Raw genomic sequence first — 55095 nt, 5'->3', positions numbered from 1 at the left:
ACCACGAGCGCACGACTTTCCCGCACCTGGCCCGGTCGAAGCGGCTGGCCGGCTTCCCGATTCCGCAGGGCGCTTACTGGAGGGCCATCGACACGGCCAAGGACCTCACCGAGGCGGCGAAGGAACTGCGCGACATCCAGGCCTGACCCGGCGAAGGGACTGCGGGACACCCGGGCCCGCCCCCTGGTGCCGGGCGCTCCGTCAGGGAGTCGTCCCGGCCCGCGCCCCCGGGTGGGCGGTGTCCCGCAGGATCCGCAGGGCCCCGAGCAGCCCTTCCAACTGCTCTGCGGGCAGCGGGTCGATCAGCCACTTCTGCAGCAGTTCGAGGTGACCGGGCAGGACCTCCTCCATCCGGCGGTACCCGTCGTCGGTGAGCGCCGCGTAGAGCGCCCGCCGGTCGGCGGGGCAGGCTTCCCGCCGCACCAGGCCGTCCTTCTCCAGGCGGTCCACGACCCGGGTCATCCCGGAGGTGGAGAGGGACACTTGGGCGGCGAGGTCGCTCATCCGCAGCCGCAGGTCCGTCGACCGGGACAACCGGATCAGCACCTGGAAGTCGACCAGCCCCAGTCCGTGTCCGTTGATGTGCGGGGTGAGGTGCGCGATCACCCCGGTGTAGGTTTCCGCGAGGAGCCCTATCGCGGTGATCCGGGGGTCGTCGAACACGTCCTTGGGCCCTGCGGCGGCTGTCATGGCGGTCAGCATAGTCAGTACTTTGATCTGCGGATTATTGCGCGGCACAAGTGAACGGCCGGCCTGCCCGCCGTCATCCGGTCCGGCGCAACACCACCGCCATGACCAGGTAGGGGACAGCGGCCAGCGCGAACAGCGCCCCCGGTGCCAGCCACGCCGAACCGAGCGCGTAGCCGGCGAAGACGAGCATCGCGCCCACCTCCGAGCCCAGCCCGGCCAGCGACGTCACTGTCGCCCGGGAGCGGTCCGGGATCCGTTCCTGCAGCCGTGCGTCGGCGGCGGCGACCGACCACCGGAACGCCCCGAACGCCACCGCGACCAGCGCCATGCCCGCCGGGCGTCCGCTCAGCGCGCCCGTAGCCAGGCACAGGGCGGCGACCGCGGACACCTGCGCCAGCCGGTGTGTGCCCCGCCCGGCGAGCCAGCCGCCCGCCAGTTCCCCGACGCTCACCACCAGCACGAGCAGCGGCACGGCCACCGGGTCGGCCACCATCGACCGGGCGAGCAGCGGGATGTACTCGTCCGTCGCGCTCACCCCGCTGACTGCGGAAACCAGCAGGAGCGCGCGCAGGACCGGGGGAGCGCCGCGCGCCTCGGCCAGCCCCGCGCGCAGGACGTCGAGGAATCGGGTGTCCTCGTCCGCGGGAGCCCGGGACTCCGGGAGTGACCGCCCGGCCAGCGCCGCGACGACGGTCGCGGCCACACTCGCGAGACCGAGCCCGCGCCACCCACAGACCGAGAGGACCGGTGCCGCCAGCGCGGTCGCGACGAGGATCCCGGCGGCGCTGAACGCCTCCGACCGGCCGATGGTCCTCGCGTACGAGCCAGTCGCGCCGGTGCGTTCGAGTTCCTCGTACACCAGTGCCTGCAGCGCGCCCGACCGCAGCGCGGTCCCCGCTCCCCACAGGACGAAGCCGACGGCGAACGACGGGTAGGACGGCAGGAAGGTCCACAGCGCGAACCCCGCCCCGGCGAGCAGCGGGGCGACTGCGAGGAGCCGCCTGCGGGAGAACATGTCCGCCCACAGGCCGGACGGGACCTCCAGCGCGAAGGCGGTCGCCGACCAGATGACGAACAGTGAGGAGATCTCCGCGGGCGACAGTCCGGTGTCGGTGAACAGCAGCGTGTACACCGGGTAGAGCAGGACGAAGTCCTCGAAGAACGCGTAGGCGTACAGCCGCCGCGTGAGCCGGGATCCGGGTACAGGTCAATGTCGCCAGGTCATGGAAAGGACCGTACGTCACCGAAGCCCGGCGCGTGTGATGAATCACGTGATTCATCCCTGGGTTCACCGCTCTGCTGGGCTGAAATCTGACGAAACGACAATGTGAGCTCCCGAAAGGACCCGGATGGCCGTCCGGCTCGGCTTGATGGCCCCCTTCGTCGACGCGGGCCGTGCCGAAGACGGCTTCGAGAACACCGCTCTGGTCGTACACCGACAGCATCGCCCTGGAACCCCGCCGCGTGCACCGGGCTCAGCACTCCGTGGGCCGGCGGCGCGATGATCCCCTCGTCCGCACCGTCCCCGTACGACGTCAATGTGTCGGACAGCATGTGCCAGCTGCGCGGGGTGGAGAACGGCTCCCCGGTCTTCGGTGGCGGACTCCACAACTGGTCCGGACGCTGGGTGGGGTACTCCACGATCCACGGGTGGATTCCCGCGCGCACCGCCCAGGTCAGCCAGTCCGCCGCCGACGTCCGCAGGTGCACGTGGACGAGGCGGTTGACCAGCGCCGACAACACCGGCCGGACCCCGCCACGCACCGCCGGCCGCCGATCAGCGGCCTCGATGCCAGCGCCAGGTCACCGTGAACGCGGGAACTCCTCCACTTGTTCGTGGATGATGGAAACTCCAGCGCGGTGAACGCCGGTACCTACCCCGGGAGCACCTTGTGCGCGACGCCGCGCACATGTTCGGCCTGGTGATGCACACCCGGCAGGTCGACCTCGCCGACCTCGCCCAGGCGCTGCGCCGGCTCGAACCGGTGTGCGCGGCCCTGTGCGCGGCCCGGACCGACCGGGCGTCGGCCGTCGTCCCGCAGTTGCGGTCGATCCAGTCCGGCATGGCGGAAGCGCTCGCCGACGACCCGGCGTTCATCCGGATGAACCGGGACTTCCATGAAGCCCTGGTCCAGTTGTGCGGCAACGAGACCATGAAGGTCATGCTCGGCGCGCTCGCGGTGCTGTCGACCGCCCGCGCTCTCCTAAAGCTCCTTCGCGAAGCAGACGCTCCCCGGCTCGTTCCGGTAGTGGCCGAAGCCCGGGATCTGCGTGTACCCGCAGGAGAGGTAGAGAGCGATCGCCTCGGGCTGCTGATCGCCGGTCTCCAGGATCAGGCGCTTGCGCCCGGCTTCGGCGGCGGCCTGTTCGAGGTACGCGAGGACCTTCCGGGCCAGGCCCAGGCCACGCGACTCAACTCGAACGTACATACGTTTCAATTCGGCGTCACCGTCACGCACGGCATCGTCCCCCGGCACCGCCTCCCGCGTCCGCCAGCCGCCCGTGGCCACCGGCTCACCGTCGAGGTAGGCCACGACGAACAGCCCTGTGGGTGGGGTGAAGTCCGCCGGGTCGGTCGGCGAGACATCCGGGTCGCCGTACCTGACGACGTACTCCTGTTGCACCTCCGCGACAAGAGCGCGCACGTCAGGGTGGTCGTAACCGAGTATTCGCAGGTCCATGCGCCAAACGGTAGCCGGTGCTTCGGCATCGCCGGAGATCAGGACCGCGATCGTACGTACGGTCCCGTACGGAACGGTTCGGTGAAACCCTTGATCTCACCGGCGGGCAACGATGGACTGGTCCCGGCCCGGTACGGGCCACCCGCTCGGGAGGAACAGCATGCGCGCACCCCGCCACACCCTCGTCCAGTTCAGCGACGTCCACATCGTCGCGGAGGGCGAACTGCTCCAAGGCACGCTGGACACCCTCGACCAGATGCGCCAGGCGCTCGACCACCTGGAAGCCGCCGACCTGGGCCCCGTCGCGCTGATGTTCACCGGGGATCTCGCCGACACCGGGGACATCCACGCCTACAAGAGACTGCGGGACCTCGTGGAACCCGCCGCGGCCCGCATCGGCGCGCCCGTCGTCTACGGCATCGGCAACCACGACGACCGCGCGGCCTTCCGCGAAGGCCTGCTCGGCACGGAACCCTCCGACGCGGTGATCGACAGCGTCACCCGGGTCGGCGACCTGCGGGTGGTCATGATGGACAGCACGGTCCCTGGCAGCCACAGCGGCGAACTGGCCACCGGCCAGCTGGAGTGGCTGCGCGCCGAACTCGCGACCCCCGCGCCCGGCGGCACCGTGCTCGGCTTCCACCACCCGCCGATCCCCACTCCGCTGGCCTTCCTCGAGAAGCTCTCGCTCGTCGCCCCCGAGCGCCTCGGCAAGGTCATCGCCGGGACCGACGTGCGCATCATCCTCAGCGGCCACAACCACCACGCCACCTGCGGCGCACTGGCCGGAGTGCCCGTCTGGGCGGCCCCCGCCGTCGCCTACCGCGCGGACGTGCTCCCACCGGCCGGGTACTACCAGGGCGTCACCGGCATCGGGTACACACGCGTGGACGTCTACGAGGACAGCGCGACGGCGACCTTCGTGCCGGTCGAGGCCAACGAGCAGGTCTACCGCTTCAAGCGGGAGAAGGTCGACGCCTACCTGACCAAGCACGAGGCGGGCTGAGACCGCTTTACCCGACCCTGTTCCGCCCGGGTCAGTTCCGCCCGGGTCAACTCCACGCTGCGGCGGGCCACGACGACCCGCCGCAGCGGGAGCATCAGATCTGCGGCCGGTACGACCCGAACGTCCAGAAGTTGCCCTCCGGGTCACGCGCGGTGTAGCTCGTCCCGCCGTACTCCTCGGTCTTCAGCTGCCGGACGATCTCCGCTCCGGCCGCCACCGCCTTGTCGTGGTGCGCCCCGGCCCCGCCGCAGCGCCCCCAGCAGGTCCCCGTTGAGCCGCCCGATCGCGCCCAGCGGCACTCCCTTGGGGCACACACTGTGGCACTCGCCGGTGTTGGTGCAGCCGCCGAACCCGGCGTCGTCGTGCGCGGCCACCATCGACAGGACCCGGGAGTCCTGCTCGACCCGGCCCTGCGGGGACAGGCCCAGGTGCACGGTCTTCGCAGCGGTGAACAGCATCGCCGAACCGTTCGGGCACACGGCCACACACGCCCCGCAGCCGATGCACGCCGCCGCCTCGAACGCCTCGTCGGCGTCGGCCTTCGGCACCGGGACCGCGTGCGCTTCCGGCGCGGAGCCGGTCGGCGCGGTGATGTAACCGCCGGCCGCCACGATCCGGTCCAGCGCGGACCGGTCCACGATCAGGTCCCTGACCACCGGGAACGCCGCCGCGCGCCACGGCTCCACGTCGACCGTCTGGCCGTCCCTGAAGTGCCGCAGGTGCAACTGGCAGGCGGTCGTGGCCTTCTGCGGCCCGTGCGGTGTGCCGTCGATGACCAGACTGCACGCGCCGCAGATGCCCTCCCGGCAGTCGTGGTCGAACGCGACGGGCTCCTCACCCCGGACGGTCAGTTCCTCGTTGAGCACGTCGAGCAGTTCGAGGAACGACATGTCGGGCGAGGCGTCAGGGATCTTGTACGGCGTCATCTCCCCCTTCGAGGAGGGGCCGGACTGACGCCAGATCCGCAGGGTCAGGTTCATGCGTAGTTCCTCTTGCTCAACTCGATGTTCTCGAACAGCAGTTCCTCGCGGTGCAGCACCGGACCGTCAGCCCCGGACTCCCACGCCGCCACGTACGCGAACGCGTCGTCGTCCCGCTGCGCCTCCCCGTCGTCCCCGTGGCTCTCGGCGCGGAAGTGGCCGCCGCAGGACTCGGTGCGGTGCAAAGCGTCCAGGCACATCAGTTCGGCCAGTTCGAGGAAGTCGGCGACCCGGCCCGCCTTTTCAAGGGACTGGTTCAGGCCCTCACCCTCACCGGGCACCCGCACCCGTTGCCAGAACTCCGCACGCAGCAGAGGGATTCGTTCAAGTGCCTTGCGCAACCCGGCCTCGTCGCGCTCCATGCCGCAGTACTCCCACATCAGCAGGCCCAGCTCGCGGTGGAAGGAGTCGACGGAGCGGTCGCCGTTGACGCAGAGGAGCCGCGAGACGCGCTCCCGTACGCCGTCTTCGGTCGTCGCGACGTCGGCATCGGGAACAGCCGCGAACGGGCCGTCGGCCAGGTAGTGCGTCAACGTCGTCGGCAGGACGAAGTAGCCGTCCGCGAGGCCCTGCATCAGCGCGCTCGCACCGAGCCGGTTCGCGCCGTGGTCGGAGAAGTTCGCCTCGCCGATCACGAACAGGCCCGGAACGGTCGACTGGAGGTCGTAGTCGACCCAGAGCCCGCCCATCGTGTAGTGGACGGCCGGGTAGATCCGCATGGGTGCGCTGTACGGGTCCTCGCCGGTGATCCGCTCGTACATCTCGAACAGGTTCCCGTACTTCGCCCCGACGGCTTCCCGTCCCAGCCGCTCCATCGCGTCCGCGAAGTCGAGGTAGACCCCGAGGCCGCCGGGACCGACGCCGAACCCGTCGTCGCACACCCGTTTGGCGGCGCGCGACGCGATGTCGCGCGGCACAAGGTTCCCGAATGTGGGATACATCCGTTCGAGGAAGTAGTCCCGTTCGGTGTCAGGGATCAGGTCAGGGGTGCGCGGGTCCCCCGCGAGACGCGGAACCCACACCCGCCCGTCATTGCGCAGCGACTCGCTCATCAGCGTCAGCTTCGACTGGTGTTCCCCGCTGACCGGGATGCAGGTCGGATGAATCTGCGTGAAGCACGGATTGGCGAAGTACGCGCCGCGCTTGTGCGCCCGCCACACCGCCGAGGCGTTGCAGCCCATCGCGTTCGTCGACAGGAAGTACGCGTTGCCGTACCCGCCGGTGGCCAGCACCACGGCCTCCGCGAGATGGGTGGTCACCTCGCCGGTCACCAGGTCGCGGACGACCACACCGCGGGCCCGACCGTCGGACACCACCAGGTCCAGCATCTCCGTACGGGTGTGGACGGTGACGTTGCCGGCCGCGACCTGCCGCGACATCGCCTGGTACGCGCCGAGCAACAGCTGCTGCCCCGTCTGCCCCCGGGCGTAGAAGGTCCGGGACACCTGCGCGCCGCCGAACGAACGGGTGTCCAGCAGCCCGCCGTAGTCCCGGGCGAACGGCACACCCTGCGCCACACACTGGTCGATGATCTGCGTGCTCACCTCGGCCAGCCGGTAGACGTTCGACTCACGGGCCCGGAAGTCGCCGCCCTTGACCGTGTCCTTGAACAGCCGGGCGACACTGTCGCCGTCACCCCGGTAGTTCTTCGCCGCGTTGATCCCGCCCTGCGCGGCGATGCTGTGCGCCCGGCGCGGGGAGTCCTGGTAGCAGAACGCCTGTACGGGATGCCCCAGTTCGGCCAGCGTCGCGGCGGCGGAGGCCCCGGCGAGCCCCGTGCCGACGACGATCACCGGCAGCCTGCGCCGGTTGGCGGGGTTGATGAGACGCGCGGTCAGCCTGCGCTGCTCCCAGCGCCCAGCCAGCGGCACGTCGGGTGCGGCCCGGTCGGCGACCGGGCCGCCGATGGTGAATTCCATTGCACTCACTCCACTCAATCCACGATGCCGAAGAGGACGGCGTACGGCACGGACAGGAACCCGACCGTCATGACCAGGGCGTACGCGGTGGCGATGTAGCCCACCACCGGCTCGCCACCGGGGCGGTGCCGGCCGAGCGTGCGGGTGGCGCTCCACACCCCGTGCCGCAGGTGGAGGCCGAGGGCGATGACCGCGAGCGTGTAGACGGCGGTGATGTACCAGTGGCTGAAGTCGGCCGTGACGTTCGTGTACGGTTTCCCGTCCGCGCCCACCGGGTTCGCCACCCCGAGCGTCAGGTCGAGGATGTGGTAGACGATGAACAGCGCGATGATCACGCCGCCCCAGCGCATCGTCCGGGCCGCGTACGAGCCCTGGACCCTGGGCCGGTGCTCGTATTTCACCGGCTTGGCGCGGCCCGCCCGCCTGGCCAGCCGTACGGCCATCGTGATGTGCAGGACCACGCACACCGTCAGCCCGGCCCGGAGGATCCACAGTGTCCCCGTGTGGGGGACGACCGGCTCGCCGATGGTGCGCAGCCAGTGCGCGTAGTGGTCGAATGCGGTCTCCCCGAGGAAGACCTTGAGGTTGCCCACCATGTGGGCGGTCAGGTACAGCAGGAGCCCGAGACCGGTGACCGCCATGACTGCTTTCTGCACGACGGTGGACCGGTACAGCCCCTGGCTGGAAGTCAGGATTGCCACGTGACCGACCGTAGGTTCGGGGCCGTCATGCTGTCCAAGATGCAAAAACGCTCAGGTTGATAGCTGTAAGCTATCGACTGTGCGAATTCATCAACTTGTCTACTTTGTGGCTGTTGCCGAAAGCCGCCACTTCACCCGGGCCGCCGAGGCCGCCCACGTCGCACAGCCGTCGCTGAGCAAGCAGATCAAGGTCCTCGAACACGAACTCGGCGCGGAGCTGTTCACCCGCGTCCGCGGCAACATCACCCTGACCCCGGCGGGGGAGCGGCTGCTCCCGGTCGCCCGCCGCATCCTCGCCGACGTCGACACGGCGAAGCTCGAAGTCGCCGAGCTGGTGGGGCTGCGCGCCGGACGGGTCCGGATCGGGGCCACGCCCTCACTGTCGGCCAGCCTCCTGGCCGAGGTGCTGTACGGCTTCCACGCCACCTATCCGGGCATCAAGTTGATCGTCGACGAGAACGGGTCCCGCGACCTCGTCCGGCGGCTCCTGCGCGGCGACCTCGACCTGGCGCTGATCGTCCTGCCGCCGCAGGGCACCGACGAAGCACTGACGTGCGAACCTCTGCTGACCGAGGACCTCGTCCTGGCGACCGACAAGCCGTCAACCGATGATCCGGTACGGATTTCAGACCTGCGCGGGCGACGGCTCGTCATGTTCCGGGAGGGCTACGACCTGCGCGAGACCACGATCCGCGCGTGCCGCGACGCCGGGTTCGAGCCGGAGTTCTCCGTCGAGGGCGGCGAGATGGACGCGGTGCTGCGGTTCGTCGAGACGGGCCTGGGCCCGGCGGTCGTGCCCAGCATGGTCCTGGCCGGGCGCCCCGGGCTGCACGGCACGGCGCTGGTGCCGCGCATGTCCCGCACGATCGCGCTCGCCCACCGCACCGACACGGCCCCCACGCACGCAGCCCGCGCGTTCGCCGAGGCGCTGCGCGGGCTGCTGGGGGATGCTGATGTTCTGCCGCCGGGGGTGGCGCGGGTCATTCCGGCCGGGGGTTAGTGGTCGCCGTGTCCGCCGCCCTGTTTGGCACCCTTCAACATGTACCAAGCTGCGACCGCGGCGGCGAGCAGCACCACCGCACCGGCACCCGAGGCGATCCGCAGACCGTCGAGGAACGACTGGTGCGCCATGTGCAGCACATTCGCCGCGACGTCCGGCTGGAGCCCGGCCACCGAGTCCTGCGCCGCTCCCAGGGACTCCCGGGCGGCGTGCGGTGTGCCCTCGGCCAGGTTCGACCGGTACACACCGGTCACCACCGAGCCGAGCAGGGCGATACCCAGCGCGGCGCCGAGCTCGTACGCGGTCTCGGACACGGCCGAGGCCGCACCGGCGTGTTCCTTCGGCGCGTTGCCCATGATCAGGTCGGCCGTGACGGTGAACGAGAAGCCCGCGCCGACGCCGACGAGCATGACCGACGTGCCGATCAGCAGGTACGGCGAGTCGATCTTCAACAGCGTCAGCAGCGCGAGCGCGACACCGATCGCGGCCAGACCGCCGGCCACCACGACCCGTGGCGACAGACGCCGCGCGGCGACACCCGCGAGCAGGCCGGACACGACAGCGCCGACGGCCGCGGGCAGTTCGGCCAGACCGGCCTCCAGGGGACTGCGGCCCTGCACGAGCTGCAGGAACTGCGACAGGAAGAACACCAGCCCGGACAGGCCCAGGATGGTCAGCAGGTCCGCGAGCACGGCCCCGGAAAAGGCGCTGTTCTTGAACAGCCGCATGTCGAGCAGCGGCGCCGGCAGGGTGAACTGCCGTCGCACGAACCAGTACAGCGCACCGGCACCGAGCAGACCGACGATGACCGCGTCCGGGCGCGCGCCGTGCGTGGCCGCCTCCTTGACGCCGTACACCAGGCCGACCATGCCGACCAGCGACAGTGCGGCGCTCAGCAGGTCCCACGGGCCGGGGTCGGGGTTCTTCGACTCGGGCAGCAGCTTGATGCCGACGAACACCAGGACGACCATCACCGGCAGGTTGATCAGGAAGACCGAACCCCACCAGAAGTGCTCAAGCAGGAAACCGCCGACGACCGGACCGACCGCCGCGCCACCCGTGGACATCGCGCCCCACACGCCGATGGCGAACGCGCGCTCCTTCGGGTCCGGGAAGATGTTCCGGATCAGCGCCAGGGTCGACGGCATCAGCGAAGCGCCGGCGACACCCATCAGCGCGCGGGCGACGATCAGCGTCTCGGCGTTGGGCGCGTACGCGGCGAGCAAGGACATCAGCCCGAACGCCACCGTGCCGAACAGCAGGAGTTTCTTACGGCCGATCCGGTCGCCCAGCGAACCGGCGGTGACCAGCAGGCCGGCGATGACGAACGAGTAGACGTCGCCGATCCACAGCAGTTGCGGACCTGACGGCTTCAGGTCCTGGCTCAGGAACGGCATGGCCAGGGCGAGCACGGTGGCGTCGATGGCGACCAGGAGCAGCGCGAGGGACAGCACACACAGGGCCAGCCAGCGGCCCTTCGCGCCCTTGTCCGCGGCTTCGGTTGTCGCGTTCTTATGGTCGGGGGTGTGTGCGGTAGGGGCGCTCATGAGGGGTCCCGGGTCAGAAATGTCGTACGGACGTTGGTCGCATTGGTGAGAAGCAAGAAGTTAATCAGTCAAGACTAGTCAAAATCTGTCTCGGAAGATCGGCGAAATTCCGACATGAGGCACAGTTCAGCCTCAGTGACTAGTCCTTGACTGGTCCTTCAGGAGGACGGGTGCCGCTGCGCTCCGCCGAGCAGGAGCTCGGCGACCGAGTGCGCGGACTCCCGGCGGGCCAGGCGGCCCTCCTGGGTTGCCCACCCGGCGGCGGCGATCAGGGCGAGCAGCGCTTCGGAGATCCACTGGCCGGAGAGGTCGACGCGCATCGTGCCCTCCTCCTGGCCGCGGCGGACGGTGGCGGCGATGCTGCGGTCCGCCTCGTCCCAGGCGTTGTCGATCTCCAGCGGCTCCCACAGGGAACTCTCCCCGTACAGGAAGCCGATGAAGTCGGCCTTGGGGATGAGCAGGTCGACCAGACGGCGCAGGCCGTCCGGCGCCGGACCGTCGTCGAGCCGGGCGTCGGCGACCGCTTCGGACACCAGCGCCATCGCCTGGGCCGCCATCGCCCGCACGAGGATGTCGCGGCCGGGGTAGAGCCGGTGCAGGGTCGCCCGGCTGATACCGGCGGCCTTGGCGATCTCGTCCATGGACGAGGTGGGCCGCCGTATGAGGAGGGCTGCCGCCTCTTGCAGGACATGGTCGCGATCGGTTGCCATGGGACGACTGTAACTCAGGTGAGACAGTATTGTCTCAAGTGATGCCGGATGGTCTCGGTAATGCCTCTTTGTCGACAGTGACTTGCGGACCGCCGTGACCTGACTGTCGATTTGTGGTCAGCGTCCCGTCCGGAAGTGCTTGACCTTCTCCAGGAAAAAGGCTTCCTTCGGTAGACCGGTCACCGCAGGTCTGCCCAGGGGATTCCATGACTGCTCCGTCCATCTCGCCACTGTTCGACCTCACCGGCCGCGTCGCCGTCATCACCGGCGGCAGCCGGGGCATCGGGCTGGCCGTCGCCCGCGGCTTCGCCGCCCACGGCGCGAAGGTCGTCATCGCATCGCGCAAGGCCGAGGCCTGCGAGGCGGCGGCCAAACTGATCACCGACGAGGGCGGCGAAGCCCTGGCCGTCCCCACCCACATGGGTGACCTTGAAGCGCTTCAACGACTCGTCGACACCACGGTCAGCCACTTCGGCGGCATCGACATCCTGGTCAACAACGCCGCGAACCCCCTCGCGCAGTCGCTCGGCGACTACACCGTCGAGGCGTACACCAAGTCCCTCGACGTCAACCTGCGCGGTCCCGTCTTCCTCACCCAGTACGCCCTGCCGCACCTCAAGCGCAGCGAGCACGCCTCGGTCATCAACGTCATCAGCGCCGCGGTGTTCAGCCAGGCGGGTTTCAACGCGCTCTACGCGATGGGCAAGGCCGCGCTGCTCCAGTTCACCCGCGGCTCGGCGAAGATCCTCGCCCCCGACGGCATCCGGGTGAACGCACTCGCCCCCGGCGCCGTCGACACCCTGATGGTCCGCAACAACACCCCCGACCAGATCGAATCCATGGAGCAGGCCTCACCCATGCGTCGGATGGCAGACCCCGCCGAGATGGTCGGCCCGGCCCTGCTGCTCGCCTCCGACGCGGGCAGCTACATCACCGGCCAGGCCCTGAGTCCGGACGGCGGCCTGACAGTCCACTGAACTGAGGCCGGCTCTCCTGGCCGCAGAAGACGAAGGCCGTTGCGTACGAGTTCACCCGTACGCAACGGCCTTCGTCTCTTCGGTGCTCAGATCACAGATCAGCCGGCCAGTCGAAACTCGACGGACCGGACAGCACCGCGTCCTTCGGACCGTAGACCAGCGTGATCTGGTCGTGCCGCAGCAACTCGATGTCCGCCGGGTTCCCCTTGCGGAGCTGACCGTTGACGTACGCCAGGAGGTAGTTCTTGTCGTCGGCGGTGTACGCGCCCACGTGCTGCTCGTCCAGCCGGACGTTCCACGTCGTGAACAGCTGGCTCAGGTAGTAGTGGCGGCCCAGCGTCGAACCCTCCACGTGCAGCACCCCCGAGTCGTCGTGGGTGTGCAGGTCGGCGAGCAGCTTTGTCTTCGGGTCGATGCCGATGTCCGCCGGGACCTTCAGCCACACATCGTTGGCGATGATCGTCAGATGGGTGTGGAAGTGCACCTTCATGCCTTCCATCCGCGCCACCTCCAGGCCCACGGTCTTCGCGCGCTCGGCGGTGTCGGACGGCACCAGCCACGGCGGAGCCCCGACCGGCGACGTCGTGTCGCTGTAGGTCGGGACCACCTCCGGTGTCGCACTGGTGCTCGCGTTCGCGGCGGCCGGAACCTCAGGACCGTGCGCCGACGCGGCCGACGGCACAAACGCCGTCAGCGCGATCGCGGCCACGGCGGCACCGGCCGCGACCACGGCCCGGGTAGCGGTGGCCCCCAGCCGAGGCCGCACCGCGACGGCCGGGGTGGAGCCGGTCAGGGGCAGATCCTGGTGATGCGTCACGTCGTACGTACTCCTCGATCGGGGACACCGCAGAGCCCGCGTACGGGCAGGGGACGAAGGAGCGCTATCCCCCACAACCACCTGTCCCGAATCATTGACGGGTCCAAGCGGATGAACGATCACCCGCCGAATCGGTTACCCCACCAGGAGCCGCAAAGCCGCCGCAAACACGAAGTCCCCCGGTCGGCTCAGCGACCGGGGGACCCCGTTCCTTCGATGTGCGCGGGTCAGGCGACGCGTGCCCCCAGCACACTGGCCAGGAGGTCGTCCAGACCCACCAGGCCCAGGAGGTCACCGTCCGCGCCGTGGACCAGCGCCAACGACGCTTTCTTGTCCCGCAGCGCCGCGACGGCGAACTGGATCGACGCGTCCACCTGCACGGTCACCAGCGGCACCGCCAGTTCCCCGGCGGTGCAGTCGGTGCGGCCCTGGGCCCGCATGCGGAGCAGCTCACGTACGTGCAGCACTCCGGTCAGCTCACCGTCCGCGCCGCGGACGAGGAGCCGGTTGCGGCCGTGCCTGCGTGACGTCGCCACGATCTCGTCGGGACCGGCGGACGCCGCCACCGCGTCGATCCGGTCCGTCGGCACCACAAGGCGCGCGAGCGGCTCGGTGTGCGTCCGCAACGTCGCCGTCAGCACGTCGTGCCGGGTCGAGTCGATCAGCCCGAGACGCCGGGACTCGCCCACGAGCCGCCGCAGACCGTCCGCGTCCGTGGGGTGGCTGAGCTCGTCCTTCGGCTCGATGTGGAACCGCCGCAGGATGGCGTTGCTGAACGCGTTCATCGCGACCAGCAACGGCCGGACGACCTTTGTGAACGCCCGGAACGGACCGGCCAGGATCATCGCAGCCCGCTCGGGACCCGCGATGGCCCAGGACTTCGGTGCCATCTCGCCGACCACCATGTGCAGCAGCACGATGACGGTCAGCGCGATGCCGAACGCCACCACGTGCCCCGCAGACGTCGGCATCCCGACCGCCTTGAACAACGGATCGAGCATCGCCGCGAACGCGGGCTCGGACACGACACCCAGGCCCAGTGAACAGATGGTGATGCCGAGTTGGGCACCCGCGAGCATCAGCGACAGCTCACGGACGCCCTTGAGCGCGGACACCGCTCCCCGCCGACGCTCGGCCACAGCCTGTTCGAGCCGGTGACGGCGCGCGGCGACGAGCGCGAACTCCGACGCCACGAAGAACGCGTTGCCGGCCAGGAGGAGCACGGTCAGGGCCAGGGCGGGGCCGAGGCCGATCACCGCTTCGGAGGCGAGTACGACATTGCCGGAGGTCATGCGGACACCTCCGTACGGTCGGCCGTCACGTCGTGCGGGCCCTGGACGTGGGGCCTGACGCGTACCAGCTCGGGCACGTGCCGCTCCACGGTCAGGACCTCGATCTCGATGTAGGTGGCGCCTTCGCCGACTGCTTCGGCCGGGTTGTCCGGGTCGGGCACGAACACCCGGTCACCGACCTGCGGCAACCGGCCCAGGCGGGCTATGACAAGACCGCCGAGGGTGTCGTAGGGGCCGTCGGGCAGTTCGATGCCGACGATGCGCTCGACCTCGTCGATGCGCAGCACCGCGTCGAGCTTCCACCAGCCGTCGACCATGGAGACGTCCGCGAGGAAGTCGTCGGTGTCGGACTCGTCGGTGATCTCACCGACCAGCTCTTCGGCGACGTCCTCGTACGTGACGATCCCGGCGAGGCCGCCGTGCTCGTCGAGGACCACCGCGAACTCCTCGTCCGCGGCCCGCATCTGCTCAAGGAGACCCGCCATCCCGGCGGCGTCGGGGACCAGGAGGGCCTGCCGGACCAGTGAGTCCACCCGTACGAGGGGGGCCTTCTCCGGGGTGACCGTCAGCAGGTCGGCGACGCCGACCACACCGATGATGTCGTCCACCCGTTCGCCGACCACCGGGTAGTGGGTGTGCCCGTGCTCGCCGACCAGGTCGATCAGTTCGGCCACGGTCGTCCCGGCGCGCACCCACACCACGTCGGGGCGGGGGACCATCACCTGGTCGACCGTGAGGTCACCGAAGGCGATGGCGCGGTGCAGTATGTCGGAGAGTTCGAGGGAGAGGTCACCCTCACGCCCCGCCTCGTCCACGATGTGGGTCAGCTCCTCGGCGGTGGCACCGCCGTGCAGTTCCTCGATCGGCTCGATGCCCAGAGCCCGCACAAGACGGTTCGCCAGGGAATCGAACATCCTGATCACCGGACCGGCGATCTTCAGGTACAGGAGCGTGGAGCGGCTCAGGAGGACGGCCACCTGCTCGGGGGAGGCGATGCCCCAGTTCTTGGGGACCAGCTCGCCCAGCACCATCTGGATGAGGGTGGCGAGGACAAATCCGAGCACCAGGGCGGTGACCGAGACGGCACCGTCCGGCACGCCGGCTCCGGAGAGCAGGGGCTCGATCACCGCGGCCAGTGCCGGTTTGGCGATGAAGCCGACCAGCAGAGCGGTGATGGTGATGCCCAGTTGGGCACCCGACAGCATGAACGACAGGCGTTCAGTGACCTGTACGGCCCGGCCCGCGGCCTTGTCGCCGGATTCTGCACGGCGGCGGAGGTCGGATCGGTCGGCGGCGACGTACGCGAACTCCTGCGCGACGAAGAAGCCGGTTCCGAAGGTCAGGACTATAACGGCAAAGATTCCCAGGGCTGCGTTCACGGCGCTCCCTCTCGAACGGCGCTGCGGACGTCACAGGCTCGAGAGGGGCCGGTACTGGGAGGGTCCGTCGCTGCGGCGGACACACTCACTCCTTCGGATAAATACGGGGTCGGACAGAGCGTTGAACGTATCACCGACCCCGCATGTTCCCCATGTGAGGCGGTGTACGCCACAGGTCTCGCGGCGGGAGTGTCCACACCTCGTGTGTCGCCGTTCCGCCGATCGACTATGCGACCGGCGCGGGTCGGGAGCGGGGGAAGGCCCGGGTCGGGCGCGGGGTCGGGCCTGGGCTCGGGCCTGGGCTCGGGCGCGGCGTACCGGTCCGGGGTCGGGTCCGCGCGGGGCCTCGAACACTTGAAGCCCTTGGCGTGGAGACGGCCTTGTGACAACCTGTGCCGCTGGAAACACGCAGTGCGTCCGGACCGTTGTTCGACAAACGGACGGCGCTGGCCTCGCGGCCGAGGGGGGCGCGGGCTGTCGCCGGTACGGATGTACGGAGCCGGCGACGGTTGGGGCGCCAAACCTCCGATTGAGAAGAATTTCATCCGTGTGGGTGACTCCGGGTGCGGTGTGGGCAAGGAGGATGGAGTCCGTCGCGCTACGGCACGCCACGGGTGCGCAGGGTGATCCGCCAGGGGTGTGTGTAACGAAACAGGCCTTTACCGCAGTCGTACACAGAGTCAGGGAACCTGAACGCTATGGGTGGAGTCGGACAGGGTGAGGGCGCCGGGACCGCCCGCGTGGAAACGAGTCCCGCAGCCCGCCCGAACTCTGAGGAGAGCATGATCAGCACTTTGGACGGGATCGACGAGTACGCGATACTCCTCGCCGCCCTCAAGGCCTACGACATCACCGGTGTCCGGCCCGAGGACCTGCACCGCTTCCGCGACTCCGGGACGATGCCCGACGGCATCCCGCCGGCCGTCGTCCGCCGCGCCCAGGAGATCGTCGAAGAGGAACGGGCCCGGTTGCTGAAGCTCACGAGGTCAGAGTCCTAAGGGATCCAACGGTTTCAAAGGCTTCGAAGGCTTAAAGACGGGTGTACGGATTTCAAGTCCGCGTCGGCCCGCCCGATCCGTTCGGTCTGTTGAGCCCGCGCCGGGGCCCGGGGCCACGGGTGAAGCGCTCGGTACGGTGTCCGGCAGGCGGCAGCCCCGTCACTACCACGTGGCTGGACTATCGACGGTCTCTCCCGTGTCCCTGCGGGGGCTCCGGCTTTCCAGCTCATCGACGGAGTGCTTGTGATGCTGTACCCGTGATTGCTCCTTTCCGCAGCTTCCGGCGGCGAGGATCAGCGCACTGTACGGCCGCAAACCGACGATGCTGTGATTGGAATCCAGCCGACTCCGACTTCGTCGGGACCTGAAATCTGACACTTTGTCATGAGAGCTTCCGTGTACGGCAGTTCATTTCATCGATCCCGGGTTGGGTGGCGCGGGAAATTCCCGCTCGCATACGGAACGGGTATTCGCATTCAGCTGGATCGGCTGGTTCCCGTTGGATATGGTGATCGCCGCGACAAAAACCCGTGGGGGGTCACCAGCACGTCGTACAACTACCCGGGCGCTCCTGCGCCCCAGATGGCCGCGCCCTGGTACAGCAAACAGGGTTGGATCATCGCGCTGCTGGTCCTTTTTCCGCCGGTGGGCATCATTCTCCTGTACCGCTTCGGTTCGTGGCGCGGGCGCATCCGTCATGTAATCGCCGCAGCTTCGGCCGCACTGATGATCATCGCTCTGGTCGGCAACGCTGCGAAGGGCGAGGACAAGAAGACCGAACCGACGGCGGCTGTTCCGAGCGACAAGGCCGCTTCGCCCTCACCTTCGGTTTCGCAATCGGCTGCGGCCACCGCGACTGCGACGCCGGTTCAGATGGTCGCGACCAAAGACCTTCCCGACTTCGCGGGCCGGGAACTGCAGGGGGTTCAGGACGCCGCGCAGGCAGCGGGGTTCGTCAATCTCGGCAGTCACGATGTGAGCGGGCAGGGTCGTTCGCAGGTGTGGGACCGGAACTGGAAGGTCTGCGGTCAGGAACCCGGTGCCGGGCCTGCTGATCCGAGCGGCAAGGTCGAATTCGGCACGGTGAAGATGGATGAGACCTGCCCCGGAGCCGCGCCGGCGCCGGATACCGCCACGACGGCTCCGCCGGTGGTGGCGCCTCCGACGACGAGCGCCCCAGCGCCGCCGCGGGAGACGGTGGTCGAACAGCCTCCTGTGGCTGCAAAGAAGACGGAACCCGTGAGCGTGTACTACGCGAACTGTGCTGCGGCGAAGGCGGCTGGCGCGGCTCCGATGAAGGTCGGCGAGCCCGGGTACCGGCCGGCACTCGACCGTGACAAGGACGGAATCGCCTGCGACAAGAAGGGGGAGGGTTATTGAGGAAAGGGCTCCGGATGACCAGCCCTCATCTCTCCAGGAAGCCTGGCCCGGACCGCACTTGGGGGTGTGGTCTGGTCCGCGAGCCGGGCCTTGAGGTCAAAAGACAGACGGAGTGGTGGCGGTTCCGGTGTGCGTGAAGGTTTTCCACCGGAACCGCCGTGCGTGCAGCACCTCCCGGCAGTGATGCGTGGGCGTTGGGGGAAGCCACGGATCCGGCAGTGCCGGGGAGTGCAGGCCGGGGTCGGTTGGAGGGGACTCGCGCGGGTGACCGGGCGTCAGGCTCCGTCGTCCGTACGGCCTTCGACTCTGGCCATGACTTAAGTACACCCCTGCTGGGGGAGCGCAACCAGGACACAGGATCACGGATTTCGCTGATCCTATGTCCGGTTTCTTGATCCTATGTCCGGTTTGGACCTCCAAAAATCGGCCCGCGTCCTCAAAGCGGACACCGCAGGGACGTGGAGAGGACGCATCGTCGGGACACCCCTCCGACCTCGGGAAATTGCCCCTCCCGCAGTCCTTGCCCGAGCAACTACGGTCAGGTCGGAGGACCCGGGCAGGGGGTGGCAGACCAATGGCGGACCGCAACAGCGCACTGATCACAGCACGCCGCGACCTGGGCTACAGCCAGGAGGAACTGGCGGAGCAGTTGTCTACCGACCCGCGTACGGTCCGGCGCTGGGAGTCCGCGACGCCTGCGCGGCCCCGCGCCTACCAAGTGGCCGCGCTGGAGCAGCTGTTCGGCAGGCCGCTCGTGGAACTGGGCTTCCCCGCGCCGACTGAACCCGCTGACCCCGCCGTACACGGCCCGTTCAAGACCTCCACGCGACCCGCGTCCACGGATACCGTCGATACCAACGACGGCCCTTGGAGGGGACTCGACGTGGCGAACACACCTGTGCTCGACGGCGCCGCGCTCACCGCGCACGCCCGCACCTGGCTCGGCGAAGAACCCGGAGCAGCCCCGGCGTTCACCGGGCGCACCCGACTCATCGACATCCGCACCGTCGACACGCTCGACCGCGGGATCATCAGGCTCCGGCGGCTGGACGACGCGGTCGGCGGCGGGGGAGCCCTGTCCGCGGCCGTCGCGAAGTTCAACGAGGTCAGCGGCTGGCTCGACACCGCCGCCTACGACACCCGCACCGGGCGGCGACTGCACGCCGCTCTGGGACAGCTCGGGCAGCTCGCGGGGTGGCTGTCCTTCGACAACGGGCAGCAGGGCGCGGCCCAGACGTACTACCTCGCCGGGCTCGCCGCCGCGGAGGAGGCCGGCGACCGGGTCCTCGGGTCGCACATCCTGACGTTCCTCGGCTTCCAGGAACTGTGGATCGGCCGCCCCGCGCAGGGCCTGACGCTCGTTCAGGCCGCCGAGCGGGGCGCGCCGCAGGCCCCGCACGCGGTCCGGGCCATCCGGCTCAACATCACCGCGCGGCTGTACGCGGCGGTCGGCGACACCAGGGCCTGCCTGCGCGCACTCGACGAGGCGGACGCCGAACTGGCCCGCTCCCACCCCGGCCAGGAGCCCGAATGGGCGTACTGGATCACCCCCGGCGAACTCGCCCTGGGCGCCGGGCACGCCCTGTCCGAACTGGGCCGCGCCGACGCCGCCCGGCCGCGCTTCGAACAGGGCCTGGCCGAAGCCGACCACGACGGCGCGCTGCGCATGCGGGTGCTGTACGGGTTCATGCTGGCCGAGGCGTACGCCAAGGCCGGTGAGACGGACGCCGCAGTGGACATCGGCGGCGAGGCCATGGACATGCTGGCCATGGTCGACAGCGATCGCGTACGGGTGCAGGCGCGGGCGGCCGCCAGGGCACTGGCGGGCGGCGCGCAGTCCTCGGCCGTGGAGTCCTTCGCGGAACGGGTGCGGGCGTCGCTCCACCGCGACTGAGCGGTGGGGCCCGGGGACGACGGGCCCCACCACCCCGCTTCAGCGTCCGACGGCCTGCCACAGCGCGATCATCACCGACGTGAACGCGATGAGCGCGAGCACTGGAGGCAGCGGCAGCCGGGACCGCTCCAGCGTCTCCAGCCGCGATTTGTGGTCGGAGACCGCCAGTTCGACCTGGTCCGCGCGTTGCACCAGGAGCGCGAGATGGCCGTCGGCCTTCTCGAACCCGAGGTCCACCACCCGCTGCCGTTCGGCGAGTTCAAGCTCCACTTCGGGGGCGATGTCCGGACCTGAGGGGTTGTTCCGCAGAGCCGTACCCGGGGGAGTGCCGCAACTGTCGGCCGGGCCGGCCCACCAGTCCAGAACCGTGTGCCGGAGGAACAGTGCGCATTTGATCAGTCCGGGGAGGGTCACGACGACACCGAGGATCCCCCAGAACAGCCTGCGGCCGAGCGGATCCGGCACCGGGTTTCTCCTGAGAATTGATGGATGGGGTGAGTTGATACGCGTCACCAGAACCTTTGCTGTCGGGGTTCGTCGCCCGGCTGCGGGTCGCAGCCGCCGCCGTGGTCTCTGATCCACTCACGGATCTGTTTGGGGAGGTCGTCGGGCAGCTCCCTGATCGTCTCGGCGCTTGCGGTCCAGTCGAGGAACTCGCCGAGTACGTAGGCGACTTGCCGCGCGACGTCCAGTTGCCCCCAACCCCAGCCGACGAGCAGACAGGACGGCCGGTGCGTGATGTCCCACCGGCAGCCAGGGAACGGGCGGGTGAGGTAGAGGCCGGGGGTGAGGGTGGCGACGGCTTCGACGATGCGGGTGCCGTCGTCGAGGCCGTCCTTTCCGTACGGCACGTGGAAGGACAGGCGGTTGCCGAAGACGCTTGTGGTCATGCGGCTTCGCCGCCGGCGGGCTCTCCGGTCGCCGGCGGCCTGGGCAGGATGCCGAGACTGTGGGCGATGCCCACCGCGTGCGCCCGGTCCGTCGCCTGGAGGCGGCGGAAGATCCTGGCGAGGTAGGTCTTCACCGTCTGCGTGCTGACGTGGAGTTCCCCGGCGATCGCCGCGTTCTGGAGGCCGTGTGCCGCCGCGTCGAGGATCTGGACCTCCCGGAACGTCAGCACGGGGGCGTGCGGCGTGCGGGTGGCGCCCTGTGCGGGGATCCGCTGCAGGTCGGGGATGGTCCGGCAGACGGCCTGGGCGAGGACGTACGCGTGCTGGTGGCTGATCGGCATGCGGTTGCGGTCGGCCGCCGCGGCGATGGCTTCGGCCAGCCGCGTGATGAGGCTGACGGGGCGGCCCGGCAGCGTACGCGGCGGTAGGGGTTCACGTGCCGGGCTGTAGGTGACGTTCACAGTCACGCTCCTCGGGGAGAGGTCCGGTCGGCGTCCGGGAAGTCGGTGGAGCCGGCGTCGGGGAGGTCGTCGACCTCGAAGATTGACTTCAAAGCTAGTACCGGAACACCCCATCGTCTAGCAGAATCTAAAAGAAGATGCTAGAAAATAGGAGATCAAATACCAGAATCTAGTGGAGCTGTATGCTAGTTTCCTCTATTTCCTAGCTGTTTCCGTCGGTGACTGGGAGACTGTCCGCATGGTTACGCCTGTCCCGGACAGCACCGCACGTCAGCGCCTCGGCGACCGCGTCGCCGCGCGCCGCAGCGTGCTCGGCCTGTCCAAGGACGAGGCCGCCCGCCGGGCCGGGATCACCAACGTCACCTGGACCCGGATCGAAAAGGGCGAGAACGTACGGGACGCCAAGCTCGCGTCGGTCGAAGCGGTCCTCGGCTGGGAGTCCGGGGCGGCCCGGGCCGCCCTGCTCGGTACGGATCCTGCGGTGGCCGCCGCCGCGCCGCAGCTTGTCAAGGAGCTGCCCGGCGTCTCCCTGTGGGCGCCCGGCGTGACCGAGGAGGTCGAGCGGGCCGTCCAGGACGCCGTCATCGGCGCGCTGCCGCAGGCGACGGGTGCCGACATCCGCGAGATCCAGCGCCGCGCCGTCGAAGAGCTGCGCCGCCGGGGTGTGCTGCCGGGCGAGTGAGGACGCGGCCAGTAACTGATGGTCCGTCACGGCAAAGAATCCACAATCAGCGGAAACCAGACGGCTCCTGTGTCACCATCAGGACAGTACTTGGGGGTTCTTCGTCCGTTTCAGGAGGAGAACCAAATGCCCGCTGAGGCCACGCCCCACGGGAACATCGCGGATCTCGGTCCGCTGCACATCAGCTGGTCCGGTGTTGTGGACGGCGTCCGGTTCTGCCTGCTGACGCCCCGTGTCCTGACGGACGAAGATGTGCGCCGCGTCGCTGTCGAGGCCATCCGTACGATGCCTGACGGTTTTGACTGCCGCGCGTCGTGCACCGGATGCCCGCTCGCGGACTTCCCGTGACCGCTGTCGTTGTGAACCCGTCCGCCTGTGGCTCCTGTCGTGCCTGTGGACCGTACGGGACTGCGTTGATTATTGACAGCATGTTGCTTATTTGACAGCATGCTGCATATGGAGACTCCGAAGGGCACGATGAAGACGGTCTACACAGCGGTCTACGACACCCTGGCCGACTGGGAGGTCGGGCACACGGTCGCGCACCTCAACTCGCCGCAGTTCCAGCACCGTCCGGGCCGGTTCCAGGTGCGGACGGTCGGCCTGACGGGCGAGCCGGTGACGACGATGGGTGGCGTACGGATCACTCCCGACATCGCGCTGGCCGGTCTGCGCCCGGAGGGCGCGGCGCTGCTGATCCTCCCCGGCGCGCAACGGTGGGACACCGGCGACGACTTGGCCCCTTTCGCACAGGCCGCCGGGAAGTTCCTCGACGCGGGGGTCCCGGTCGCCGCGATCTGCGGAGCCACCGCGGGGCTCGCCCGTGCGGGGCTGCTCGACGGGCGTGACCACACCGGCGCCGTGGCCGAATACCTCGCGGCCACCGGTTACAAGGGCCGCGACCACTACATCGAGGCCGACGCGGTCACCGGCGACAACGTGATCACCGCCGGGCCGACCGAACCCGTCGCCTTCGCCCGCGAGATCTTCGCCCGGCTCGACCTCTACACCCCCGAGGTCCTCGACGCCTGGTTCCGGCTGTTCGCGCACTCCGACGCCAGCGCGTTCCCCGTACTCATGGCGGCCGGCGCGTGAAGTCCGGCGAGTTCATGTCCACCACGGCCTTTGCCGTCTTCCGGCTCAACGGCCAGTTCTCCGAGGCGGGCGACCGCCTGGCCAGGACCGTCGGGCTGACCAACGCGTGGTGGCAGGTCCTGGGCGCGGTCCTGCCCGGACCGCTCCCCGTCCCGGCCATCGCCCGCGCGGTCGGGAACACCCGGCAGAGTGTGCAGCGGATCGCGGACCTGCTGGTGGACAAGGGCCTCGCCGAGTACACACCCAACCCAGCGCACCGGACGGCGAAGCTTCTGCGGGCCACGGAGATAGGCCGTGATTCGGTACGGGGGATCTCGCCGGCCCACGCGGAACTCGCCGGGCGCCTTGCCGACGAGCTCGGCGCGGAGGTGTTCGCGGAGACGCTCCGGGTCCTGGAGCGGCTGTCGGCGGCGATGGAAGCGGCTATGGGAGCGACGCTGGAGGACTGAGTCGCGCCCGTGGGCGGCACTCGGCCGCGCCCCGGCCGCGGGCCGTGAGGGGCCTCGCGTTTTCCGGACAGTGGATTTAGGGTTTTTCTACGCCGCCAACTCTACGTTCAGGTGCTCATCCTCGACTTCTTGAGGAGTCTTGTATCCGAGCGCGCCCGGTCGCTTCTCGCGCGGGGGTCTGTCCGAAATATTGTGTTTTGCTGCTACGTGGTTCGTTCAGCCGGGCACTGTGCCCCGGCTAGGAAGAATCACGTGGTAGGGAACTCCTGATACTTCTTGGCCTTCCCACGCAACGTCGCCGGGGCCAGGACCGCCTCCTCAGCGATCCGCGCGACCGTCCACAACTCCGGAGCTTTCACCAAGGCGCCCCGTCAGAGCCAGTTCTTCCGCTTGAACACGAAGTAAAGACTCCCGCACACCATCGCCATCATCCCCACGGCCAGCAGGTATCCGTACCGCCAGTGCAACTCCGGCATCGCGTCGAAGTTCATCCCGTAGATCGTCCCGACCAGCGTCGGCGCGAACAGAATAGCGGCCCACGAGGAGATTTTCTTGATCTCCTCGTTCTGCGTGAACCCGGCCTCCGTCAGCCGCTTCATCTCCTCGTTCTGCGCCTGCGTGACCAGCGTGGCGTTGACCGCGAGGATGTCCTGGAGCATCTGCCGGTGCCCGTCCACCCGCTCCACCACCGTGGTCGCGTGGTCCGCGACGTCGCGGAGGTAGCGCTGGAGCTCCTCGTCGACCTTGTATTTGTCGAAGCCGGCGGCCAGCGAGGACAGGATGCCCATCACCAGCGGCCTGGTCGCCCGCTGGAAGTCGATGACCTCGCGGGACAGCTCGTAAATACGGCGCGACACGTGCGGGTCGCCGCGGAAGACTTCGGTCTCGATCTCGTCGATGTCGTTCTGCAGACCCGCGACGACGGGCGCGTAGCCGTCGACCACGGCGTCGAGGATGGCGTAGAGGACCGCTTCGGGGCCCTGCGCGAGCAGCTCGGGGTCGTCCTCAAGACGACGGCGCACGGAGGTCAGGTCCGGCGATTCGGAGTGCCGGACGGTCAGCACGAAGTCGGGGCCGACAAAGACGTGCAGCTCGCCGAAGTCGACTTCCTCCAGGTCGTCGAGGTAGCGGGCGGCCCGCAGCACCGCGAACAGCGTGTCGCCGTAGCGTTCCAGCTTCGGCCGCTGGTGCGCGACGATCGCGTCCTCCACGGCCAGCTCGTGCAGGTCGAACGCGTCGGCCGCGGCCTGCAGCTGGGCGTCGGTGGGCCGGTACAGGCCGATCCACGCCATCGACCTGGGCGTGTCGCGCAGCTGCCGGAACGTCTGCGACAGCGTCGTGGGGGAGGCCACCCGGTGCCCGTCCACGTACAGTCCGGCGTCGATCAGGCTGTGCTCGACGGGCGGCGGCGCCGGGTCGTGGTCGGGGTCCATCGCCTCCTCGGGCGCGATGGGGCGCCCCGCGCGGGCGATCCCGGCCTTCGGCACCACGGGGGAAGGAGGCTCGGCAGGCGTCGCTGGGGCGTGGCGCTTGCGGGGGACCCGCAGCGTACGGCGGTGCCGTTCGGTCATGGACGTTCGCTCCCCGGGGGTGAGGCGGCTCGGGCGGCCTTCCGCGAAGGCCGTCCGACATGCGAGAGGGGCCGTCCGGCCAGAGGCCTGGCGGACCCGGCCGGACACCGCTCCCCGCATTCTCTCTCGATCATGCGGTACCGGCAGGTTATCGCTTTAGCCCGATTTGCCGGGGAGTGGGGCCGCCCAGGCTCCGAGTGCGGCGCCGATCCTGGATGAATACCGCGTCGATACCGCTTCGATGCTGCGTCGGTCATGTACAAAACGCCCCTTAACGATCTCTGGAGGGGACTTTTGTACATGATCGACACGAACAGTCAGCCCTCGAACGGTCAGCCCTCGAACGGTCAGCCCTCGAACGGACCCCGCCCCATCTGGTCCCGCACGGACACCACCGGCGGGTTGACCAGGCCCCGGCGCTGCCAGTTCGCCCCGTCGACCACCATTGTGTGCCCGGAGATGAACCGGCCGTACGGGGACGCGAGGAACGTCGCGGCCCACCCGAGCTCGCGCGGGCGGCCCACCCGCAGTGCCGGCTGGCAGCCGTCCTTGTCGTGCGGGACGGAGGCCAGGTTGCCTTTGATGTCCGCCGTCATGTCCTCGTGCGGGAACAGGCCGGGGACCAGCCCGTTCACCTGGATGCCGTACGGGCCCCACTCCACGGCGAGGGTCTCCACCATGTTCTTGACCCCGGCCTTGGCCGCCGCGCTGTGCGCGAAGCCGGGGCCGCCGGTCCAGGCGTACGAGGCGCCGATGTTGATGATCGAGCCCGGTGTCCCGGCGGCCAGGTGCCTGCGGGCGAACTCGCGGGCGCAGAAGTATGTGCCGTTGAGTGTGATGTCGACGACCGTGCGCCAGGCGTTGGGCGACATGTCCTCGGCCGGGACGGGGAAGTTCGCCGCCGCGTTGTTGACCAGGACGTCCGGCAGCCCGAAGGCCTCCACCGCCTGGTCGAACGCCGCCGCGATCTGGTCGGGCTCGCGGATGTCGCAGGTGACCGTGCGCACCCGGCCGCCCAGGCCGGTCAGCCCCTCGACCGCGGCCTTGAGGTGGTCCTCCTTGCGGCTGGCCACCACGATGTCCGCGCCCAGGCGGGCGAACTCACCCGCTATCGCCTTGCCCAGGCCCGTACCGCCGCCCGTGATGAAGACGGTCTTCCCGTCGTACGTCCCGGCGGGCAGCGCCGAAGAACCGAGTGCCGGAGGCTCGGGGAGTCCGCGAATCTGATCATCTGTCATGCCGTCATATCTACCAACGGCGGAGGGAGAACGACAGTGATGTCGGCAACGTCTCAGGCGACGGGCACCGCGGGTGGGTCCGAGTCCGTGGCCGTCGCCGGGTTCGGGTTCGGGTCCGTGGGCGGTCGGCTCCGGCGGTGAGCTTTCAGGCCACCGTCGTCATCGGCCCCCGGAACACCCTGCGGTAAGCCTGCGGCGTGGTCCCGCGGCGCTTCATGAAGTGGTGCCGCAGCGTGGCCGCGCTGCCGAACCCGGACCGCTCGGCGATCGTGTCCACGCTCAGTGTGGTCTCCTCCAGGAGCTCCTGCGCGAACAGCACCCGCCTGGCGGTCAGCCAGTCGTACGGGGTCGTGCCCGTCTCCTGCTGGAACTTCCGGGCGAACGTGCGCGGCGACACCATCGTGTGCTCCGCCATCTGCTCGACCGTGAGGTCGCGGTCCAGGTGCTTGTCCATCCACGTCATGGTCTCCTGCAACGCGCACTCGCCCGGGACGGTGAACGGCCGGTCGATGAACTGCGCCTGCCCGCCCTCGCGGTGCGGCGGCACGACCATGCGGCGGGCGATGGTGTTGGCGACCTTGGTGCCGTGCTCACGGCGGACGAGGTAGAGGCACGCGTCGATGCCCGACGCGGTGCCGGCGCTGGTGATGACGCCCCTGTCCTCCACGTACAGGACGTCGGGCTCGACGATCGCCTTCGGGTACGTCGCGGCGAGGTCGTCCGAACAGCGCCAGTGGGTCGTGCAGCGGCGGCCGTCGAGCAGGCCCGCCTCGCCGAGCGTGAACGCGCCGTTGCAGACACTCAGGACCCACGCGCCGCGGTCGACGGCCGCGCGCAGGGCCTCTTTGAGCGCGTCGGGGACGTTGCTGCCGTGGATTCCGCGGTCGCAGGACGCCGGGATACAGACGAGGTCCGCCTCCGCCGCGCGCTCCAGGCCGTACTCCGTATTGAGCGTGAAACCGACATTGGCGCGCACCGGCCCGGGTTTGAGACCGACGACGGCGAAGTCGTACACCGGGCAGCCCTGGTCGGACCGGTCGATGCCGAACACCTCGCAGGCCACGCCGAGTTCGAAGGGGTGGACACCGTCCTGGGCGATGACGACAACGTTTTTCAGCATGTCTGCCAGCATGCCACATATTGGCAGGATGTTGAAGGTTTCCGGCAGTCCTGCCACTCGTCGGTCATCCCGTACCGGGCCATCCTTAAGGCATGACAGCAATCGCGCTCATCCTCGCAGCACTGACCGCCCTCGCCTTCTTCATCGCCACCGGCCGGGTCTACGACAGCACGGACGGCAGGGACTGGCAGCCCACGAACTTCCCCCGGACAGACGAAGGGCAGGGCGCAGAGGACTCCTCCGCACCCCGCCGCTCCAACGCTTCCGCCGACTACGTGATCGTCGCGTGACCTGTCCGGACCGCCCCGCCCTCCAGGGCTATCCGGACACGACCGCCCGGATGCTCTCCTTGAGCGAGCCCATCGTCGCCAGCACGGCGGTGGGCTCGTATCCACAGTGCGCCATGCAGTTGTCGCAGCGCGGGTCGTTGCCCCGGCCGTAGTCCTCCCACGTGGTGTCCTCGAGCAGTTCCTTGTACGACTGCACGTAGCCGTCGCCCATGAGGTAGCACGGCTGCTGCCAGCCCAGGAGTGAGTACGACGGGATCGCCCACGGGGTGCACTCGAAGTCGCGCTTGCCCTCCAGGAAGTCCAGGAACAGTGCCGAGTGATTGAGCCGCCAGTGCTTGCGGCGACCCTCGGCGAACGCGTCCTTGAACAGCTTCCTGGTCTGCTCCACCCCCAGGAACCGGTTCTGCACCGGCGCCTTCTCGTACGCGTAACCCGGGGAGATCTGGATCCGGTCCACCTTCAGCTCGTCGTTGAGGTAGTCGAGCACCTCGCGGACGTTCTCAGGGGAGTCCGTGTTGAAGAACGTGGAGTTCGTGTAGACCTGGAACCCGGCGGCCTTGGCCATCTTGATGGCCGCCACGGCCTGCACGAAGACGCCGTCCTTGTCGACCGCCTGGTCGTGCTTCTCCTGTAGGCCGTCGATGTGGACCATCCACGCGAAGTTCTTGTTCGGCTTGAACCGGTGCAGGTGCTTGGGCAGCAGCACCGCGTTCGTGCAGACGATGACGAACTTCTTGCGCCGCAGCAGCTCGTCGACGATCTGGTCGATCTGCTTGTGCATCAAAGGCTCGCCGCCGGCCAGCGAGACCATCGGCGCGCCGCACTCCTCCACGGCCGCCACGGCCTGCTCGACCGACATGCGCTTCTTCAGCACCTCGTGCGTCTGCTGGATCTTCCCGCAGCCGCCGCACGCGAGGTTGCAGGCGTAGAGCGGCTCGACCTCGACGATCATCGCGAACTTGTCGACGCGCTTGATCTTCTGCTTGATGAGATGTGTACCGATCTTCACGGCCAGATTGAACGGCAGACCCATGACGCCGCGCCTTCCTCGTGTCACCCCGTCGCTGGGGCTGCCGGTGCCTCATGTCCCACGTGGCGTCCCCTGCTGCCCAACGGCGCTGTCAAATTGAACATACAGCCTGTATGTCACGAAGGCCCTCATGCGTGCCAAGCTGTGACCAGCGTGTTCCGAGGCCGCGATTGTTGTGTGGTTTCCGCGCCGTAAACCGGTTGGCTGAAGGAGTCGCATGGCGGGTGGCCGGAAAACACAGGACGTGGCCGGAACGCGGGAGGCGCTGCTGTCCGCCGCGCGGGCGCTGTTCGCGGCGCAGGGTTATGCGGCGACCGGCACCGAGGAGATCGTGGCCAGGGCGCAGGTGACCCGCGGCGCGCTCTACCACCACTTCCGCGACAAGGCCGAGCTCTTCCGCACGGTCATGGAAGCGGTCGCCGGCGAGGCCGCCGCGACGCTCGTCGACCACGAGCTCAAGCACGCGCAGGAGCACCCCGACGAGTCCTGGGACCAACTCCGGCACGGGCTCCAGTCGTTCCTCGACGTGTGCACGTCGGGGGAGTTCCAGCGGATCGTCCTCATAGACGGTCCTGCCGTCCTCGGCAGCGGCTCGTGGGACGCACTGGTGGGCGAGCACGGTACGGGCCTGCTCGGCGAGTGGCTCCGCAAGTCGATGGCGGGCGGCGAGATCGACGATCTGCCGGTCGCGCCGCTGGCCGGGGTCATCACCGCGATGATCTCCGAGGCGAGCCTCTACACCGCCCGCGCGCAGGACCCGGTGACGGCCCGCGAAGAAGTGGGTCTGGTCGTGGACCGGGTGCTGGCCGGGTTGCGCAAGGGCTGAGGGTGGTCGACGGGTGCCGGCGGGCGGAATCCGCCCGCCGGCACCCGCCCGTTCTCAGGAGTCCCGGCGTACGGCGTCCTCGACCAGCGCGGGCTTGAACACCTTGCCGATGTCCGTCACCGGCAGCGCGTCGATCACATAGACGTCCTTCGGGATCGCCGCCGGTTCGACGGCGTGCGCTGCGGCCCAGGCCGTCAGGGCCTCGGGAGCCACAGGCTGACGTACCGTCACGAAAGCCACCGGCACCTCACCTGAATGCACGTCAGGACGGCCGACCACCGCCGCGCCGGTCACGTCCGGGTGCAGCAGCAGCGACTCCTCCACCGGACGCGGGTCGATGTTGTGGCCGCCCCGGATGATCAGGTCCTTCGCCCGGCCGGTCAGGTACACGTACCCGTCCGCGTCGACCTTCCCGAGGTCCCCGGTGACCAGCCAGCCGTCGAACACCTTCCCCGCCGGGTCGGGCACGGGACCGTCGGGGGTGTCCGTGAGATAACCCGGGAAGACATTCGGGCCCTTGACCGCGATGACCCCGGGCTCACCGGTCTCACATTCCGTCAAAGGCGTCTCGTACGCGTCGACAGTCATCGCCTTGACCTGCTGGTACGCCAGCCGGAGACCCACACTCCCGGGCCGCGGCGCGAACGCGGGCATCGACGAGGTCGCACATGTGCCCTCCGTCAGGCCGTAGCCCTCCAGCATCGGCTTGCCCGACGACGCTTCGAACCCTTCCTGTACGGATTTCGGCAAGGGCGCGGCACCGCAGACCCCCGCCTTCAACGACGAGATGTCCACGCCTTCCGGCACCGGCGGGAGCGACCCGTACAGCGTCGGGACACCGGAGAACGCAGTCACGCGGTAGTGGCTGACGATCCGCCAGAAGTCCGCCATCAGAAGCTTGTCGCGGTAGCCGTCGGGACCGAGCGACACCACCGTGCCGCCGTGCAGGAACGGGCTCAGGCCCGTCACGTACACCGCGTTCGCGTGGAACATCGGCAGCCCGGACAGGGGAGTCGCGCCCTCCTCCAGATACGCGCCGGTCAGACCGCACGCCCAGGCCATGTACACCGCGTTCGCGTGGGTGTGCGGAGCGACCTTCGGAGCGCCGGTCGTGCCGCCGGTGTGGAAGTACGCGGCGATGTCAGCCGGGCCGGGGCGGTACGGGGACACCAGCGCGCCGGCGGGTTCTGCGGCGGCGAGCACGTGGAAGTCACCCGTGGTCACGTTGAGGTCAGTGGCCCCGGGCGGGCCGCCGACCGTCAGCAGCGCCCGCAGCCGCGGCAGCCTGGGAGCAAGCCGTACGGCCTTCTCCCACAGCCCGGGACGCAGTCCCGGGCCGGGGACGAGCAGGATCTCGGCCCGCGTCAGGTTCAGGATGTCGGCCAGGTGCTCCGCGGCCAGCATCGGGTTGACCGGGTTCGCGACGCCGACCGCCTCCGCGCCGAGCAGCGCGGTGTACGAGGCGATCGTGTTCGGCAGCATCAGAGCCACCGTGCCGCGCTCCGACAACCCCAGACGGGTGAACAGGTTCGCCGCCTGGTGCACCTGCGCCGCGAGTTCACCGTACGAGACGGTCTCCTCCCCGGTCCACGGGGCGGAGCCGCCGCGCAGCATCCGCAACGCGGGACGGTCGCCGAACAGGACGGCCGAGCGGGTGACCAGTTCATAGGTGCTCGACGGCAGCCCGCGCTCGGACAGCGGCACCGCCTCGATCGCGGGGACGTCCTCAGGGAGCAACTGGACAGGGCGGGGGCCGAGCGTGTGCGGAGCTGGGGCGGTCGTCAACGGAACACCTTTCACACGTACGGAGGGGAAGTCAGCGGGAGAGATGGTCAGCGATCGCCTGGAAGGCGGTGACGCACTCCTGGTCACGCACCTCGTCGTCGGCGACGGGCCAGGCGCTGGTCTTGACGATCACCACCTCCGCCTCCGGGTCCACATAGAGGTACTGCCCGTAGATCCCGATTCCGGTGAACGCCCGCCGCGGACCGCCGAGCGTCCACCACTGGTTGCTGTAGCCGTAGTAGGACGGCCAGTCGGCGCCCATCCCCCCGACCTCGAGACCGGGGACCCCCCGGCCGCGGCTGCGGGCCACCCACTGCTCCGGGATGATCCGTTCGCCGTCGAGCTCGCCGCCGCGCGCCATGAGCAGACCGAGCCGGGCGAGGTCACGTGTGGTGGCGTTCATCGATCCGCCGCCGATCGCGGTCCGGGGCTTCCGGCGCGTCAGGAAGTAGTAGGCGTCGTGCTCCGCGCCGATCCGGCTCCAGAGCTTTTCGGCGGCGTACTGCGCCAGCGGCATCCCCGTCGCAGCCTCAAGCACCCAGCCGAGAACCTGACTGTCGAGCGTCGAATAGTTGAACCCCGCCCCGGGCTCACCCGTACGCTCGACGTTTTTGACCAGGTCGTGCACCGACCCGCCGCCGGTGATCGCCCGCTCGAAGCGGTTGACGTTGCTGTCCGGGTCGGCGTAGTCCTCGAAGTCGCCCGCGCCGCTGCTCATGTCGAGCAACTGCTCGACCGTCGGCCCGTCGTAGGCCGTCCCGGCGAAGTCGGGCAGGTAGGCGGTCACCAGGTCACCGACGTCCTTGACCGCGCCCTCCGCCAACGCGACGCCCAGCAGCATCGACGTCACCGACTTGGTCAGCGAGAACATCTGGAACCGCACCCCCGGCGCGGCGAACCGCCCCGGGTACACCTCGTGGACGACCTCACCGCGGTGCAGGACAAGGAACGAGGTCGTGTGCGTCCGGTCGTGCAGCCCGGCCAGCTCCCTGGGTTTCCCGCCGAAGTCGTACGGGACCTCAAGCGGCCGCGACCGTCCCGGCAGGGGACGGACGGAACCGCCACGCGCCACGGTCGACGTGGGCAGTGTCCAGTTCATATGGGTGAAGGTCCACTCGTTGACCGGCCGGCGCAACGCCAGCTCCGCCTGGTGCCTCCACAACCAGGCCGCCCCGGCACCCGCGCCGGCGGCCGCGGCCGCTCCGAGGATTCGTCTGCGCGTACTCGGCATCACAAGGCTCCTGGTGCTCGGCGGTCCGGCTGCTGCGTGGAGAAGTGGCCGCGATCGTAGTGCGGCGGAGCCGAAAGCTGAACAGCTGACAAGTCCCGGCGCACCGTCCCCCGCCGGACAGATGAACTGATGATGCTCCGGCGGTGACTCCGCGGCGGGTCACTCGTTGGACCGGGTGTCGACAGCGGTGACAGGCCGCCGCCACAGTCCCGGGCGGCCGCGGCCGCCGCATGGCCGGACCGACGCAGGGCCCCGGCCCACAGGGTGTCACTCCGGCTGCGCCCTACGCACGGAGGAGGGGACGTCCCAGTGGAGCGCCAAGCAACACCGACCGTCACAGGTCAGGCCGGCGGAGTACCCGGGCAACGGACGGGCGGCGGAACCCGGCACGCCGAGGACGTCCTCGCCCTGCAGTACCCCGACCTGGTCAGACTCGCCTACCTGATGCTCCCGGTGGCGATGGAGCGGCACCGCAGGGCGCTCACCGCGCACTCACTGGTCCAGAACGCCGTTCCCACCCCGGTCCGCTGGCCGCGCCGCACCGGCATCGAGGACCCCCTCGACACCGGCGACCGCATCCGCGCCCGCCTCGTCGGGGCGGTCCTGGGCCACAGCGCGGACAACGCCCGCTGGTGGCGGCCCCGCCCCCTGCTGCCGCAGGTGTGGGGCCTGCGCCTGTTCCCCGCCGCCGGGGACGGCGCCGGCGTCACTGTGGAGAAGGAGATCGGCGCGCTCTCGCCACCCGCCCGCGTCGCCTACGTGCTGCGCACCCTCGACGGTGCCGACAACACCACCGTGCGCGCGTTCCTCCAGGGGGCCGGCGTCGAGGACGCCGCGGAGGCGCTGAACTCCGCCACCGCACTGGCCGCCGACTTCGAGCGGCGCGGCATCGCGGCCCCGGGCCTGCTCCGGGACGACCCGCGCTTCGACCCGAGCACCCTGCGCGCGCACTCCACCGACCTGCTGACCCGCCGCCGCCGCCGCGGCCTGGCCGCCGGTGTCGCCGCACTCGTGGCCATAGCCGTGGCCGTCTGGCTGGTCACCGGCGACGGGAACTCCGCGGACGGCTCACCGACAGGACCCGGCACCGAACGGGCGTCGGCCTCCGCGGCCTCCCTGACCTCCGTGCCCGACGGCGCCTGGCAGAACACCACCCGGCTCGACTTCGGGGTCTGGCCCACCCGCGGCCCCCGGACCGGCGACCAGGCCCTCCTCGCCCGCGCCGCGCGCGCCTGGGCCGACAGCCGCGGCCCGGTCCGGGTGACCATAGGACCCGGAGCCGACCCGGGCCCGCCGCGCGGCGGCACCCGGGTGCTCTACGCGGGCGACGTGGACGGCAGCGCCGTCGTCCTGCTCGGCGACGCCACCCGGCTCGCCCGCTACACCGAAGGCCCCGGCGGCTCCGCCCTCGACGTGGCCCGCGCCGACGACTCCGACAGCCGCGAGACCTCCATCGTGGTGCTCACCCGCGGCCCCGGCGGGGCGAGACTGCTCGCCGCACCGTGGGTCACCGACATCGGCGTCCGCGACCTGCGCCGCCCGTCGGGGCCGGTCGGGCCGGTGGCCGTCACCGACGGGATCACCGCCCCGGTCGCCGCCCCGCGCCCGCCCGGAGCCGCCTGCGACACCGTCCCCGTCCTCGAACTCCACTCACCCAAGGCCGCCGACACCCACCCGTACCTCCTGGCCGACCTCGGCGACCTGACACCCGCACACCTCACCTACATGCCGCCGCCGGAGTTCCCGCACACCGGGCGCCCCTCCGAAGCCGCGTCCAGCGACCGCGCCCTGAACACCTGGGCCAAGTCCGCGTGCGCCCTCGACACCCTGCACGACCAGGGCCTGCGCCTGGTCAACAACTGGGAGTACGCGCACTTCCCACTCCCCGAAGCCGGCGGCGAAGGCACCTGGACCTGCGTGCGCGCCTTCGACCGCACCGGCGGCGGCGAGACCGCGGCCCAGTTCTGGACCCCCGCCACCGACGCCCGCACGGCCAGCAGGGTCGCTGACACCCTCACCTGCAGCCGGTCGGGCAACGACGTGCTGGCGGCCACCTACTGGCAGGCCAAGTCCGGAACGTGGTACCTCCTGGCGGCCGGCAGCCGCGATGTCACGAAGATCAATGCGGCCGGAGCGGTCACCGGCAAGGCAGACAACCGCATGCTCGCGGTGAAGCTCCCCGGCGGCCGGCCCCCGGCGGACAAGACTGTCAAGGTGACGGCCGAGCTCAAGGACGGCCGTACGATCACCGCGCTGGGCGGCTGACCCCGCACCCTCCGCCAACGGGCCGGTCGGCCGCCCGCCCCCGCCGTGCCAAACGGCTTGCGGCGTCTCGTACCTTCGAGGGATGACACCGCCGACCGGGACGCCGGACCTCGCACCCTCGACCGCAGTCCTTCCCCAGTTGGAGAAGGCCGCCGGCCGGCGCGGGCCGAGCCAGCACAACCGGGCCGTGCTCCTGGTTGTGGCCTCGGCGCTGTCCGTACAGCTCGGCGCGGCGTTCGCCACCAAACTCCTGCCGCACACCGGCGCGGCCGGCGGTGTCACGCTGCGCCTGTCGATCGCCGCGATCGTGCTGATGGCCTGGACCAGGCCGAGTGTGCGGGGCCGCAGCCGCGAGGACTGGGTGGTGGTGCTCGGCCTCGGCGTGGCCTTCGCCGGGATGAACTACACCTTCTACGAGGGCCTCGCCCGCCTCCCGCTGGGCCCCGCGGTGACCCTGGAGTTCCTCGGCCCGCTCGGCCTGGCGCTGGTGCTGTCCCGCAGGCTGCGCGACCTGCTCTGGGTGGCCCTGGCCGGCGGTGGCGTCGCCCTGCTCGGCCTGGGGGAGGGCGGGGGGTTCGGCGGCCTGGACCCCGTGGGCATCGTGTTCATCCTGACCGCGGGGTCCTGCTGGGCTGCGTACATCGTCCTGGCGTCCAAGACCAGCAAGCGCTTCGCCGGCATCGACGGACTGGCGCTCGCGGTGGCCGTGGCCGCCGTGCTGGTCGCCCCCGGGGGCCTCGCCCAGTCCGGAACGGCCTTGTTCGCGCCGGACATCCTGCTCCTGGGCGCGGGCGTCGCGGTCCTGTCGTCGGTCATGCCGTACACCTTCGAAATGCTCGCGATCAAGCACCTGCCGCCGTCCGCGTTCGGCCTGCTCGCCTCCCTGGAACCAGCGGTCGCCGCGGCGGCCGGGTTTGTGATCCTGGGTCAGTCCCTGGCCTGGATCCAGGTGGCCGGGATCCTGCTTGTCGTCCTGGCCAGCGGTGGCGTGACGCTGGCCGGAGCGCCGAAGGACGGGTGATCCCGGCGTCGGGGGTCAGGGCCGCCGGGCCTTTTCCGCGGCCTTCGCCGAACTGGTCTTCCGGGTGCTGTTCCGGGAGCCTTTCAGAGCGTTCTCCGAGGGATTCCTGCGGGGCTTCTCCGGGGCCTCCCCGGACCGCTGCCACGGGATCAGCCGCTTCTTCCACGCGCCCTTGGGCTTTGGACGGTCGCGCATCTCCATGTACGGCTCCTCGTGCGCGGGGTGCCCCGCGGCGATCGCCCGGCTGCGTTCCAGCTCGGCGTTGAACTCCGCGCCGAGCAGCAGCGCGATGTTCGACAGGTGCAGCCACACCAGGAAGATGATCACACCGGTCAGCGTTCCGTACGTCTTGTTGTACGACCCGTAGTGCGCCACGTAGAACGCGAACCCCAGGGACATCGCGACCCACAGGAACACGGCGACCACCCCGCCGGGGGTGATCCACTTGAAGCCCTGCTTCGCGTTGGGGGAGGCCCAGTACAACAGTGCGAACAGGCCGTTGATGACCACCAGCAGGACTGGCCACTTCGCGTAGTCCCACGCAGCCACCGCCGCCTCGCCGAAGCCCAGGACACCGCCGACCTGCCTGGCCAGCGCGCCGGTGAACACCACCGCGATCGCGCTCGCCGACATCAGGACCAGCGTGACCAGGGTGACCACGATCCGGATCGGCACCGTCTTCCACACCGGGCGGCCTTCCGGCACGTCGTAGATGGCGTTCGACGCCCGCATGAACGAGGCGATGTAGCCGGACGCCGACCACAGCGCCAGCCCCAGCCCGAGCAGGGCCATCGGCCCGGCCGCGCTCCGGTTCTTCTCCAGGCTCTCGATCGCCCCGATGAGGAGGTCGTGCGTCTCCTGGGGAGTCAGCTCCTTGGTGTTCTTCACCAGCGCCTCGGTCGCCGACGAACCGGCCAGTCCGACAAGCGACACGACCACAAGAAGCGCGGGGAAGATCGAAAGTATGGCCTGGTAGGTGAGCGCCGCCGCCCAGATCGACAGGTCGTCCCGGCGGTACTCCCCGAAGGTCCGCCACACCGCGCCCCACCACGAGGCCCGCGGCAGGTCGGCAGGGGACTCCGCCGCTGCTTCTTTTTCCTTCGTCCGAATTTCCTTCGTCCGAATTTCCTTCGACCGGGCTTCCCCCGTCCGGGATTCCTTCGGACGAGATTCTTTCGGACGAGATTCTTTCGGACGACGGTCCGCCGGATGCCGCATGGTGACTCTCCCCTGCCTGATCCCGTGCTGGGACGGGGCAGCGTCTACCCGGGGCGCGGGGTCGCATTCCTACCGCCTCCGGGCGGCCGTCCGGGATCCGGGGACCGATGCGGGGCGGCGGACTTCCACTGTCGCGGGGCGACTGTCTCCTACTGTCGCGGGGCGACTGTCTCCTACTGCCGCGGGGCGTACATGATCAACGCGACGCCGAGCAGGCAGACCCCCGCGCCGACCGCGTCCCACCGGTCGGGCCGGAACCCGTCGAACGCCATCGCCCACAGCAGCGACCCCGCGACGAACACCCCGCCGTACGCGGCGAGGATGCGCCCGAAGTTCGCGTCCGGCTGCATCGTCGCCACAAATCCGTACGCTCCGAGCGCGACCACGCCGAGCCCGGCCAGCCACCACGGCTTGTTCTCCCGCACGGACTGCCAGATCAGCCAGGCGCCACCGATCTCCGCTACGGCGGCGAGCAGGAACAGGGCCGTGGAACGAAAGACGATCATGGACATACGGTACGGCGCGGGCCGGTAAGGAAGTCCTTCCGTATGGGGGCAAGCCGCTGCCGTGTCCGCAGCATTGTCGTTAAAGGAGGTGATGACTGCCGTGACGCTGATGGAACGCACCGATGCCCCGGACGAGGGTATGCCGCTGCGCGCACTGGTCGAGCAGCTTGATGTGCCCGACGGTATGCGGGTCGAGATCATCGGGGGAACGACCGTGATGTCGCCGACGCCGCGGGTTAAGCACGCGGCGGTCCTACGCAGGCTGTACGACCCACTGGCTCCGCAGATCGCGCCGAACAGGGTCGCGCTTCAGGTCACCTCCACGGATTCCCCGCCCGACACCCCGGATGCCGGGGGGACAACAGCGGCTCCCGCACGGACCGGTGTCCGGACCGCGTGCCGGATCGTCCTGCGGCCCTCGGATGTCGGCGGCCCGGTCCATGCTGGTCTGAACCGGCGGACCGTCCGCGGGAGAGGAGCCCACCGATGAAGATGACCCGGTACGACAACGGCGCACCCCTGTGGGTCGACGTCAGCAGCCCCGACCTGGACAAGGCGCACACCTTCTACGGAGCCCTGTTCGGCTGGGAGGCCGCCCCGGCGCGGACCGCCGGGGACACCGGCGGGTACGGCCTGTACACCCTGCGCGGCAGCGCCGTCGCGGGCTACGGGCCGTCGATGCCCGACGAGCCCATGCCGCACTGGACGATGTACCTCAGGACCGACGACGCCCAGGCCGCCTGTGACGCGGTCGCCGCGGCCGGCGGCACGGTGCTCCAGCCGCCCGTTCGGGTGCGCGACCAGGGCACCCAGGCGATCTGCACGGACCCGTACGGCGCCTGGTTCGGCCTGTGGCAGCCCGGCACCTTCGAAGGCCTCGAACTGATCGACGAGCCGGGCTCGGTCAACTGGCTGGAGCTGGCGACCCGCGAAGTCGCCGGCTCGAAGGACTTCTACGGCACGGTCTTCGGCTGGGGCGGGGAGACCCGGCCGATGCCGGGCAGCACGTACACGACCTGGACCCTCGCCGCGGACGGCGGCGGCTTCGGCGGCATGGTCCAGATGAACGAACAGTGGCCCGACGGGATCCCGCCGCACTGGATGCCCTACTTCGACGTCGAGGACGTCGACCGGACCGCCGCGCTGGCGACCGGCCTGGGCGGCGGCGTCCTGGTGCCGCCCACCGACCACCCCGGCGCGGGCCGCTTCGCGCTGCTGGCCGACGCGACGGGCGCGCACTTCTCGATCCTGAAGGCGCTGCGGCCGTCCGGGGCCTGAGCACCCACCGCCGGGGCGCACCGATCGGGACCCCGTTAGACTCACCAAGCGTGACGAAGCCCCGCATCCCGAACGTCCTGGCGAACCGCTACGCCTCCGCTGAGCTGGCCACCTTGTGGTCCCCCGAACACAAGGTGGTCCTCGAACGGCAGCTCTGGCTGGCCGTGCTCAAGGCGCAGAAGGACCTCGGCATGGAGGTCCCCGAAACTGCGATCGCCGACTACGAACGCGTGATCGACCAGGTCGACTTGGCGTCCATCGCCGGGCGGGAGCGCGTCACCCGGCACGACGTCAAGGCCCGCATCGAGGAGTTCAACGCGCTGGCCGGGCACGAGCAGGTCCACAAGGGCATGACGTCCCGCGACCTGACGGAGAACGTCGAGCAGCTGCAGATCCGGCAGTCGCTCGAACTGGCCCGCGACCGTACGATCGCCGTCCTGGTCAAGCTCGCCGAGCTGGCCGCCGCCAACGCCGAACTGGTCATGACCGGCCGCTCGCACAACGTCGCAGCCCAGGCCACCACCCTCGGCAAGCGCTTCGCGACGGCCGCCGACGAGCTGCTCGCCGCGCACGCCCGCCTCGAAAACCTGCTCGACCGCTACCCGCTGCGCGGCATCAAGGGCCCGGTGGGCACCTCGCAGGACATGCTCGACCTGCTCGGCGGCGACGAGGCCAAGCTCGAAGACCTCGAACAGCGCGTCGCCACCCACCTGGGCTTCGCGGAGGCCTTCACCTCCGTCGGCCAGGTCTACCCGCGCTCGCTCGACTACGACGTGGTCACCACGCTCGTCCAGCTCGCCGCCGCGCCGTCGTCGCTGGCCAAGACGATCCGCCTGATGGCCGGGATCGAACTGGTCACCGAGGGCTTCAAGGCCGGCCAGGTCGGCTCCTCGGCCATGCCGCACAAGATGAACACGCGTTCGTGCGAGCGGGTCAACGGCTTCACCGTCATCCTGCGCGGCTACGCCTCGATGGTCGGCGAGCTGGCCGGGGACCAGTGGAACGAGGGTGACGTGTCCTGCTCGGTGGTCCGCCGTGTGGCGCTCCCCGACGCGTTCTTCGCCTTCGACGGGCTGGTCGAGACCTTCCTGACCGTCCTCGACGAGTTCGGCGCGTTCCCGGCTGTGATCGCCCGGGAACTCGACCGCTACCTGCCGTTCCTCGGTACGACCAAGGTCCTGATGGCCGCGATCCGCGCCGGAGTCGGCCGGGAGACCGCGTACGGGATCATCAAGGAGCACGCGGTGGGCTCCGCGCTGGCGATGCGCGAGGGCAGCGAGCGCAACGAGCTGCTCGACCGCCTGGCCGCCGACGAGCGGCTGCCGCTGTCGCGCACCGACCTCGACGCGCTGCTCGCCGACAAGCTCTCCTTCACGGGTGCGGCCGCCGGTCAGGTGCACAGCATCGTCGCGTGGGTCGACGCGCTGGCCAAGCAGCACCCGGAGGCGGCGGCGTACCGCCCGGGCGCGATCCTCTAGGAATCGCCGCTGCGTCGATCATGTACAAAAAGCCCCTTCGGAGATCGGTAAGGGGAATTTTGTACATGATCGACGCGGCTGTTTCACGCCGGCACAACCAGTCCGGCGACGGCATCTGCGAAGGCTTCCCGCAGTCGCCGCACTCCACGAGCGACCCGACGACGTCGGCCAGTGACGCGGGGTCCAGTGACGCGGGGTCCAGTGACACCGGGTCCAGTGACATGGGGTCTTGAGAAGACGTCGTACGGTTCACCCCGCGTGTCCTGGCCTTCTGCACGGGCCCGGTCCTGGCACCCGGCACCTGGTCGGCGTTCTCCAGACGCCAGCGCAGCAGGCCCGCCGTGATCTTCTTGCGGGGGAGGCCGCGCGTCAGCAGCGACACCGTGGCGTCGATGTCAGTCGCGTTGCTGTCCAGACAGGCCGCGATGAACGGCGTCAGCCAGGCGGTGTCCTCCGGAGAGAAGACCAGACGCGGGTCGTGTGCGGCGATGCGGGCGAGGACGGTGGCAACGGGGGTGAGTGGACCTTCGAACTTCCTTGCTGGTTCAGCCTGTCCGGGTTCGCCGGATGACGCCGGAGCGGCTTGTCCGGGCTCCTGGGGCCGCGCCGCCTGGCACCGCCCCTCGCGGCGTTGCCGGATCCTCCAGGTATGACCGGTACGAGTTCGGATCCTGCGCCTTAATTCCTACGTGTCCCGAGTGCCCAGCGCGGAAATCCTTACGATCGCGAGCTCCTATTCGCCGGTCTCACCGTCGATCAGTTCCCGTACGACATCGAGCTGCCCGACGTGCCGTGCGTACTCCTGGAACAGGTGGAAGAGGATCCGCCCCAGGGTGGGAGCCTCTTCGGGCATCTTGAACCGGCCGCCGATTGCGGCCCGTTGATCCAGTGCCGCGCCGGCGGCCAGCATGCGCGACTGGTGCACCTCGGCGTTATAAGCCGTCATGACGCTTTCCGTGGTCAGCAAGGCGGGGATGCTCCACTCCGCCGTGTCGCCGCCTTCCGGGTAGGCGATGACATCTTCGGCGGCGAACCCCCAGCGCATCCAACGGCGTTCGGCCCAGCCGAGGTGCTGGACCAGGCCCAGGGGTGACCAGCCCAGTGGCTCAAACGGTTGGCAGAGCCGGGTGTCTGACAGCCCGTCGATCTTTCGCAGGAGCGCTTCGCGGTACCAGTCGAGGTAGCCGAGGAGGAGTTCGTGGGGGTCGGATACTTCGACTCCGGGGCCTTCGAGGAGGGCGGGGGAGTGCTCCGCGTGCGTGTTCATCTGCTGACGGTAGCTCTGGCGGTGCTGATCCCGGGGAAGCAGGGTTCTTCGCGGGCTGCGGCGGCGAAGGCCTGTCGGCCGGGTGATCCCCGGTAGGGGTGTGGTGAGCCTGTGACAGCTGTTTGGCATGTGGCAGGAATGCGCCTATCAGACCCGGAGTTTCACGATCCAGGATGAGTCGTTGGCACCATGCGTCCTATCTGAGGGGACAAATGAAGATCACGAAACTTGCCGCGCTGCTGTTCGCGGTGATCGCTCTGTTCGCCGGCTCAACGGCTGCGGCGTCCGCGGCGCCGCAGTTCGACTTCCGTGCGGAGTCCCGCGCGGCCGGACTCACCGATGCCCAGGCGTCGAACCTCCAGCAGCGGGTCGACACCGTCCTGGCCGGGAACGCGGGCGGGCGCCAGGTCTCCGCGACGAAGGTCAAGTACGACGGTCTCACCGTCACGTTCGACCCGCGCTACTCCACGGCCGCCGGCGCGATCTCCAATGCCAGTCTGAGCTGCGGCTACGGACACCTGTGCATGACCGTCCGCGGCACCAACTTCGACTTCTACAAGTGCCAGACCTGGAGCGTGAGCAACTGGTACGGCACGGGGCCGTACATCAACAACCAGACGACGGGCACCGTCGCCTGGTTCTACGGTCAGAGCGGCAACACGCTGTGGGGGTCGACGGCCTACTCCTCGGGTACGGCCGACTGGGGTCCCGTCTGGTCGCTGCGGCCGTGCTGAACTGACGCGTTGAGTTGACGCACTGAGCGCGAGCCGCCTCCGTGACACCGGGGGCGGCTCCGCCGGTCCCGGAGTTGTTCCCGGCGACGCTGGGACAATCCGTACGCGATCGTTAGGAAAGCAGGTCGCCCACCGCGGTGACGCCCGCTGTGATGGCGCGCTCCCCGACGTTTCCGAACCTCAGGACCAGTTGTGCCGGTGCGGTTGTGGGCACGGAGCGGTAGACGCTCATTCCGTAGAGCCCGACGGAGGGGGTTCGGGCGGCGGCGAGTCCTTGGAGGGCGCCCACCGGCTCCCGGTCGTACCGGAACTCCGCGTCGTAGTCGTCTTCGATGTCTTCGGTGCCATCGCGCTGGCGGCCGGGGTCATCGTCACCTTCCTTCCTCTTGCCGTCCCGTCGGCGTCGACCGGGATCATCGCCGTGGCCTTGTTTGTCATGCCCGGAGCGTCGACCGTGTCCCGCTGGTTCACCGGCCGGCACGGCGACCGGCACGGACATCGCGGCCTGGTCCTGCCCGGTCTGCTCATCTCGGCCGGCGGAATGCTGGTCACTGCGCTGACGCACAGTCCGGTCGCCGTTGTGGCCGGTGTGGCCCTGTTCGGCATCGGCTTCGGTATCACCCAGAACGCGACTCTGACACTGATGTACTCACGGGTCTCCAGTTCCGGGCACAGCACCGTGAACGCCCTGTGGAACTTCGCCTACGACGCCGGAATGGGCGTCGGCGCCCTCGGTTTCGGAGTGCTCGCCCGGTCCACCGGCTATCCGTCGGCCTTTGTCCTGACCGCCGGTTTGATGCTTACGGCGCTGGCGCCTGCCTGGCGGGACCGCGCGACCCGGCCGGCGCAGACCACCGTCAGCGAACCGATGCGCCCTCCAGCGCCGGGTAGTCCACATTTCCCCGCTCCCCGCCCCCGTAGATCCCCACCGTCGCGCGCGGGTTCAGCGGTCCGGCGCCCGGCAGCCGTGGGTTCAGCGGTCCGGCGCCCGGCAGCCGTGGGTTCAGCGGTCCAGCGCCACGGCGTCGATCTCGATCAGCCAGTCCGGCTGGGCCAGTGACGGGACTTCGAACAGCGTGTCGGCGGGGTACGGCTCGGACAGGAACTCCCCACGCAGCTTGATGATCTTGTCGAGGTTCGCCTCCATGTCGGTGACGAGGATGGTCAGCTTCACCACGTCCTTGAGACTCGCCCCGGCCGCGGCGAGGACCTTGGTGAGGTTGGCGAAGACCTGCCGCCCCTGGGTTTCGAAGTCGGACGAGACCGTACGGCCGGTCTCGTCGATCCCGGCCTGCCCGGAGACGTGGATCAGTCCGGCGGCGCGGACGGCCTGGGAGATCTTGTAAGGCTCGTACCAGTCGGGGGTGGTGGCGATGCGTTCCAGCCCGGCGGGCTGAGTGGGTGCGGAGGGCTGCGGACTGGCGTTGGACATGACGGCTCCCCGGGTGATCGCGACAGCGAAAGTGTATGCGCATGCATGAAGTGTGTGCGCATGCATATATTGCCCCTGCATGTAGAATTCCGTCAAGAGGCAGGCGGAGAGAGGGATCTGATGACCGGTACGCAGCAGTGGGACAAGGTCGTGGCCCTCCACGCCCGCGTCGAGGGCGAACTCGCGCGCACCCTCCAGCGCCGCCACAACATGGGCCTGTCCGAGTTCCGCGCGCTGCGCTGGCTCGCCGCGTCGCCGTCCGGGGAACTGCGCATGCAGGACCTCGCCGTCCACACCGGCCTCGACCAGAGTTCCGTGAGCCGGCTGGTCGTGCGCCTGGAGAAGGAGGGCCTGGGCCGCCGCGACCTCTGCCCCAAGGACCGGCGCGGGGTCTACACCGTCATCACGGACGAGGGCCGCAAGCGGTTCGCCGAGGCGGAGCCGGCGTACGCGCAGACGCTGGACGAGGTCCTCGACCAGGCGGGCGCCGATCCGTGCCTGGGGAGCATGGTCGCGGCGCTACGGGGCTGACGGGCGGGCGCGACCGCCGGGTGTGCCCGGTGGGCTGGAACCGCACCGGCCGCACACAACGGTCACGCTGCCGTCGAAGGCGTACTCCTCAGTGCGCCCAGTGCGCCCAGTGCGCCCAGTGCGCCCGGTGCGCCCGGTGCGCCCGGTGCGCCTGGAAGTTGATGTCCGACCCGAAGATCCCGGACAGCCGCAACCACAGCGGCAGCCCCTGCGCGCCAACCCTGCGCGCCAACCCCGCCCGTCGACTCCGCCCGTCGACTCCGCCCACCGGCTCCGTGTCTCAGCTCTCCCGGACGTACTCCCAGGGCTCCAGGTCCACCCAGTGCTCCTTCGTCATGATCCTGAGCAGTCCGTCGGCCGTGCGCCGGAACCCGGCGGCTTCGGCCGTCGCGATGCTCGCCGCGTTGTCCGGAGCGATCCGCAGGATCACCCGCTCGGGGGCCAGTTCCCTCAGGGCGTACTCCGTCACCACCCGCGTCGCCGCACTGGCGAGGCCCTGTCGCCGGAACGCCGCACCGACCGTGTACCCGATCTCGGTGTCCTGGCCGACCTTCCCGGAGCGGAACACCAGCACCTCGCCGAGCGGCCGCCCGCCGTCGCGGGTGATCGCGAGCTGGATGCGCTGCCCGGCCACCCGGGTGCTCCTGGCCTTCTCCAGGTACTCCCGCGCCGCGGCCTCGCCGAACGGCGACTCCAGCGGTGTCCAGCGGTCGACTTCGGGCTCGTCGAACAGTTCGATCATGACCGGCAGGTCGGCCTCGGTCCACTCGCGCAGCCGGACACCGTGACCGGTCAACAGCAGGGAGTCCGGCTTGGGGTATTCGGCTGTCGTCATGCCCCGATCCTGCCTGGCGCGGGACCGGGGAGCGAGACAGGGGCCGGGGAGCGGGCCGTAGGGGCAAGTCGCCGGCCCCGGTCGCCGGACCCGCCCGGGGGACCCGGTCCCCCGGCCAGGGCTCAGCCCGCGAACCAGCCGCCGTCCACCGGCATGATCGCCCCGTTGACGTAGGACGCGCCCGGCGAGGCCAGGAACACCGCGACCGACGCCATCTGCTCCGGCTCGGACATCACGCCGGCGTTCATGAGCACGCCCGAGAGCGCCTCGAAGCCCTTCTCGCTCATCGGCCCGTTGATGATGTTGGTGTTGACGCCACCGGGGCAGATGGCGTTGCAGCGGATGCCCTGTGCGCGGTACGAGTACGCGATGTTGCGGGTCAGGCCCACGACGCCGTGTTTCGACGCGGTGTACGACGGGCCGCCGCAGCCGCCGCGGATGCCCGCCGCCGACGCGGTGTTGATGATCGAGCCCTTGGCTTCCAGGATGTGCGGCAGCGCCGCCTTCGCGACCAGGAACACGCCCGTCAGGTTGACCCCGACGACGCGCTGCCACTCGCTGAGTTCGATGTCCTCCAGGAGGCCCATCGAGTCGAGCACACCCGCGTTGTTGCACAGGACGTCGAGACTTCCGTACGCGGATATCGTGCTCGCCACCATCGCGCCCACCGACGCCTCGTCGGCCACGTCCACGGCCACGGAGACTGCGGTCCCGCCTGCGGCGGTGACCTCCGCGGCGGTCTTCGCGGCGGTCTCCGCGCTCAGGTCGGCGACGACGACGCGGTCGCCCTGTGCGGCGAACGCGAGGGACATCGCCCTGCCGATACCGGAGCCGCCGCCGGTGATCAGAACGGTGCGGAGGGCCTGCTGGTCAGCGGAAACGCTCATGCTCTGCTACTCCTGGGATACTCGCGGGACATCGGCTGACGTACCGTCAGGTGCTTACCGTAAGGCAGGGAGCGCAAGGAGGATACGGCGACTGGGATATCCATACACGCGTGCCTTCTGGTTGGATGGGCCGATGACCGTTGACCGGCTTCTGCGGCAGATCGAGACCTATTACGACACCGTCCCGCGCAGCGTCACCCGGGCTGAGGACTTCGGCCCGCTGACCCTGTTCGTCCAGAGCGGCGACGGCTGGCCGTACTACGCCCGGCCCACGCTCGGGCACGGAGGGCCCGTGACGGGCGGGGACATCGCGGAAGTACGGGCCCGTCAGCGCGAACTGGGCGTCCCCGAAGCCTTCGAATGGGTGGACGAGGTCACACCCGGACTCCAGGAGACCGCCGCGGCGGCCGGACTGACCGTCCACACCCACCCGCTGATGGTCCTCGACCGCGACTCCTACACGGACGTGCTCGGAGACGCGGACGTACGGAGGATCTCCCCGGACGCGGCCGACCTCGCCCTGGTGCGAAGCGTCCCGGCGGTGGCCTTCGCCGCGCCCGGCACCGCCGTCGGGACCGGGGGCGTCACGCTGCGTGACAGTGCTGCGCTCAACCTCCCGCCGGTGTTCCTGGCCTACGTCAACGAGCGGCTGCGCAGCGGGAACACCGTCACGTACGCCGCGTACGACCCGGCCGGGCCTGTCTGCGTCGGAAGCCACAACCCGGCCGGGGGGGTCACCGAGATCGTCGGTGTCGGCACCCTGCCGACCGCCCGTCGGCGCGGTCTGGCCGCCGCGGTGACCGGCGCCCTGGTCGCCGACGCGGTGATGTCCGGCGTCGGACTGGTGTTCCTCTCCGCCGGTGACGAGGACGTCGCGCGCATGTATGAAAAAGTCGGCTTCCGCCGGATGTTCACCGCGGTGATCGCCGAAGTGCCGGAAGCCCCGGAACCTTCGGAGGTTTGAGGCTGTTCCGGGGTGTCCGTACTGCGCCCAGACGTGCGCGCGGACGTGCGTACAGACGTTCGCGCGGACGCGCATACGGACACCCCGGGCGCGTCACGCCGAGAGAACAGCCAGCCCCAGCAGCGCGACCCCGCACCAGGAGACGGCGGACAGTTGCTCACCGAGCACGACCGCGCCCAGGACCGCCGCCGCCGCGGGTTCCGCGATCGTCAGTACGGTCGCCACTGCCGCGGGCGTGTGCCGCAGCCCGAAGCCGTAGAGGGTGTACGCGACGAAACTCGTGAACACCGCCAAGTAACAGGCCAATGCTGCACCATTCCAGGAAACCACCCAGGACATGTCGACAACAAGCAGCACCGGCAGTACCAGCACGGCGCAGCCCCCGAACAGCACCCCCATCACCACGCGCGGCTCCCGGCCGCGCTGGATCAGCCGCCCGCCGACACAGGCGTAGACGGCGTACGCGAACCCCGCGACCAGCGCGAGCACGACACCCAGCGGGTCGGCCGACGTGCCGCCCCCGCCGAAGACGATCACCGAGCACCCGGCGACGGCTGCGACCAGGGCCGTGCCGGTCCGCGCATTGACGGCCGTACGGGAGAACAGTGCCGCGAAGACCGGGGCGCTCCCCAGCGCGACGACCGTCGCGACGGAGACGCCCGTCCGGGCCACCGCAGGGTAGAACGTCACCGGATAGGCGGCCACCGCGGCTGCGCCGAGCAGGAGCAGTCCCTTTTCGCACTTGTCGACCGTACGGACGAATCGAACAGAACCGGGTGCGGTGCCGGACAGCAACAGGCCGCCCAGGAACAGTCCGACGGCGCCGACCGCCGGTGGGGAGGCGTCGGCCGGGGCGAAGGAAGCGGCCGTTCCGGTGGTTCCCCACAGGAGCGCGGCGATGAGGATGGGCAGCGGGCCGCGCGTCCTGTATTTGCCCGGGGGACAACTCCCGGACCCCGAGCGGACAACCCGGGTGGTTCGCCTCAGGGGGAACGCCGACGCTCGTCGGAGTGCGGAGAACAGCGCGCGGACAGCAGTGACGGCAGACGTGGACACGTCGTGGCCTTCCGTTGCGAATCAACAGGGGGAGTGGATTCGGAACGGGCGCGCAGCGTCGTGTGCAGGCAGAAGCGACCTGTGCCGGTGGTGTCAGCTCAGGCGGGAAGTGCCGGTGTCACGCGCCCGTCAGGCGCGGACCGGCGGGGTGATGATGCGGTGCTGTTGCGGTGACATGCCGGGAACGCTAGCCGACCGGCTCAGCCGGCGGGCTGAATTTCGAGCTGCGACAGACCCGCCCTGGCGGTACTTTCGGCGCAAACCATCACATTATGCGGAGCACTCGATGATCACCCACCTGAACACCGTCCCGCTGTACGTCGCCGACCCGGAGCGTTCCCGGGTCTTCTACGTGGAGGAGCTTGGTTTCGAAGTCCGTACGGATGCGGAGATGTCACCCGGCAAACGCTGGCTGGAGGTCGGCCCCAAGGGCGAGCGGACCGCTTTTGCTGTTCTCAGTGCCGCCGACTTCGACACGACGCCCGGCGGCCCCGCCCCCGCGACGCTCACCGCCGCGGACGCCCGCGTCCGTAACGTCGTGGGTACGGCCGGTCCGCCCCGTGGCGGGGTTCCGGGGCGGGGGCCGTCCCGACGGAGCGCTTACGCCGGTCCGCACGGAACACGACGTTGTCAGTGCGGTCCGCCACACTCCCCTGCATAGGCCGTGACAGGGGAGGGGCCACACATGAAATTCCAGATCGAGCGTACGGAACTGGCCGATGCGGTGGCCTGGATCGGGCGCAGCCTGCCCGCCAGGCCCGCCGTGCCGGTGCTCGCGGGCATCCTCGTCGAGGCGTCGGCGGGCAAAGTCGTGCTGTCCGGCTTCGACTACGAGGTCAGCAGCCGCGTCGAACTGAAGGCCGACGTCGACGGGCCGGGGCGGGTCCTGCTCCCCGGGCGGCGGCTCACCGACACCACCAAACTCCTGCCCGCCGGCTACGTCGACGTGACGACCGAGGGCAACCGGGTGCGGGTGGAGGCGGGTGACACCAGCTTCACCCTCAACACCCTGCCGGTCGCTGACTACCCCCAACTGCCCGAACTCCCGCCGGTGCGCGGGGTTGTCCCGTCCGGGCTGTTCGCCGAAGCCGTGGCCCAGGTGGCCGTCGCCGCCGGACGCGACGTGACCCTTCCCGAACTGACCGGCGTACGGCTGACCGTCGACGCGGACGTCCTCACCCTGGACGCCACCGACCGCTACCGGCTGGCGCTGCGCACCTGCGGCTGGGCCCCCGACGACCCGGACTTCGCGGCGACCGCCGTCGTCCCCGCTCGGACGCTGCTCGACGTGGCCAAGCCGCTGGCCGGCGCTTCGCCGGTCCGGATCGCACTGGGCGACGGCGTGGTCGGCTTCGAGAGCGACGGCCGCCGGACGACCTGCCGGCTGCTCAACAGTCGCCTGCCGGACCCGCGCACGCTGTTCCCCACCGAGTTCACGTCCTTCGTGACGCTGGAGACCGAAGCGTTCACCGCCGCGGTCAAGCGCGTCGCGGTGGTCGCCGAGCGCAGCGCCCCGGTGCGGCTCACCGTCACCGGCGGCCTGGTGACCGTCGAAGCCGGCTCCGGCGACGACGACCTCGCGACCGCCCGCGTCACGGCGCACCTCGACGGCGAGGAAGTCCGTACGGGATTCAACCCCGGCTACCTGCTCGACGGCCTGGCGGCGATCGGCACCCCGACGGTCCGGCTCTCGCTCACCACCGCGGCCGGGAAGGCGGTCCTCACGGGCGTCAACGACGACGAGTCCGCAGGGGCGTTCAGCTACCTGATCATGCCGATGCGCGTACGGACGTGACAATGGGGTCGTGAACACCAGCGAGTTTGAGGAACATGAAGCAGCCGGAGCCGACTATGCGGGCCTTCTGGTCACCGCGGGCGTGACAGCGGTCACCCAGGCGCTCCGGACGGACGGCGTGTCGGCCGCGGTGGCTTCCGTGGGGGCGGACCGTACGGCCGTCATCCCCGCGGCGGAACACGACCTCGACGCCGTGGCGAAGTCGCTCAGCGCGCGACGGGGGTTCAACGTGCTGACCCACCGGGTCCGGGGGTGGGTCGGCCTGCGGGTCTACCGGCGCGGCAAGGCGACCCACGATTACGTCAGCGATCAGCAGGCCCTGCTTGAAGTCGTGGACGACGGGGACGGCCTCACGGTGAACTTCGGCGGCGCCACCTACCCGCTCGGCGAAGCGCCCGCGGCGGGCCCGACGGGAGCCGAGGCCGGTCCCTTCCTCTTCTTCGCCGCGGGCGAGGCCGACGCGGAGCGCCTCACCTGGGCGCTGCGCGAGGAAGACCTCGAGCCGGAGGAGCGGCACGACATGGTCGTCGCCGCGCTCAACCTCGACCAGGGGCCGCTGACCATCGCCTACCGGGACGTGTCGGAGGCCGCGACTGAGTTCGGTCTGACCCGGGTCGGCTGACCGGGCCCGGGACACTCGTTCCCATGCGTCCCACCGCCGAACAACTCGCCGCCGCGCGGGACACCACGATCCCCGACGTGATCGGGCCCGGTCTGAAGGTGCTGTTCTGCGGCATCAATCCGGGCCTTCTGTCCGGCGCGACCGGCCGGCACTTCGCCCACCCCGGAAACCGGTTCTGGCCGGCGCTGTTCCTCTCCGGCTTCACGCCGGGGCTGCTCAAGCCCGAGGAGCAGCGGGAACTGCTGACGTACGGACTGGGCATCACCAACGTCGTCGCCCGCACCACGGCCAAGGCCGGCGAACTGTCCAAGGCCGAGTACGTGGCGGGCGGGGAGATCCTGCGGTCGAAGGTGGCCGCCCGGCGGCCCGGGTGGCTCGCCGTCGTGGGGATCGGCGCGTACCGCACCGCCTTCGCCGAGCCCAAGGCGACGGTCGGCCGGCAGTCCCGGATGATCGGGGACACGGAGATCTGGGTGCTCCCGAACCCGAGCGGCCTGAACGCGCACTGGACGCAGGAGGCGCTGGGGGAGGCGTTCGCGCAGTTGCGGGCGGTGGTGCGCTGAGGACTGTCCTCCGGGGGCCGCCGCGCTACCAACTGAACAGACGGGAGAGTTCTGGTGGTCATTCCGCTCGGATGACCACCAGAACTCTCCCGTCTGTTCAGTTGGTACCGGATCAGCCCGGATCAGCCCGGATCAGCCCAGCCCGGTCAGGCCAGGCGGCGACGGAAAGCCAGGAGTCCGGGCTCCACAGCTTCGAGCGCACGAACGCCTTGGGGCAGCGCGCGTACTCGGAACCGTCAGGCGCGCGGCCAGTCCGACAGTTCACCGATCTTCGCGTCGCGGCCGTCGCCTGAGGAGCGGCCGGTGATGCGGCGGCCCAGCCACGGGCCCAAGTGCGTACCGGCCCAGCGGACGTCGGCGCGGCGGCGGTCGGCCCACGGCGCGGGGCGGGTCGCGGGGATGCGGTCCCGCCAGTCGGTGTCGTACGGCAGGCCCAGTGCCTCGCACGTCGCCTCGAACACCCGGCGGTGGCCCTCGGAGTTCAGGTGCAGGCGGTCCTCGGCCCACACCCGGGGGTCGTCGAACACCCGGGCGGTGAACAGGTCCACCACCACCGCGTCGTAACGGGACCCCAGCCCGTCGACGCAAGCGATGAGCTGATTGATCCTCGGCATCAACCGGGCACTCGACGACATCCGGCGGGTCGGGTCCGTGGAGCGGAAGACCACCAGACGACCGCTGTTCGCGGCCAGTTTCGCCGCGGACTCCTCCAGGAGTCCGCACACCGCGTCCACATCGCAGCGCGGGCGCAGGACGTCGTTGAGGCCGCCGGCGAGCGTCACCAGATCGGCGCCCAGGCCGGCGGCGAGGGGGACCTGGTCCTCGGTGATCTGGCGGATGAGCTTGCCGCGGACGGCGAGGTTCGCGTAGCGGAAGGGAGCGTGGCCTACAGCCGGGGCGGCGTCGGCGGCGGCCCGCGCGGCCAGCCGGGTCGCGAGCAGGTCCGCCCACCCGCGGTAGGAACCGTCGGGCAGTCCGTCGGACATCCCCTCGGTGAAGGAGTCGCCGACGGCGACGAACGTGCTGACCGGGCCGGTAGTCGTGCGCATGGCGGCCATGATTCCAAACGGGAGGAGGAGAGCCGGTACGCGGGTCCGCGCCACGGCTGGCAAGCTTGATCCCCATGAGCGAGAACGACCCGAGCGAGAACGACCCGAGTGGGAACGAACTGAGTGGGAACGAACTGAGCGCCGACGAGCCGAGTGGGAATGACCCCGGCGGGAACGAACTGAGCGCCGACGAGCCGAGTGGGACCAGTCCGGGCGGTGAACTTCCCGCCGAGCCGGTGAAGTACGTCCTGCCGCTGGTCCTCCACCTGGAGAAGGACGACCCGCCGCACCGCACCGACGCGCTGGAAGCGGCGGCCCGGGGTGTTCTCCTGTTCTTGAGTGATGAGCGTTCCACCGAGGGGGAGTGGGCCGGGCGGGTAGAGGCGTGGAGTGACACGCAGATCCGCAAGGTCGTCCGCCGGGCCCGGGGCGGGGAGTGGCGCAAGGCCGCCGCGCTCGACGGGCTCACCGTGCGGCACGGGACGGCCGAGGTACGGGTCTTCCCGCCGGTCCCCCTGGACGGCTGGCCCAAGGAACTGGCCAAGCTCCAGGTGTCCGGGACGGACCTGGACGACCCGGCGGACCCCGCGGACGCGGACCGTACGAAACCCGTCCTGTGGCTCAACCCGGATCTGGACATGACCGCGGGCAAGGCCATGGCGCAGGTCGGGCACGCCGCGCAGCTCGCCTGGTGGAACCTCGACGACCGCCAGCGCGCCGCGTGGGCGGCGGACGGCTTCGGGTTGACCGTACGCACGGCTTCGAAGGAGACCTGGGCGGAAGTCGCCGGACTGGACCTGCCGGTCGTACACGACGCGGGGTTCACCGAGATCGCGCCGGGCTCCTGCACGGTCGTCGCGGATCTGCCCGCGCTGCGCCGCGGCTGAGTCACCCGCGGCTGGGTCACCCGCGGCTGAGTCACACCGCGGTGGCCCCGCCCTTGCGGTTGTCGAGCAGGGTCTTCAACCGGGCGGTGTCCGCCGCGGTCCAGCCGGGCGGACCGGCCACGGCCGCCCAGCCGACCGCCGCGTGGGAGCCGTAGCGGTGGCCCTGGCCGACCGGCGCGTCCAGGGCGAACGGCAGGTCGACGACCACCTGCCAGAAGGTGATCAGGGGATACCAGTCCATGTCCCTGGAGACGTACGGGCTGCGCACACCGTTCAGCCAGTCAGGCTCCTCGTACAGCAGCTGCCAGTTCCACCACACGATCGGGTCGGTCGCGTTCTGCAGGTAGACCACCCGCGGGAACTGCCAGTCAGGCCCCGGCTCGGCCAACTGGCCGGGGTCCTGCGCGAACCGGACCCGGCGGCCCTGTCCATAGACCGGGTGCCACATGGGGCTGCCCGGATCGCGACTGTGGACCACCTGCTGCCACAGCGGGTTGACGTTGGGCGGGCCCATCAGGAGCGCGCCGTCGGTCTCCTCCTCCAGCGCGATGACGTCCCGGAACGCTGATTCGGTGCCGAACGACCCGAGGCTCTCGCCGGCGACGAGGAGTTTGGGGCGGTGGCCGGCCGGGAGTCCGCCGATCCGCGCGCGGACTGCCGCGATCAGCTCCCGGCCCGCCTCGGCGGCCTTGTCACGGTCTGTCAGGAACGAGATCCAGCTGGGCAGGTAGGAGTACTGGAGGGCGACCATCGCGGTGTTCCCGCCGTACAGGTATTCGAGGGAGTCGGCCATGTCCCGGTCGATCCACCCGGTGCCGGTGGTTCCCATGACGGCGATCACGGGGCGTTCGAAGGCGCCGGTGCGTTCGAGTTCACGGACGGCGAGGTCTGCGCGTGCCGAAGTGTCGGGCGCCGATTCGAGCCCGGCGTACACCCGGACCGGCTGCACGGCTGGCCGTCCCGCGAAGCCCGTCAGGCTCTCCACGGTGGTCCCGCCGCCGGTGAACGCGCGGCCCTGGAAGCCGAGGCTGTCCCACGGGATCAGCGACGCCGGGCCGCCGGACCGCAACGGCGACTCCGGCGGACGGATTCCCTTCGGCGTGCCCTGGTCGGCCAGCGAAGCGGTCGAGTTCGCGACTGTGACGAACGCGTTGGCCAGGAAGCCCTGCACGAACCCGACGGTCGCGAACACCACCACGGCCAGACCGACCGTGAAGGCGATGGGCCGCGGGATGAAGCGGCTCAGGAAACCGTCGACCGTACGGGTGACCAGCCGGAAGGCGCGGGCGACGGAGAGCAGGACCAGGAACGTCCCGACCGCGACGGCGGTGATCCGCAGCGGGGCCACGGACACGTTGGGCTCCATACCCAGCAGCAGGCGCAGATCGCGCTGCCAGCCGCGGCTGCGCCACTGGAAGTACGAGGTCAGCAGCACGGAGCCGGTGGCCAGCACCGTCCAGGACAGCCGGCGGGCCCGGGGCGAGGGGTGGAAGCGGCGCTTGAGCACGGCGTACCCGGCCCAGCCGAGCAGCGCGCCGACGCCGTAGCCGATGACGGCGGAGATCCCGCTGACCACCCCTTGCAGCCACCAGACGCGGGGGAGGAGGGACGGGGTGAGCGACAGGGTGAACGTGAGTACCGCGCCGAGCGTGCCGCCGAAGCCGGGGCACCGGCGGATCAGCCGCCTGCGGTCCTGGACCGGCGCGGTGACCGCCGTCGGGGGTGCCGGGTCGTCCGTCGGTTCGATCGCGGTCTGCTCCATAGACAAAATCTACTGATTTGTCATGACTTTTCGGTGACCTTGGCGGTGAACTGCGGGGTGGTCCCGGTTCTGACACAGCGTGAGCCCGGCCGACCGGCCGGTTCACCCGTACGCGGAAACCGGAAAGACCGGTGGGGGGGGGGGGGGGGGGCCCCCCCGCGCCCCCCCCCCCCCCCGCCCCCCCCGCCCCCCCCCGGGGGGGGGGGGGGGGCGGGGGGTGGGGGGGGGGGGGGGGGGGCCCGCGCGGGCCGCCGCGTGGCACCCCGCGCGCATGCACTCCCGTTTCCCTTCATCCGCGCCCCCCCA

57 protein-coding genes and 2 pseudogenes (1 of these 59 only partly in view) are annotated in these 55095 nt (G+C 69.9%); 28 read left to right on the top strand and 31 right to left on the bottom strand.

What is annotated here, in order from left to right; all coding sequences use genetic code 11:
- Positions 1-146 carry the end of a nucleotidyltransferase family protein gene (locus AC0Z36_RS01295; protein WP_485460729.1) on the top strand. It extends 601 nt beyond the left edge of the window, so only the last 146 of its 747 coding nucleotides appear in the window; the start codon falls outside the window, past its left edge; its stop codon occupies positions 144-146.
- A 55-nt stretch (positions 147-201) separates the two neighbouring features.
- On the opposite strand, the gene AC0Z36_RS01290 is transcribed toward AC0Z36_RS01295, so the two are convergent.
- From AC0Z36_RS01290 to AC0Z36_RS01280, 3 genes and pseudogenes are all read right to left on the bottom strand, one after another.
- Positions 202-690 carry a MarR family winged helix-turn-helix transcriptional regulator gene (locus AC0Z36_RS01290; protein WP_485460728.1) on the bottom strand — a complete coding sequence of 163 codons (489 nt, stop codon included), beginning with the start codon at positions 688-690 and terminating at the stop codon, positions 202-204.
- A 73-nt stretch (positions 691-763) separates the two neighbouring features.
- Positions 764-1867, bottom strand: a complete 1104-nt coding sequence (locus AC0Z36_RS01285; RefSeq protein ID WP_485460844.1) for an MFS transporter — start codon at positions 1865-1867, stop codon at positions 764-766.
- 269 nt (positions 1868-2136) lie between these two features.
- A pseudogene (locus tag AC0Z36_RS01280) lies at positions 2137-2490 on the bottom strand (MoxR family ATPase); the annotation flags it as partial.
- A gap of 110 nt (positions 2491-2600) precedes the next feature.
- Between AC0Z36_RS01280 and AC0Z36_RS01275 the strand changes: the two are divergent.
- A pseudogene (locus tag AC0Z36_RS01275) lies at positions 2601-2849 on the top strand (FCD domain-containing protein); the annotation flags it as partial.
- 45 nt (positions 2850-2894) lie between these two features.
- Here the strand turns inward: AC0Z36_RS01275 and AC0Z36_RS01270 are convergent.
- Positions 2895-3371, bottom strand: coding sequence for a GNAT family N-acetyltransferase (locus AC0Z36_RS01270; RefSeq protein WP_485460727.1), 477 nt, complete (start codon positions 3369-3371; stop codon positions 2895-2897).
- 160 nt (positions 3372-3531) lie between these two features.
- On the opposite strand from AC0Z36_RS01270, the gene AC0Z36_RS01265 reads away from it, so the two are divergent.
- The gene (locus tag AC0Z36_RS01265) at positions 3532-4377 is read left to right on the top strand and encodes a metallophosphoesterase (protein ID WP_485460726.1); all 846 of its coding nucleotides are present in this window, start codon (positions 3532-3534) and stop codon (positions 4375-4377) included.
- A 143-nt stretch (positions 4378-4520) separates the two neighbouring features.
- Here the strand turns inward: AC0Z36_RS01265 and AC0Z36_RS01260 are convergent, their stop codons facing one another.
- Genes AC0Z36_RS01260 through AC0Z36_RS01250 form a run of 3 tightly spaced genes read right to left on the bottom strand, consistent with a single transcriptional unit; the run spans position 4521 to position 7977 of the window.
- Positions 4521-5357 carry a succinate dehydrogenase/fumarate reductase iron-sulfur subunit gene (locus AC0Z36_RS01260; protein WP_485460725.1) on the bottom strand — a complete coding sequence of 279 codons (837 nt, stop codon included), beginning with the start codon at positions 5355-5357 and terminating at the stop codon, positions 4521-4523.
- Positions 5354-7276: a fumarate reductase/succinate dehydrogenase flavoprotein subunit gene (locus AC0Z36_RS01255; protein WP_485460724.1), complete on the bottom strand. Its 1923-nt coding sequence runs from the start codon at positions 7274-7276 to the stop codon at positions 5354-5356. The genes AC0Z36_RS01260 and AC0Z36_RS01255 overlap by 4 nt, the downstream gene beginning before the upstream one ends.
- A 14-nt stretch (positions 7277-7290) precedes the next feature.
- Positions 7291-7977: a succinate dehydrogenase cytochrome b subunit gene (locus AC0Z36_RS01250; RefSeq protein ID WP_485460723.1), complete on the bottom strand. Its 687-nt coding sequence runs from the start codon at positions 7975-7977 to the stop codon at positions 7291-7293.
- 79 nt (positions 7978-8056) lie between these two features.
- Here AC0Z36_RS01250 and AC0Z36_RS01245 point away from each other — a divergent pair, with 79 nt between their 5' ends.
- Positions 8057-8977 carry a LysR family transcriptional regulator gene (locus tag AC0Z36_RS01245; RefSeq protein ID WP_485460722.1) on the top strand — a complete coding sequence of 307 codons (921 nt, stop codon included), beginning with the start codon at positions 8057-8059 and terminating at the stop codon, positions 8975-8977.
- Here AC0Z36_RS01245 and AC0Z36_RS01240 read toward each other — a convergent pair.
- On the bottom strand, positions 8974-10524 hold the full coding sequence (locus AC0Z36_RS01240) for a DHA2 family efflux MFS transporter permease subunit (protein ID WP_485460721.1): 1551 nt from the start codon (positions 10522-10524) through the stop codon (positions 8974-8976). The genes AC0Z36_RS01245 and AC0Z36_RS01240 overlap by 4 nt on opposite strands.
- 158 nt (positions 10525-10682) lie before the next feature.
- A complete protein-coding gene (locus AC0Z36_RS01235) occupies positions 10683-11234 on the bottom strand; it encodes a TetR/AcrR family transcriptional regulator (protein WP_485460720.1) in 552 nt (183 codons plus the stop codon).
- A gap of 206 nt (positions 11235-11440) precedes the next feature.
- Between AC0Z36_RS01235 and AC0Z36_RS01230 the strand changes: the two genes are divergently transcribed.
- Positions 11441-12211, top strand: coding sequence for an SDR family NAD(P)-dependent oxidoreductase (locus tag AC0Z36_RS01230; RefSeq protein ID WP_485460719.1), 771 nt, complete (start codon positions 11441-11443; stop codon positions 12209-12211).
- Positions 12212-12302: 91 nt separating this feature from the next.
- Here AC0Z36_RS01230 and AC0Z36_RS01225 read toward each other — a convergent pair whose 3' ends face one another.
- The 3 genes from AC0Z36_RS01225 to AC0Z36_RS01215 all read right to left on the bottom strand — a co-directional run bounded on the left by AC0Z36_RS01225 (position 12303) and on the right by AC0Z36_RS01215 (position 15699).
- Positions 12303-13028 (bottom strand): hypothetical protein, encoded by a 726-nt coding sequence (locus AC0Z36_RS01225; RefSeq protein WP_485460718.1) that lies wholly within the window; start codon positions 13026-13028, stop codon positions 12303-12305.
- A 227-nt stretch (positions 13029-13255) separates the two neighbouring features.
- A complete protein-coding gene (locus AC0Z36_RS01220; protein WP_485460717.1) occupies positions 13256-14320 on the bottom strand; it encodes a CNNM domain-containing protein in 1065 nt (354 codons plus the stop codon).
- Positions 14317-15699, bottom strand: coding sequence for a hemolysin family protein (locus AC0Z36_RS01215; protein WP_485460716.1), 1383 nt, complete (start codon positions 15697-15699; stop codon positions 14317-14319). The genes AC0Z36_RS01220 and AC0Z36_RS01215 overlap by 4 nt, the downstream gene beginning before the upstream one ends.
- Positions 15700-16481: 782 nt before the next feature.
- Here AC0Z36_RS01215 and AC0Z36_RS01210 point away from each other — a divergent pair.
- The 3 genes from AC0Z36_RS01210 to AC0Z36_RS01200 all read left to right on the top strand — a co-directional run bounded on the left by AC0Z36_RS01210 (position 16482) and on the right by AC0Z36_RS01200 (position 19971).
- Positions 16482-16697, top strand: a complete 216-nt coding sequence (locus AC0Z36_RS01210) for a hypothetical protein (RefSeq protein ID WP_485460715.1) — start codon at positions 16482-16484, stop codon at positions 16695-16697.
- A gap of 582 nt (positions 16698-17279) precedes the next feature.
- A complete protein-coding gene (locus AC0Z36_RS01205; protein WP_485460714.1) occupies positions 17280-18077 on the top strand; it encodes an excalibur calcium-binding domain-containing protein in 798 nt (265 codons plus the stop codon).
- A gap of 574 nt (positions 18078-18651) precedes the next feature.
- The gene (locus tag AC0Z36_RS01200; protein ID WP_485460713.1) at positions 18652-19971 is read left to right on the top strand and encodes a helix-turn-helix domain-containing protein; all 1320 of its coding nucleotides are present in this window, start codon (positions 18652-18654) and stop codon (positions 19969-19971) included.
- A 39-nt stretch (positions 19972-20010) separates the two neighbouring features.
- Here AC0Z36_RS01200 and AC0Z36_RS01195 read toward each other — a convergent pair whose 3' ends face one another.
- The 3 genes from AC0Z36_RS01195 to AC0Z36_RS01185 are packed head-to-tail and all read right to left on the bottom strand — an operon-like array spanning position 20011 to position 21322.
- On the bottom strand, positions 20011-20436 hold the full coding sequence (locus AC0Z36_RS01195; RefSeq protein WP_485460712.1) for a hypothetical protein: 426 nt from the start codon (positions 20434-20436) through the stop codon (positions 20011-20013).
- A gap of 44 nt (positions 20437-20480) precedes the next feature.
- Complete coding sequence (locus tag AC0Z36_RS01190) at positions 20481-20861, bottom strand: hypothetical protein (RefSeq protein ID WP_485460711.1); 381 nt, start codon at positions 20859-20861, stop codon at positions 20481-20483.
- Complete coding sequence (locus AC0Z36_RS01185; RefSeq protein WP_485460710.1) at positions 20858-21322, bottom strand: response regulator transcription factor; 465 nt, start codon at positions 21320-21322, stop codon at positions 20858-20860. Before AC0Z36_RS01185 ends, AC0Z36_RS01190 begins: the two co-directional genes overlap by 4 nt.
- Positions 21323-21560: 238 nt before the next feature.
- Here AC0Z36_RS01185 and AC0Z36_RS01180 point away from each other — a divergent pair, with 238 nt between their 5' ends.
- From AC0Z36_RS01180 to AC0Z36_RS01165, 4 genes are all read left to right on the top strand, one after another.
- Positions 21561-22004: a helix-turn-helix domain-containing protein gene (locus AC0Z36_RS01180; protein ID WP_485460709.1), complete on the top strand. Its 444-nt coding sequence runs from the start codon at positions 21561-21563 to the stop codon at positions 22002-22004.
- A 126-nt stretch (positions 22005-22130) separates the two neighbouring features.
- Entirely contained in the window at positions 22131-22352 is a 222-nt protein-coding gene (locus AC0Z36_RS01175; RefSeq protein WP_485460708.1) for a hypothetical protein, read from the top strand.
- Between the two features lie 108 nt (positions 22353-22460).
- Positions 22461-23099 (top strand): type 1 glutamine amidotransferase family protein, encoded by a 639-nt coding sequence (locus AC0Z36_RS01170; RefSeq protein WP_485460707.1) that lies wholly within the window; start codon positions 22461-22463, stop codon positions 23097-23099.
- A gap of 14 nt (positions 23100-23113) precedes the next feature.
- Positions 23114-23548 carry a MarR family winged helix-turn-helix transcriptional regulator gene (locus AC0Z36_RS01165; RefSeq protein ID WP_485460843.1) on the top strand — a complete coding sequence of 145 codons (435 nt, stop codon included), beginning with the start codon at positions 23114-23116 and terminating at the stop codon, positions 23546-23548.
- A 371-nt stretch (positions 23549-23919) separates the two neighbouring features.
- Here the strand turns inward: AC0Z36_RS01165 and AC0Z36_RS01160 are convergent, their stop codons facing one another.
- The 3 genes from AC0Z36_RS01160 to AC0Z36_RS01150 all read right to left on the bottom strand — a co-directional run bounded on the left by AC0Z36_RS01160 (position 23920) and on the right by AC0Z36_RS01150 (position 27477).
- Entirely contained in the window at positions 23920-25119 is a 1200-nt protein-coding gene (locus AC0Z36_RS01160; protein ID WP_485460706.1) for a magnesium and cobalt transport protein CorA, read from the bottom strand.
- 347 nt (positions 25120-25466) lie between these two features.
- On the bottom strand, positions 25467-26357 hold the full coding sequence (locus AC0Z36_RS01155; RefSeq protein WP_485460705.1) for an SDR family oxidoreductase: 891 nt from the start codon (positions 26355-26357) through the stop codon (positions 25467-25469).
- A gap of 145 nt (positions 26358-26502) precedes the next feature.
- Positions 26503-27477 (bottom strand): GlxA family transcriptional regulator, encoded by a 975-nt coding sequence (locus tag AC0Z36_RS01150; protein ID WP_485460704.1) that lies wholly within the window; start codon positions 27475-27477, stop codon positions 26503-26505.
- Between the two features lie 92 nt (positions 27478-27569).
- Between AC0Z36_RS01150 and AC0Z36_RS01145 the strand changes: the two genes are divergently transcribed.
- Positions 27570-27767 (top strand): hypothetical protein, encoded by a 198-nt coding sequence (locus AC0Z36_RS01145; RefSeq protein ID WP_485460703.1) that lies wholly within the window; start codon positions 27570-27572, stop codon positions 27765-27767.
- Between the two features lie 28 nt (positions 27768-27795).
- On the opposite strand, the gene hpnH is transcribed toward AC0Z36_RS01145, so the two are convergent.
- Entirely contained in the window at positions 27796-28800 is a 1005-nt protein-coding gene (gene hpnH / locus AC0Z36_RS01140; protein ID WP_485460702.1) for an adenosyl-hopene transferase HpnH, read from the bottom strand.
- A 214-nt stretch (positions 28801-29014) separates the two neighbouring features.
- Between hpnH and AC0Z36_RS01135 the strand changes: the two genes are divergently transcribed.
- Positions 29015-29623, top strand: a complete 609-nt coding sequence (locus tag AC0Z36_RS01135; RefSeq protein ID WP_485460701.1) for a TetR/AcrR family transcriptional regulator — start codon at positions 29015-29017, stop codon at positions 29621-29623.
- Positions 29624-29677: 54 nt separating this feature from the next.
- Here the strand turns inward: AC0Z36_RS01135 and AC0Z36_RS01130 are convergent, their stop codons facing one another.
- Together AC0Z36_RS01130 and AC0Z36_RS01125 are read right to left on the bottom strand one after the other, a co-directional pair.
- Positions 29678-31408, bottom strand: a complete 1731-nt coding sequence (locus AC0Z36_RS01130; protein WP_485460700.1) for an acyl-CoA synthetase — start codon at positions 31406-31408, stop codon at positions 29678-29680.
- A 31-nt stretch (positions 31409-31439) separates the two neighbouring features.
- Positions 31440-32639, bottom strand: a complete 1200-nt coding sequence (locus AC0Z36_RS01125; RefSeq protein WP_485460699.1) for a serine hydrolase domain-containing protein — start codon at positions 32637-32639, stop codon at positions 31440-31442.
- A gap of 309 nt (positions 32640-32948) precedes the next feature.
- Between AC0Z36_RS01125 and AC0Z36_RS01120 the strand changes: the two genes are divergently transcribed.
- Complete coding sequence (locus tag AC0Z36_RS01120) at positions 32949-34904, top strand: hypothetical protein (protein WP_485460698.1); 1956 nt, start codon at positions 32949-32951, stop codon at positions 34902-34904.
- Positions 34905-34986: 82 nt separating this feature from the next.
- Positions 34987-35925, top strand: coding sequence for an EamA family transporter (locus AC0Z36_RS01115; protein ID WP_485460697.1), 939 nt, complete (start codon positions 34987-34989; stop codon positions 35923-35925).
- A 15-nt stretch (positions 35926-35940) separates the two neighbouring features.
- Here the strand turns inward: AC0Z36_RS01115 and AC0Z36_RS01110 are convergent, their stop codons facing one another.
- A complete protein-coding gene (locus AC0Z36_RS01110; RefSeq protein ID WP_485460696.1) occupies positions 35941-36963 on the bottom strand; it encodes a YihY/virulence factor BrkB family protein in 1023 nt (340 codons plus the stop codon).
- Between the two features lie 353 nt (positions 36964-37316).
- A complete protein-coding gene (locus tag AC0Z36_RS01105; protein ID WP_485460695.1) occupies positions 37317-37649 on the bottom strand; it encodes a YnfA family protein in 333 nt (110 codons plus the stop codon).
- Between the two features lie 91 nt (positions 37650-37740).
- Between AC0Z36_RS01105 and AC0Z36_RS01100 the strand changes: the two genes are divergently transcribed.
- The 3 genes from AC0Z36_RS01100 to purB are packed head-to-tail and all read left to right on the top strand — an operon-like array spanning position 37741 to position 40405.
- Positions 37741-38139, top strand: a complete 399-nt coding sequence (locus tag AC0Z36_RS01100) for a hypothetical protein (RefSeq protein WP_485460694.1) — start codon at positions 37741-37743, stop codon at positions 38137-38139.
- Positions 38136-38927: a VOC family protein gene (locus AC0Z36_RS01095; protein ID WP_485460693.1), complete on the top strand. Its 792-nt coding sequence runs from the start codon at positions 38136-38138 to the stop codon at positions 38925-38927. The genes AC0Z36_RS01100 and AC0Z36_RS01095 overlap by 4 nt, the downstream gene beginning before the upstream one ends.
- A 50-nt stretch (positions 38928-38977) precedes the next feature.
- A complete protein-coding gene (purB, locus tag AC0Z36_RS01090) occupies positions 38978-40405 on the top strand; it encodes an adenylosuccinate lyase (protein ID WP_485460692.1) in 1428 nt (475 codons plus the stop codon).
- A 733-nt stretch (positions 40406-41138) separates the two neighbouring features.
- Here the strand turns inward: purB and AC0Z36_RS01085 are convergent.
- Positions 41139-41672 carry a DinB family protein gene (locus tag AC0Z36_RS01085; RefSeq protein WP_485460691.1) on the bottom strand — a complete coding sequence of 178 codons (534 nt, stop codon included), beginning with the start codon at positions 41670-41672 and terminating at the stop codon, positions 41139-41141.
- Between the two features lie 212 nt (positions 41673-41884).
- Between AC0Z36_RS01085 and AC0Z36_RS01080 the strand changes: the two genes are divergently transcribed.
- Both AC0Z36_RS01080 and AC0Z36_RS01075 read left to right on the top strand, forming a co-directional pair.
- Positions 41885-42406 carry a hypothetical protein gene (locus tag AC0Z36_RS01080; protein ID WP_485460690.1) on the top strand — a complete coding sequence of 174 codons (522 nt, stop codon included), beginning with the start codon at positions 41885-41887 and terminating at the stop codon, positions 42404-42406.
- Between the two features lie 274 nt (positions 42407-42680).
- Positions 42681-43466: an MFS transporter gene (locus AC0Z36_RS01075; RefSeq protein ID WP_485460689.1), complete on the top strand. Its 786-nt coding sequence runs from the start codon at positions 42681-42683 to the stop codon at positions 43464-43466.
- Here AC0Z36_RS01075 and AC0Z36_RS01070 read toward each other — a convergent pair.
- Positions 43410-43838, bottom strand: coding sequence for a RidA family protein (locus AC0Z36_RS01070; RefSeq protein WP_485460688.1), 429 nt, complete (start codon positions 43836-43838; stop codon positions 43410-43412). The genes AC0Z36_RS01075 and AC0Z36_RS01070 overlap by 57 nt on opposite strands.
- Positions 43839-43958: 120 nt before the next feature.
- On the opposite strand from AC0Z36_RS01070, the gene AC0Z36_RS01065 reads away from it, so the two are divergent.
- Complete coding sequence (locus AC0Z36_RS01065) at positions 43959-44369, top strand: MarR family winged helix-turn-helix transcriptional regulator (RefSeq protein WP_485460687.1); 411 nt, start codon at positions 43959-43961, stop codon at positions 44367-44369.
- An 88-nt stretch (positions 44370-44457) separates the two neighbouring features.
- Here AC0Z36_RS01065 and AC0Z36_RS01060 read toward each other — a convergent pair whose 3' ends face one another.
- The 3 genes from AC0Z36_RS01060 to AC0Z36_RS01050 form a co-directional block, all read right to left on the bottom strand.
- The gene (locus AC0Z36_RS01060; protein WP_485460686.1) at positions 44458-44601 is read right to left on the bottom strand and encodes a hypothetical protein; all 144 of its coding nucleotides are present in this window, start codon (positions 44599-44601) and stop codon (positions 44458-44460) included.
- Between the two features lie 48 nt (positions 44602-44649).
- Positions 44650-45204: a GNAT family N-acetyltransferase gene (locus tag AC0Z36_RS01055; protein WP_485460685.1), complete on the bottom strand. Its 555-nt coding sequence runs from the start codon at positions 45202-45204 to the stop codon at positions 44650-44652.
- A 122-nt stretch (positions 45205-45326) separates the two neighbouring features.
- Positions 45327-46091 carry an SDR family NAD(P)-dependent oxidoreductase gene (locus AC0Z36_RS01050; protein WP_485460684.1) on the bottom strand — a complete coding sequence of 255 codons (765 nt, stop codon included), beginning with the start codon at positions 46089-46091 and terminating at the stop codon, positions 45327-45329.
- A gap of 133 nt (positions 46092-46224) precedes the next feature.
- Between AC0Z36_RS01050 and AC0Z36_RS01045 the strand changes: the two genes are divergently transcribed.
- Entirely contained in the window at positions 46225-47055 is an 831-nt protein-coding gene (locus tag AC0Z36_RS01045) for a GNAT family N-acetyltransferase (protein ID WP_485460683.1), read from the top strand.
- A gap of 93 nt (positions 47056-47148) precedes the next feature.
- Here the strand turns inward: AC0Z36_RS01045 and AC0Z36_RS01040 are convergent, their stop codons facing one another.
- Positions 47149-48111, bottom strand: a complete 963-nt coding sequence (locus AC0Z36_RS01040; RefSeq protein ID WP_485460682.1) for a DMT family transporter — start codon at positions 48109-48111, stop codon at positions 47149-47151.
- 286 nt (positions 48112-48397) lie between these two features.
- Between AC0Z36_RS01040 and AC0Z36_RS01035 the strand changes: the two genes are divergently transcribed.
- From AC0Z36_RS01035 to mug, 4 genes are read left to right on the top strand one after another with little or no spacing between them, the layout of a single operon-like run.
- Positions 48398-48772 (top strand): VOC family protein, encoded by a 375-nt coding sequence (locus tag AC0Z36_RS01035; protein ID WP_485460681.1) that lies wholly within the window; start codon positions 48398-48400, stop codon positions 48770-48772.
- Between the two features lie 24 nt (positions 48773-48796).
- Positions 48797-49906 (top strand): DNA polymerase III subunit beta, encoded by a 1110-nt coding sequence (gene dnaN / locus AC0Z36_RS01030; RefSeq protein WP_485460680.1) that lies wholly within the window; start codon positions 48797-48799, stop codon positions 49904-49906.
- Between the two features lie 10 nt (positions 49907-49916).
- Positions 49917-50528: a hypothetical protein gene (locus AC0Z36_RS01025; RefSeq protein WP_485460679.1), complete on the top strand. Its 612-nt coding sequence runs from the start codon at positions 49917-49919 to the stop codon at positions 50526-50528.
- A gap of 23 nt (positions 50529-50551) precedes the next feature.
- Positions 50552-51091: a G/U mismatch-specific DNA glycosylase gene (gene mug / locus AC0Z36_RS01020; protein WP_485460678.1), complete on the top strand. Its 540-nt coding sequence runs from the start codon at positions 50552-50554 to the stop codon at positions 51089-51091.
- Positions 51092-51327: 236 nt separating this feature from the next.
- Here the strand turns inward: mug and AC0Z36_RS01015 are convergent, their stop codons facing one another.
- Positions 51328-52140: an SGNH/GDSL hydrolase family protein gene (locus AC0Z36_RS01015; protein ID WP_485460677.1), complete on the bottom strand. Its 813-nt coding sequence runs from the start codon at positions 52138-52140 to the stop codon at positions 51328-51330.
- Positions 52141-52214: 74 nt separating this feature from the next.
- On the opposite strand from AC0Z36_RS01015, the gene AC0Z36_RS01010 reads away from it, so the two are divergent.
- Entirely contained in the window at positions 52215-53027 is an 813-nt protein-coding gene (locus AC0Z36_RS01010; protein ID WP_485460676.1) for a peptidyl-tRNA hydrolase, read from the top strand.
- Between the two features lie 31 nt (positions 53028-53058).
- Here the strand turns inward: AC0Z36_RS01010 and AC0Z36_RS01005 are convergent, their stop codons facing one another.
- Positions 53059-54789: an alpha/beta hydrolase gene (locus AC0Z36_RS01005; RefSeq protein WP_485460675.1), complete on the bottom strand. Its 1731-nt coding sequence runs from the start codon at positions 54787-54789 to the stop codon at positions 53059-53061.
- Between the last annotated feature and the right edge of the window lie 306 nt (positions 54790-55095).

This window comes from Kitasatospora sp. UYEF31 (assembly GCF_057291755.1).
The sequence above is the reverse complement of the archived record's forward strand: the minus strand, read 5'-3'. Positions and strand labels throughout refer to the sequence as shown.

Coding starts and splice junctions, on each gene's coding strand:
- AC0Z36_RS01290 (WP_485460728.1), bottom strand. CDS start 690: ATGACAGCCGCCGCAGGGCCCAAGGACGTGTTCGACGACCCCCGGATC.
- AC0Z36_RS01270 (WP_485460727.1), bottom strand. CDS start 3,371: ATGGACCTGCGAATACTCGGTTACGACCACCCTGACGTGCGCGCTCTT.
- AC0Z36_RS01265 (WP_485460726.1), top strand. CDS start 3,532: ATGCGCGCACCCCGCCACACCCTCGTCCAGTTCAGCGACGTCCACATC.
- AC0Z36_RS01260 (WP_485460725.1), bottom strand. CDS start 5,357: ATGAACCTGACCCTGCGGATCTGGCGTCAGTCCGGCCCCTCCTCGAAG.
- AC0Z36_RS01255 (WP_485460724.1), bottom strand. CDS start 7,276: ATGGAATTCACCATCGGCGGCCCGGTCGCCGACCGGGCCGCACCCGAC.
- AC0Z36_RS01240 (WP_485460721.1), bottom strand. CDS start 10,524: ATGAGCGCCCCTACCGCACACACCCCCGACCATAAGAACGCGACAACC.
- AC0Z36_RS01235 (WP_485460720.1), bottom strand. CDS start 11,234: ATGGCAACCGATCGCGACCATGTCCTGCAAGAGGCGGCAGCCCTCCTC.
- AC0Z36_RS01230 (WP_485460719.1), top strand. CDS start 11,441: ATGACTGCTCCGTCCATCTCGCCACTGTTCGACCTCACCGGCCGCGTC.
- AC0Z36_RS01220 (WP_485460717.1), bottom strand. CDS start 14,320: ATGACCTCCGGCAATGTCGTACTCGCCTCCGAAGCGGTGATCGGCCTC.
- AC0Z36_RS01210 (WP_485460715.1), top strand. CDS start 16,482: ATGATCAGCACTTTGGACGGGATCGACGAGTACGCGATACTCCTCGCC.
- AC0Z36_RS01205 (WP_485460714.1), top strand. CDS start 17,280: ATGGCCGCGCCCTGGTACAGCAAACAGGGTTGGATCATCGCGCTGCTG.
- AC0Z36_RS01200 (WP_485460713.1), top strand. CDS start 18,652: ATGGCGGACCGCAACAGCGCACTGATCACAGCACGCCGCGACCTGGGC.
- AC0Z36_RS01190 (WP_485460711.1), bottom strand. CDS start 20,861: ATGACCACAAGCGTCTTCGGCAACCGCCTGTCCTTCCACGTGCCGTAC.
- AC0Z36_RS01180 (WP_485460709.1), top strand. CDS start 21,561: ATGGTTACGCCTGTCCCGGACAGCACCGCACGTCAGCGCCTCGGCGAC.
- AC0Z36_RS01175 (WP_485460708.1), top strand. CDS start 22,131: ATGCCCGCTGAGGCCACGCCCCACGGGAACATCGCGGATCTCGGTCCG.
- AC0Z36_RS01170 (WP_485460707.1), top strand. CDS start 22,461: ATGGAGACTCCGAAGGGCACGATGAAGACGGTCTACACAGCGGTCTAC.
- AC0Z36_RS01165 (WP_485460843.1), top strand. CDS start 23,114: ATGTCCACCACGGCCTTTGCCGTCTTCCGGCTCAACGGCCAGTTCTCC.
- AC0Z36_RS01160 (WP_485460706.1), bottom strand. CDS start 25,119: ATGACCGAACGGCACCGCCGTACGCTGCGGGTCCCCCGCAAGCGCCAC.
- AC0Z36_RS01155 (WP_485460705.1), bottom strand. CDS start 26,357: ATGACAGATGATCAGATTCGCGGACTCCCCGAGCCTCCGGCACTCGGT.
- AC0Z36_RS01150 (WP_485460704.1), bottom strand. CDS start 27,477: ATGCTGAAAAACGTTGTCGTCATCGCCCAGGACGGTGTCCACCCCTTC.
- AC0Z36_RS01145 (WP_485460703.1), top strand. CDS start 27,570: ATGACAGCAATCGCGCTCATCCTCGCAGCACTGACCGCCCTCGCCTTC.
- hpnH (WP_485460702.1), bottom strand. CDS start 28,800: ATGGGTCTGCCGTTCAATCTGGCCGTGAAGATCGGTACACATCTCATC.
- AC0Z36_RS01135 (WP_485460701.1), top strand. CDS start 29,015: ATGGCGGGTGGCCGGAAAACACAGGACGTGGCCGGAACGCGGGAGGCG.
- AC0Z36_RS01125 (WP_485460699.1), bottom strand. CDS start 32,639: ATGCCGAGTACGCGCAGACGAATCCTCGGAGCGGCCGCGGCCGCCGGC.
- AC0Z36_RS01115 (WP_485460697.1), top strand. CDS start 34,987: ATGACACCGCCGACCGGGACGCCGGACCTCGCACCCTCGACCGCAGTC.
- AC0Z36_RS01105 (WP_485460695.1), bottom strand. CDS start 37,649: ATGATCGTCTTTCGTTCCACGGCCCTGTTCCTGCTCGCCGCCGTAGCG.
- AC0Z36_RS01100 (WP_485460694.1), top strand. CDS start 37,741: ATGACTGCCGTGACGCTGATGGAACGCACCGATGCCCCGGACGAGGGT.
- AC0Z36_RS01095 (WP_485460693.1), top strand. CDS start 38,136: ATGAAGATGACCCGGTACGACAACGGCGCACCCCTGTGGGTCGACGTC.
- AC0Z36_RS01085 (WP_485460691.1), bottom strand. CDS start 41,672: ATGAACACGCACGCGGAGCACTCCCCCGCCCTCCTCGAAGGCCCCGGA.
- AC0Z36_RS01080 (WP_485460690.1), top strand. CDS start 41,885: ATGAAGATCACGAAACTTGCCGCGCTGCTGTTCGCGGTGATCGCTCTG.
- AC0Z36_RS01070 (WP_485460688.1), bottom strand. CDS start 43,838: ATGTCCAACGCCAGTCCGCAGCCCTCCGCACCCACTCAGCCCGCCGGG.
- AC0Z36_RS01065 (WP_485460687.1), top strand. CDS start 43,959: ATGACCGGTACGCAGCAGTGGGACAAGGTCGTGGCCCTCCACGCCCGC.
- AC0Z36_RS01055 (WP_485460685.1), bottom strand. CDS start 45,204: ATGACGACAGCCGAATACCCCAAGCCGGACTCCCTGCTGTTGACCGGT.
- AC0Z36_RS01050 (WP_485460684.1), bottom strand. CDS start 46,091: ATGAGCGTTTCCGCTGACCAGCAGGCCCTCCGCACCGTTCTGATCACC.
- AC0Z36_RS01045 (WP_485460683.1), top strand. CDS start 46,225: ATGACCGTTGACCGGCTTCTGCGGCAGATCGAGACCTATTACGACACC.
- AC0Z36_RS01035 (WP_485460681.1), top strand. CDS start 48,398: ATGATCACCCACCTGAACACCGTCCCGCTGTACGTCGCCGACCCGGAG.
- dnaN (WP_485460680.1), top strand. CDS start 48,797: ATGAAATTCCAGATCGAGCGTACGGAACTGGCCGATGCGGTGGCCTGG.
- mug (WP_485460678.1), top strand. CDS start 50,552: ATGCGTCCCACCGCCGAACAACTCGCCGCCGCGCGGGACACCACGATC.
- AC0Z36_RS01015 (WP_485460677.1), bottom strand. CDS start 52,140: ATGCGCACGACTACCGGCCCGGTCAGCACGTTCGTCGCCGTCGGCGAC.
- AC0Z36_RS01010 (WP_485460676.1), top strand. CDS start 52,215: ATGAGCGAGAACGACCCGAGCGAGAACGACCCGAGTGGGAACGAACTG.
- AC0Z36_RS01005 (WP_485460675.1), bottom strand. CDS start 54,789: ATGGAGCAGACCGCGATCGAACCGACGGACGACCCGGCACCCCCGACG.